Source organism: Lacibacter sp., from assembly GCF_057361365.1.
Window position 1 is genome coordinate 115,344 of sequence record NZ_JBMQSG010000015.1, and the last position, 57,671, is coordinate 173,014.

Annotated in this window: 54 protein-coding genes (2 of these 54 cut by a window edge); 34 read left to right on the forward strand and 20 right to left on the reverse strand. The window is 40.3% G+C overall.

The window, feature by feature from the left end; genetic code table 11:
• Positions 1 to 627, forward strand: partial view of a CHRD domain-containing protein gene (locus ACO1QW_RS14275; protein ID WP_486259624.1) — the 3' end only. Its footprint begins 1,077 nt before the window's first position; the window shows 627 of its 1,704 coding nt (coding positions 1,078–1,704); its start codon lies beyond the left edge, outside the window; its stop codon occupies positions 625 to 627.
• A 77-nt stretch (positions 628 to 704) separates the two neighbouring features.
• Here the strand turns inward: ACO1QW_RS14275 and ACO1QW_RS14280 are convergent, their stop codons facing one another.
• Positions 705 to 1,289, reverse strand: a complete 585-nt coding sequence (locus tag ACO1QW_RS14280) for a PhnA domain-containing protein (RefSeq protein WP_486259626.1) — start codon at positions 1,287 to 1,289, stop codon at positions 705 to 707.
• A gap of 88 nt (positions 1,290 to 1,377) precedes the next feature.
• On the opposite strand from ACO1QW_RS14280, the gene ACO1QW_RS14285 reads away from it, so the two are divergent.
• Together ACO1QW_RS14285 and ACO1QW_RS14290 are read left to right on the forward strand one after the other, a co-directional pair.
• Positions 1,378 to 2,373 (forward strand): YihY/virulence factor BrkB family protein, encoded by a 996-nt coding sequence (locus ACO1QW_RS14285; protein WP_486259628.1) that lies wholly within the window; start codon positions 1,378 to 1,380, stop codon positions 2,371 to 2,373.
• Positions 2,374 to 2,447: 74 nt separating this feature from the next.
• A complete protein-coding gene (locus tag ACO1QW_RS14290) occupies positions 2,448 to 5,951 on the forward strand; it encodes a caspase family protein (RefSeq protein ID WP_486259630.1) in 3,504 nt (1,167 codons plus the stop codon).
• Here the strand turns inward: ACO1QW_RS14290 and ACO1QW_RS14295 are convergent.
• Entirely contained in the window at positions 5,948 to 7,276 is a 1,329-nt protein-coding gene (locus ACO1QW_RS14295; RefSeq protein WP_486259631.1) for a caspase family protein, read from the reverse strand. The two genes, ACO1QW_RS14290 and ACO1QW_RS14295, sit on opposite strands and share 4 nt — an antisense overlap.
• 131 nt (positions 7,277 to 7,407) lie before the next feature.
• On the opposite strand from ACO1QW_RS14295, the gene ACO1QW_RS14300 reads away from it, so the two are divergent.
• On the forward strand, positions 7,408 to 7,623 hold the full coding sequence (locus ACO1QW_RS14300; protein ID WP_486259633.1) for a hypothetical protein: 216 nt from the start codon (positions 7,408 to 7,410) through the stop codon (positions 7,621 to 7,623).
• 4 nt (positions 7,624 to 7,627) lie between these two features.
• On the opposite strand, the gene ACO1QW_RS14305 is transcribed toward ACO1QW_RS14300, so the two are convergent.
• Together ACO1QW_RS14305 and ACO1QW_RS14310 are read right to left on the reverse strand one after the other, a co-directional pair.
• A complete protein-coding gene (locus tag ACO1QW_RS14305) occupies positions 7,628 to 9,028 on the reverse strand; it encodes a tetratricopeptide repeat protein (RefSeq protein ID WP_486259635.1) in 1,401 nt (466 codons plus the stop codon).
• A gap of 86 nt (positions 9,029 to 9,114) precedes the next feature.
• Positions 9,115 to 9,924, reverse strand: coding sequence for a cyclase family protein (locus tag ACO1QW_RS14310; RefSeq protein ID WP_486259637.1), 810 nt, complete (start codon positions 9,922 to 9,924; stop codon positions 9,115 to 9,117).
• A 168-nt stretch (positions 9,925 to 10,092) separates the two neighbouring features.
• Between ACO1QW_RS14310 and ACO1QW_RS14315 the strand changes: the two genes are divergently transcribed.
• The 7 genes from ACO1QW_RS14315 (at position 10,093) to ACO1QW_RS14345 (ending at position 19,050) form a co-directional block, all read left to right on the forward strand.
• Positions 10,093 to 10,518, forward strand: a complete 426-nt coding sequence (locus ACO1QW_RS14315) for an SRPBCC family protein (protein WP_486259639.1) — start codon at positions 10,093 to 10,095, stop codon at positions 10,516 to 10,518.
• A gap of 96 nt (positions 10,519 to 10,614) precedes the next feature.
• Positions 10,615 to 11,850 (forward strand): exo-beta-N-acetylmuramidase NamZ family protein, encoded by a 1,236-nt coding sequence (locus tag ACO1QW_RS14320; RefSeq protein WP_486259641.1) that lies wholly within the window; start codon positions 10,615 to 10,617, stop codon positions 11,848 to 11,850.
• Positions 11,851 to 11,861: 11 nt separating this feature from the next.
• On the forward strand, positions 11,862 to 12,572 hold the full coding sequence (locus ACO1QW_RS14325) for a hypothetical protein (RefSeq protein WP_486259643.1): 711 nt from the start codon (positions 11,862 to 11,864) through the stop codon (positions 12,570 to 12,572).
• A 251-nt stretch (positions 12,573 to 12,823) separates the two neighbouring features.
• Complete coding sequence (locus ACO1QW_RS14330) at positions 12,824 to 15,325, forward strand: S9 family peptidase (protein ID WP_486259644.1); 2,502 nt, start codon at positions 12,824 to 12,826, stop codon at positions 15,323 to 15,325.
• 187 nt (positions 15,326 to 15,512) lie between these two features.
• Positions 15,513 to 17,471 carry a T9SS type B sorting domain-containing protein gene (locus tag ACO1QW_RS14335; RefSeq protein WP_486259646.1) on the forward strand — a complete coding sequence of 653 codons (1,959 nt, stop codon included), beginning with the start codon at positions 15,513 to 15,515 and terminating at the stop codon, positions 17,469 to 17,471.
• Positions 17,472 to 17,539: 68 nt separating this feature from the next.
• Positions 17,540 to 18,568: an FKBP-type peptidyl-prolyl cis-trans isomerase gene (locus ACO1QW_RS14340; protein WP_486259648.1), complete on the forward strand. Its 1,029-nt coding sequence runs from the start codon at positions 17,540 to 17,542 to the stop codon at positions 18,566 to 18,568.
• 2 nt (positions 18,569 to 18,570) lie between these two features.
• The gene (locus ACO1QW_RS14345; protein ID WP_486259650.1) at positions 18,571 to 19,050 is read left to right on the forward strand and encodes a hypothetical protein; all 480 of its coding nucleotides are present in this window, start codon (positions 18,571 to 18,573) and stop codon (positions 19,048 to 19,050) included.
• On the opposite strand, the gene ACO1QW_RS14350 is transcribed toward ACO1QW_RS14345, so the two are convergent.
• Together ACO1QW_RS14350 and ACO1QW_RS14355 are read right to left on the reverse strand one after the other, a co-directional pair.
• On the reverse strand, positions 19,051 to 20,883 hold the full coding sequence (locus ACO1QW_RS14350; RefSeq protein ID WP_486259651.1) for an AAA domain-containing protein: 1,833 nt from the start codon (positions 20,881 to 20,883) through the stop codon (positions 19,051 to 19,053).
• An 11-nt stretch (positions 20,884 to 20,894) separates the two neighbouring features.
• A complete protein-coding gene (locus tag ACO1QW_RS14355; RefSeq protein WP_486259653.1) occupies positions 20,895 to 22,523 on the reverse strand; it encodes a beta-N-acetylhexosaminidase in 1,629 nt (542 codons plus the stop codon).
• A gap of 139 nt (positions 22,524 to 22,662) precedes the next feature.
• Here ACO1QW_RS14355 and ACO1QW_RS14360 point away from each other — a divergent pair, with 139 nt between their 5' ends.
• The 5 genes from ACO1QW_RS14360 to ACO1QW_RS14380 all read left to right on the forward strand — a co-directional run bounded on the left by ACO1QW_RS14360 (position 22,663) and on the right by ACO1QW_RS14380 (position 26,880).
• Positions 22,663 to 23,538 carry a TolB family protein gene (locus ACO1QW_RS14360; protein WP_486259654.1) on the forward strand — a complete coding sequence of 292 codons (876 nt, stop codon included), beginning with the start codon at positions 22,663 to 22,665 and terminating at the stop codon, positions 23,536 to 23,538.
• A 116-nt stretch (positions 23,539 to 23,654) separates the two neighbouring features.
• A complete protein-coding gene (locus ACO1QW_RS14365) occupies positions 23,655 to 24,101 on the forward strand; it encodes a VOC family protein (RefSeq protein ID WP_486259656.1) in 447 nt (148 codons plus the stop codon).
• 17 nt (positions 24,102 to 24,118) lie between these two features.
• Complete coding sequence (locus ACO1QW_RS14370; RefSeq protein WP_486259658.1) at positions 24,119 to 24,877, forward strand: DNA alkylation repair protein; 759 nt, start codon at positions 24,119 to 24,121, stop codon at positions 24,875 to 24,877.
• Positions 24,878 to 24,933: 56 nt separating this feature from the next.
• Positions 24,934 to 25,560 carry an endonuclease III domain-containing protein gene (locus ACO1QW_RS14375; RefSeq protein ID WP_486259660.1) on the forward strand — a complete coding sequence of 209 codons (627 nt, stop codon included), beginning with the start codon at positions 24,934 to 24,936 and terminating at the stop codon, positions 25,558 to 25,560.
• Positions 25,561 to 25,650: 90 nt separating this feature from the next.
• Positions 25,651 to 26,880, forward strand: coding sequence for a purple acid phosphatase family protein (locus ACO1QW_RS14380; protein WP_486259662.1), 1,230 nt, complete (start codon positions 25,651 to 25,653; stop codon positions 26,878 to 26,880).
• Between the two features lie 33 nt (positions 26,881 to 26,913).
• On the opposite strand, the gene ACO1QW_RS14385 is transcribed toward ACO1QW_RS14380, so the two are convergent.
• Together ACO1QW_RS14385 and ACO1QW_RS14390 are read right to left on the reverse strand one after the other, a co-directional pair.
• Positions 26,914 to 27,414 carry a DinB family protein gene (locus tag ACO1QW_RS14385; RefSeq protein WP_486259664.1) on the reverse strand — a complete coding sequence of 167 codons (501 nt, stop codon included), beginning with the start codon at positions 27,412 to 27,414 and terminating at the stop codon, positions 26,914 to 26,916.
• 77 nt (positions 27,415 to 27,491) lie between these two features.
• A complete protein-coding gene (locus ACO1QW_RS14390) occupies positions 27,492 to 28,172 on the reverse strand; it encodes a helix-turn-helix transcriptional regulator (RefSeq protein ID WP_486259665.1) in 681 nt (226 codons plus the stop codon).
• A 90-nt stretch (positions 28,173 to 28,262) separates the two neighbouring features.
• On the opposite strand from ACO1QW_RS14390, the gene ACO1QW_RS14395 reads away from it, so the two are divergent.
• The 7 genes from ACO1QW_RS14395 to ACO1QW_RS14425 all read left to right on the forward strand — a co-directional run bounded on the left by ACO1QW_RS14395 (position 28,263) and on the right by ACO1QW_RS14425 (position 32,550).
• A complete protein-coding gene (locus tag ACO1QW_RS14395) occupies positions 28,263 to 28,958 on the forward strand; it encodes an alpha/beta fold hydrolase (protein ID WP_486259667.1) in 696 nt (231 codons plus the stop codon).
• A gap of 1 nt (position 28,959) precedes the next feature.
• The gene (locus ACO1QW_RS14400) at positions 28,960 to 29,391 is read left to right on the forward strand and encodes a GNAT family N-acetyltransferase (protein WP_486259669.1); all 432 of its coding nucleotides are present in this window, start codon (positions 28,960 to 28,962) and stop codon (positions 29,389 to 29,391) included.
• A gap of 71 nt (positions 29,392 to 29,462) precedes the next feature.
• Complete coding sequence (locus ACO1QW_RS14405; RefSeq protein ID WP_486259670.1) at positions 29,463 to 30,260, forward strand: HipA family kinase; 798 nt, start codon at positions 29,463 to 29,465, stop codon at positions 30,258 to 30,260.
• On the forward strand, positions 30,238 to 30,624 hold the full coding sequence (locus ACO1QW_RS14410; RefSeq protein WP_486259672.1) for a DUF3037 domain-containing protein: 387 nt from the start codon (positions 30,238 to 30,240) through the stop codon (positions 30,622 to 30,624). The genes ACO1QW_RS14405 and ACO1QW_RS14410 overlap by 23 nt, the downstream gene beginning before the upstream one ends.
• Complete coding sequence (locus ACO1QW_RS14415) at positions 30,625 to 30,954, forward strand: CHY zinc finger protein (protein ID WP_486259673.1); 330 nt, start codon at positions 30,625 to 30,627, stop codon at positions 30,952 to 30,954.
• A gap of 138 nt (positions 30,955 to 31,092) precedes the next feature.
• The gene (locus ACO1QW_RS14420; protein ID WP_486259675.1) at positions 31,093 to 31,527 is read left to right on the forward strand and encodes a hypothetical protein; all 435 of its coding nucleotides are present in this window, start codon (positions 31,093 to 31,095) and stop codon (positions 31,525 to 31,527) included.
• Between the two features lie 51 nt (positions 31,528 to 31,578).
• Positions 31,579 to 32,550 (forward strand): ABC transporter ATP-binding protein, encoded by a 972-nt coding sequence (locus ACO1QW_RS14425; RefSeq protein WP_486259677.1) that lies wholly within the window; start codon positions 31,579 to 31,581, stop codon positions 32,548 to 32,550.
• A gap of 83 nt (positions 32,551 to 32,633) precedes the next feature.
• Here ACO1QW_RS14425 and ACO1QW_RS14430 read toward each other — a convergent pair whose 3' ends face one another.
• The gene (locus tag ACO1QW_RS14430) at positions 32,634 to 33,158 is read right to left on the reverse strand and encodes a cold-shock protein (protein ID WP_486259679.1); all 525 of its coding nucleotides are present in this window, start codon (positions 33,156 to 33,158) and stop codon (positions 32,634 to 32,636) included.
• A 246-nt stretch (positions 33,159 to 33,404) separates the two neighbouring features.
• Between ACO1QW_RS14430 and ACO1QW_RS14435 the strand changes: the two genes are divergently transcribed.
• Positions 33,405 to 34,661, forward strand: a complete 1,257-nt coding sequence (locus ACO1QW_RS14435; RefSeq protein WP_486259681.1) for a DEAD/DEAH box helicase — start codon at positions 33,405 to 33,407, stop codon at positions 34,659 to 34,661.
• Positions 34,662 to 34,664: 3 nt separating this feature from the next.
• Here the strand turns inward: ACO1QW_RS14435 and ACO1QW_RS14440 are convergent, their stop codons facing one another.
• The 4 genes from ACO1QW_RS14440 to ACO1QW_RS14455 all read right to left on the reverse strand — a co-directional run bounded on the left by ACO1QW_RS14440 (position 34,665) and on the right by ACO1QW_RS14455 (position 36,803).
• Entirely contained in the window at positions 34,665 to 35,735 is a 1,071-nt protein-coding gene (locus tag ACO1QW_RS14440) for a 3-oxoacyl-ACP synthase III family protein (RefSeq protein WP_486259683.1), read from the reverse strand.
• A gap of 93 nt (positions 35,736 to 35,828) precedes the next feature.
• Positions 35,829 to 36,209 (reverse strand): hypothetical protein, encoded by a 381-nt coding sequence (locus tag ACO1QW_RS14445; RefSeq protein WP_486259685.1) that lies wholly within the window; start codon positions 36,207 to 36,209, stop codon positions 35,829 to 35,831.
• A gap of 23 nt (positions 36,210 to 36,232) precedes the next feature.
• A complete protein-coding gene (locus tag ACO1QW_RS14450) occupies positions 36,233 to 36,565 on the reverse strand; it encodes a short-chain dehydrogenase (protein WP_486259686.1) in 333 nt (110 codons plus the stop codon).
• Entirely contained in the window at positions 36,534 to 36,803 is a 270-nt protein-coding gene (locus ACO1QW_RS14455; RefSeq protein WP_486259688.1) for an RNA recognition motif domain-containing protein, read from the reverse strand. Before ACO1QW_RS14455 ends, ACO1QW_RS14450 begins: the two co-directional genes overlap by 32 nt.
• 210 nt (positions 36,804 to 37,013) lie before the next feature.
• Between ACO1QW_RS14455 and ACO1QW_RS14460 the strand changes: the two genes are divergently transcribed.
• Positions 37,014 to 37,409: a VOC family protein gene (locus ACO1QW_RS14460; protein ID WP_486259690.1), complete on the forward strand. Its 396-nt coding sequence runs from the start codon at positions 37,014 to 37,016 to the stop codon at positions 37,407 to 37,409.
• An 86-nt stretch (positions 37,410 to 37,495) separates the two neighbouring features.
• Here the strand turns inward: ACO1QW_RS14460 and ACO1QW_RS14465 are convergent, their stop codons facing one another.
• A complete protein-coding gene (locus ACO1QW_RS14465) occupies positions 37,496 to 38,113 on the reverse strand; it encodes an NUDIX hydrolase (RefSeq protein WP_486259692.1) in 618 nt (205 codons plus the stop codon).
• 141 nt (positions 38,114 to 38,254) lie between these two features.
• On the opposite strand from ACO1QW_RS14465, the gene pyrE reads away from it, so the two are divergent.
• Positions 38,255 to 38,890, forward strand: coding sequence for an orotate phosphoribosyltransferase (gene pyrE / locus ACO1QW_RS14470; RefSeq protein WP_486259694.1), 636 nt, complete (start codon positions 38,255 to 38,257; stop codon positions 38,888 to 38,890).
• A gap of 20 nt (positions 38,891 to 38,910) precedes the next feature.
• Positions 38,911 to 39,270, forward strand: a complete 360-nt coding sequence (locus ACO1QW_RS14475; RefSeq protein ID WP_486259696.1) for a heavy-metal-associated domain-containing protein — start codon at positions 38,911 to 38,913, stop codon at positions 39,268 to 39,270.
• Between the two features lie 324 nt (positions 39,271 to 39,594).
• Here ACO1QW_RS14475 and ACO1QW_RS14480 read toward each other — a convergent pair whose 3' ends face one another.
• On the reverse strand, positions 39,595 to 40,056 hold the full coding sequence (locus ACO1QW_RS14480) for an LEA/WHy family protein (protein ID WP_486259698.1): 462 nt from the start codon (positions 40,054 to 40,056) through the stop codon (positions 39,595 to 39,597).
• 284 nt (positions 40,057 to 40,340) lie between these two features.
• Here ACO1QW_RS14480 and ACO1QW_RS14485 point away from each other — a divergent pair, with 284 nt between their 5' ends.
• The 3 genes from ACO1QW_RS14485 to ACO1QW_RS14495 all read left to right on the forward strand — a co-directional run bounded on the left by ACO1QW_RS14485 (position 40,341) and on the right by ACO1QW_RS14495 (position 46,440).
• The gene (locus ACO1QW_RS14485) at positions 40,341 to 40,955 is read left to right on the forward strand and encodes a WbqC family protein (protein WP_486259700.1); all 615 of its coding nucleotides are present in this window, start codon (positions 40,341 to 40,343) and stop codon (positions 40,953 to 40,955) included.
• 85 nt (positions 40,956 to 41,040) lie between these two features.
• Positions 41,041 to 45,408 carry a PKD domain-containing protein gene (locus ACO1QW_RS14490; RefSeq protein ID WP_486259702.1) on the forward strand — a complete coding sequence of 1,456 codons (4,368 nt, stop codon included), beginning with the start codon at positions 41,041 to 41,043 and terminating at the stop codon, positions 45,406 to 45,408.
• Between the two features lie 12 nt (positions 45,409 to 45,420).
• Positions 45,421 to 46,440 carry a PorP/SprF family type IX secretion system membrane protein gene (locus ACO1QW_RS14495; RefSeq protein WP_486259704.1) on the forward strand — a complete coding sequence of 340 codons (1,020 nt, stop codon included), beginning with the start codon at positions 45,421 to 45,423 and terminating at the stop codon, positions 46,438 to 46,440.
• 2 nt (positions 46,441 to 46,442) lie between these two features.
• On the opposite strand, the gene ACO1QW_RS14500 is transcribed toward ACO1QW_RS14495, so the two are convergent.
• The 4 genes from ACO1QW_RS14500 to ACO1QW_RS14515 form a co-directional block, all read right to left on the reverse strand.
• Entirely contained in the window at positions 46,443 to 48,440 is a 1,998-nt protein-coding gene (locus tag ACO1QW_RS14500; RefSeq protein WP_486259705.1) for a M56 family metallopeptidase, read from the reverse strand.
• Between the two features lie 4 nt (positions 48,441 to 48,444).
• Positions 48,445 to 48,825, reverse strand: a complete 381-nt coding sequence (locus ACO1QW_RS14505) for a BlaI/MecI/CopY family transcriptional regulator (RefSeq protein ID WP_486259707.1) — start codon at positions 48,823 to 48,825, stop codon at positions 48,445 to 48,447.
• 144 nt (positions 48,826 to 48,969) lie between these two features.
• The gene (locus ACO1QW_RS14510; protein ID WP_486259709.1) at positions 48,970 to 49,773 is read right to left on the reverse strand and encodes a DUF4382 domain-containing protein; all 804 of its coding nucleotides are present in this window, start codon (positions 49,771 to 49,773) and stop codon (positions 48,970 to 48,972) included.
• 160 nt (positions 49,774 to 49,933) lie between these two features.
• Positions 49,934 to 52,306, reverse strand: coding sequence for a sodium-translocating pyrophosphatase (locus tag ACO1QW_RS14515; protein ID WP_486259711.1), 2,373 nt, complete (start codon positions 52,304 to 52,306; stop codon positions 49,934 to 49,936).
• Between the two features lie 849 nt (positions 52,307 to 53,155).
• Here ACO1QW_RS14515 and ACO1QW_RS14520 point away from each other — a divergent pair.
• Positions 53,156 to 53,566 carry a helix-turn-helix domain-containing protein gene (locus tag ACO1QW_RS14520; protein WP_486259713.1) on the forward strand — a complete coding sequence of 137 codons (411 nt, stop codon included), beginning with the start codon at positions 53,156 to 53,158 and terminating at the stop codon, positions 53,564 to 53,566.
• A gap of 47 nt (positions 53,567 to 53,613) precedes the next feature.
• Here ACO1QW_RS14520 and ACO1QW_RS14525 read toward each other — a convergent pair whose 3' ends face one another.
• Positions 53,614 to 54,573 carry a hypothetical protein gene (locus ACO1QW_RS14525; protein WP_486259715.1) on the reverse strand — a complete coding sequence of 320 codons (960 nt, stop codon included), beginning with the start codon at positions 54,571 to 54,573 and terminating at the stop codon, positions 53,614 to 53,616.
• 196 nt (positions 54,574 to 54,769) lie between these two features.
• Between ACO1QW_RS14525 and ACO1QW_RS14530 the strand changes: the two genes are divergently transcribed.
• From ACO1QW_RS14530 to ACO1QW_RS14540, 3 genes are all read left to right on the forward strand, one after another.
• Positions 54,770 to 55,063: a Riean_0653 family protein gene (locus ACO1QW_RS14530; protein WP_486259717.1), complete on the forward strand. Its 294-nt coding sequence runs from the start codon at positions 54,770 to 54,772 to the stop codon at positions 55,061 to 55,063.
• A gap of 248 nt (positions 55,064 to 55,311) precedes the next feature.
• Positions 55,312 to 55,854, forward strand: a complete 543-nt coding sequence (locus ACO1QW_RS14535; protein WP_486259719.1) for a Riean_0653 family protein — start codon at positions 55,312 to 55,314, stop codon at positions 55,852 to 55,854.
• A 17-nt stretch (positions 55,855 to 55,871) separates the two neighbouring features.
• Positions 55,872 to 57,671 carry the 5' portion of a hypothetical protein gene (locus tag ACO1QW_RS14540; RefSeq protein WP_486259721.1) on the forward strand. The gene runs 1,236 nt beyond the window's last position, so 1,800 of the gene's 3,036 nt are visible here — the first part of the coding sequence; it begins with the start codon at positions 55,872 to 55,874; the stop codon falls past the right edge of the window.

A 57,671-nucleotide genomic window follows, 5' to 3' on the forward strand; every position in this document is an offset into this window, starting at 1 on the left:
ACGGTAAATGATACCGAAGCTCCTGTTGTCAGTAATGTAAGTGTTGATCCTTCTTTGTTATGGCCAGTGAATCATAAAATGAGAAATATTGCTGTCACATATAGCAGTACTGATAATTGCCCCGGTACAATTACCTGTGCACTAAGCGTAACCAGTAACGAACATGTGAATGGTACTGGCGACGGCAATACAGGTTATGATTGGGAAATTGTAAGTAATCACGCTGTTAAATTGCGTGCCGAACGTAGTGGAAGTCTAACAGGAAGGGTATATACCATCACGATCAGGTGTACCGACCAGGCAGGTAACACAGGCGTGGCTACAACAACTGTAACGGTTCCGCATGATATGTCCGTGAAGTCAGAAGCAAATAGCATTCGAAACACACTTGCTGTTTCAGTGTTTAACAATCCGACAAAAAATTATTTTACTTTAAGTGTGAAACCTGGCACAAGACAAGAAAACTTTTCTGTGAAATTATTTGATATGACCGGCAGAATGGTGGAAGCAGCAAATTCATCTTCACAGATATTACGAGTGGGAGATAAATTGGGGGCTGGTATTTATATGGCTGAAATCAGGAGAGGCAGTGAGGTATCATTTATGAGATTGATAAAACTGGACTAACAGCTTATTTTGTATTTTATAAAACGAGGCACGGGTTATAACTGTGCCTCTTTTTACTCTTTGGAAATAAACGATGCTTACGTATTTTGTTTCCTAACATATTTTGTTAAGATCACAATGGTTTGACCTTCAATTTTTCCTTCTATCTGTTCTGTGTTTTCTTCAACCAAACGAATATTTTTTACTACCGTGCCCATCTTGGCATTAAGTGTTGAGCCTTTTACATCCAGTGATTTAATGAGCACAACAGAATCGCCGGCGAGTAATTGAGCTCCATTGCAATCTTTATGTAGAAGCACACTTCCATCATTTTCGTGGTCACCGGTTGCCTTGGCCCAGGCAAGTTGATCATCATTCATATACATCATGTCAAGATTGTCGGCAGCCCAGCTTTCACTGCGTAAACGGTTCAGCATTCTCCACGATAGGACCTGGATACCGGATATTTCGCTCCACATACTTTCGGTGAGGCAGCTCCAGTGTTTGCTGTCCAATTCTTCCTTTTTTTCAATTTGTGCAGCGCATTTGTTACAGATAAGAACGGTATTTTCAGCATTAGATTGGTCCTGTGGTGGTATTTCATAAACTGTAAGATCTGCCGCTGCTTTACACAACTCACATTTGTTTTCACTCCTTTGCTGCAATAGTTCTGACAGTTTCATTACACCTGGTTTTTTTGATTAAGGCGGCGAAGGTAATTATTTCAGGTACATAATTTGCCTGATGAAATATTGTTACACACACTAAACAATGAAAAAAGTGAAATCCATTTTTATGACGATGTGGTCAATCATTAAACAATCCTTTAACGACTTCATTGATAACAAGGTGGTGAAATTGAGTGCTGCACTTGCATTTTTCACCATCTTTTCTTTGCCGGCCATGCTCATCATTATTATATCAATAAGTGATGTTTTCTATGGCAGGGAGGCGGTTGAAGGCACTTTATATAAACAGATAGCTGGCTTTGTAGGAGAAAAAGGTGCAATACAAATTCAGGAGATCATTCGCAATGCAGCCTTATCGCACGACAGTAAATTTGCAACCATTGTGGGGTTGGTTACGCTTATAATTGGTGCCACAAGTGTGTTTACAGAAATACAGGATTCAATCAATCATATCTGGAAATTAAAAGCAAAACCGTATAAAGGCAAAAGCTATTTGCGATTAATCATTAACCGCCTGCTTTCGTTTTCCATTGTGGTAGCACTTGGTTTTATTTTGTTGGTGTCGCTTGTGATAAACGGGTTGATGGATATTTTAAGCAATCGTTTAACCGTGTTGTTTCCCGACATGACTGTTGTTGTTATTTACGTTTTCAATCTCGTCATCACCTTCCTGATCACTTCCTTGTTATTTGGAATGATCTTTAAAGTATTGCCCGATGCACGTATTGAATGGAAGCATGTGCGTATTGGTGCCTATACAACAGCACTTCTCTTTATGGGTGGTAAATTCCTGATTGGTTTTTACTTAGGACAGAGCAAACTCTCTACCACATATGGCACCGCAGGATCGGCTATTGTATTATTGCTGTGGGTTTATTACTCAGCCATTATTTTGTATTTAGGGGCAGTGTTTACCCACGTGTATGCAGCGCACAGGGGCTCCCGGATCTATCCAAACAAATATGCAGTGTGGGTGCAGGAAATAGAAGTGGAGTCTGAAAAGCCAATTGATCAACAGCCGGCAACAAAAACGGTTATTGAAGTGCCTGCCAATTCAGAAAAAAGAAAAGACGAATAGGATCTTCTTCGTTTTTAACATGCTGCTTTACCTCTCAAAAAAAATACTGTATCTTATTTGGGTAAAACCAAACCATGTACAAAGCATCGCTGCTTATTTTTTGTTTCTTCTGTTGCAGTATACTAAACGCTCAGCAAATACATAAAGGAAATACTTATGCAGTTGTTGTGGGGATATCAAAGTATCAAAACGCCGCTATTAAGGAATTGCGATTTGCCAACCGTGATGCGCAGATGTTTTTTGAATACCTGCGCTCACCTGCAGGGGGTGTAGTGCCGCAGGATAATATCCGTTTACTAATAGATTCAACAGCAACAAATGCCGCTGTATATGACGCACTGAGCTGGTTAACACAAACCGTTCAGGCAAATGATCTTGTCTACTTTTATTTTTCCGGCCATGGCGATATGGAATCGGAAACAGCACGGCGACTTGGCTTTTTACTTGCCTTCAATACTCCCCGCACGAACTATCTTAATAATGCCATACGTATTGAGGACCTGAATTATTATGCAAACACATTATCCGCAAAGTCGAACGCAAAAGTGATTATCATCACCGATGCATGTCATAGCGGAACATTGGTTACAAGTGATTATCGTTTGAAATTTTTAGTGGGGAATGAATTGCGTGCAGCAAAACAAAACGAGATACGCATTACGTCTTGCGGACCTAACGAACTGGCGATGGAAAACGAAGGCTGGGATGGTGGGCGTGGCGTATTTTCTTATTATTTTATTAATGCGATAACGGGGTTTGCTGACGCTGATAAAAATGGAATGGTTACAGTAAAGGAAGCAAGACTGTATATGGATAGTGTTATTGCGAAAGATCCCGTGTTGCTTAAAAACAAACACAAACAAACGCCGGCTGTAGTAGGTGGCGACCAGCTTTTGGTGTCAACAGTAAATCAGGAGCAATTTTCAAAAGTACAGCCGCCTGTTGCTCCCCAACCTTCGGGCATTGTGCAGAACGAGGAAGAAAAAACTGCACAACAATTGATGAATGATTTTTTTGATCTCTATACTTTTCATACGCCAGACCACTTCATCGATTACAACCGTATTATATCCGCAAATACCAACAACATCGCATTAGCTGTTGTGCAGGAAGCTATCCGTTATATTGAAAAGCGAATGTCTTCTCCCGATACACTTCAAACAAATGCAGAACCACCACCAGCAGTAAACCAAATGCAGCTCGAAACATTAAAACATTTTGAAGTACAATTAAACAAGAGCAAGCGTTTGCAAAAGCAATTCCTGGGCCGGCTGGTTGTGTATATCGATGATCACGTGCAAGATGTGATCAATGATTATCTCGATGGTTCGGAAGCTGAACTGGAACGAAGAAGATATTACAACAGTCTTACCAATGGTTACGATGTTTACCCGAAAATGCTGGCACTCGCATTAAAGCTTATTGATGACGACGATCCTTTATATAAAAATTTGCACGTGAAGCAATATTATATGCAGGGAGTTGCTTACAGGTTAAAAATTCCACTGGTTGAAAACAGCCAGGCTTTGTTTGATTCTTCGTTCAGCATGCAACAGAAAGCGTATGCATTGGAAGAAAATGCAGCTTATATCAATCACGAAATGGGAATTCTTTATCTAGATAAGGGAAAGTTTAAACAAGCAGAGGAATATTTTTTAAAGGCGGCAATGATCAGTCCTATGTGGGCATTACCCTGGGCCAGTCTTGTTGGGTTATATACTTCCACAAAAGAATTTGATAAAGCCATTAAAGCTTACAAATACGCTGTGGAATATCAACCCGACTTTCAAAACACATATGTAAGTGCCGGTATAATGCATCAAGAAATGAACAAATGGCTTACTGCTGAAGAGTTGTTCAGAAAAAGTATTAAACTAAACAGCAGGCATTATCTCCCGTTTGAACGCCTGGCTTACACTTACATGAAAACAACCAACTATGCCCTGGCCGACTCATTTTTCTTTGAAGCTGATTTACGAAAGCGGGGCTATTTTTTTCGTGAGGCAAAGCATGTTAAACTTCCAAAGCCGGTAATAGATCAGTTTGATCTTACAAATGGGGCATGTGTATTTGATGCTAAACTGGTAAAGGAAAATGATGTTGCGGGAAACTTTGCGCTTGCAATGCAGGCTTATCAACTCAATGATTATTTTACAGCAGAAGAGAAATTCAGAAAAGTAATTGCGCTCGACAAAACAAATCCGTTGGTTTATCACTATTTAGGCAAGCTTTATTACGATAATAAAGTATTACAAGGTGCCGATCTGATGTTTAATTATTCATTGGAGCATTACAAAGATTCAATAGCTTTTTTTCATTATGTTGATTCGTTGCAGCAATACACGCCTCAATCTCCTGTAAAAGAATGTGTGTTAAAGGAGTTCAGAAAACTGTACTATGAACAAATTGAGGATCATTATTTTTTAGGAACACTATACGAACAATGGAATCATTTCACTGAAAGTGAAAAACATTACCGAATCATTATTCAACAACAACCGCATTTTATTGGTGGCTATTATTTGTTGTGGAATATGCTGGAAAAGATCAATCGATACCAGGAAGCTGAGCAGGTGATCAATTCTTATTCAAATACCGGAATCGTACAAAATGAATTGTATGCTTTTTATAAAAGGATGCATGAACGGTTTCCGAACAATGGCAGTTGGTTTTATAAAGCCGGTAACCTGCTTTATCAGCTTGCTGCAAATAATCCCGGTAAATACAAATTTGATCTTAAGAAGTACAAAGCTGACTACAATTGGCTAAAGCTAAGAGGAGATAAAGTCGTCGATTCCCTGCCTGATTTTAACGTAAAAGAGAGGGCAATAACAGAAACATTGCCGGGTATTGGCAGTATGATCACGCTGTCCGAATCAATTAAGTATCCCTTTACTGACGGTATTCGTTTTTTAAGAACAGCCGATTCTTTAACAACGGACGATGATGATCTGCTTGCTGAAATCAATGATAAACTAGGAGATTTGTATGTTTGGCAGGGATTGGTTGAAGAAGCGCCAAAACATTATCAAAAAGCAATCGATCTGCAGGATCGTAACTCGGGTATTCGTTTAAAATTAGTTGATGTGCTTGATCAGCTTTATTTATTTACTGCTGCGCAAATGCATCTCGATACTCTCTTAAGCAGAAGAGAAATTAATTTATCCAAACAGGTATTACTTGCAAAATATTACACGCACTCATCCAGATTTGAAGAAGCAAAATTGTTACTTAACCAGGCGGAAGCTATTCACGTTAACAGTATTGCTGAGATAAAAGATTTGTATGGCCGCATAGAATTGTTATCTGATCAGCCTAAGAAAGCAATTGATTGTTATAAAGTTTATCTAACGCAAAAGCCCGATGATATGCAGGCCATGTATTCTATTGCACGCATGTATGCCAAACTTGGTAACAAAAAGGAAGCATGGTACTGGTTGCAAAAAGCAATGGACAACGGATTTCTTTATTCGTATGTGTTGAAGTATGATGATACATGGAACGCATATAGATCGCAGCAAAAGTGGAAGGACCTCCTGAAGAAATACCAATTGATTGCTTATCCTGAACCGGGTTAGAAATAGAGGTATTTGTAAATAGGATTTTGCACACAACCATTTGCTGCAATAGGTGGACGGGCGCAGGCGGTATTCTTTGCCTGTATAATAGTTTTCGCTTTTGTTTCCTCGCATATTTTATACCAGCTCACTTCCCGTGGATTACTGCTGGCGAGGATATTTTCAAGCGACTGTTTAAAGTAATACGATAAAAAGCCGCCTAATTTAGGATTGGTTGTTGCCAGTTGATTTTTATCGGCAGCTGTAATTAGCAACGATGATTTTTGAGGATTAAGAAATAGTGTACGCAGATTTTCATAATTCCAATTCAGATCAGATGCCCGTGGTTCAGGTGGAGTGGGAGCAACTGTGTTGGTAGCTTCAGGATCGTTATTACAACAATCACTTACAACCAGTGTAAACCGGTTAGGTTTGGCTTTTAATGTGAGGAAGACATCTTCAATATTCATTGTATGCTGTTTGTAATCCTGTGTTTTTACATCGGAACGAAGATCCATAAAAGGATAAGGACGATTCAATTTGGGGATACGAAATCCATGGCCGCTGTAATAAAATACAACAATGTCCCCGGCAGCAGATTTTAAATTCTTTACTGCCGCTTCTACATTTTTCTTGTTGTACGCCTGGTCAAATATTTTAATAACGTTCACTTTAATACCAATTTCATCGGCAAGCTTCGTGTATAGTTTTTCTGCACGTTCAAGATCATATAAGCTGAACTTACTAAGAGTTGGGTCGGTGGTGGCACAAACAAGAATCACATGCATTTTCATATTCTTTTCGTTTTCTTTTAATCCCCTGGTTACTGGCTTGAACATCGTTACATACATCTGATCATTTTCATCAAAGAACTTTAATACAATTTCTTTGCGAAGACTATTTGCGTTTTGCAGTTCAGCTTTTGCAAGTTCTGCATTTACTTCTGTGCCATTGGTGTAAGCTGCAATTTTTGATGGCTCAAAATCAGTTGTCTCGTTATTTAACGCAAACCAGAACGAAAGGCTGTCGGCTACCGGATCTGCATCTCCTTCAATTACTTCTGGCCTGGTGGCTTTATAGTAAACCACGTTAGGGTCAATAATACTGTTGCTGCCATTTACAAACTGTTCCTTTAGTTTCATTTCTATAAGCACCGGTTGACCGGAAGAGGCAGGCTGAAGGATGCGCACAAATCCACCGGCGCTGCTGTTTCGTACAAAGAAGGCTTCATAGATACTGTCGCCGGTTGCAGGAAGTTTAAACTGAAAATGATAGATACTTTGAGCAGTTAGTAACGAACAACTGAAAATGATAAAACTTAAAAGAAGACAGCAGGTTCTGTTCATACAAGCAGTTTTGGTTCTTAAAACTAGGTCAATAAATCAGCATTTCATAGTGAGGCGTGGAGAGTTTTGAGCCAGCTTATTTTGCATTACTAAAAATCTTTCGTACACTTATAACCTAAAACTAAAGACTTATGTACAAAAAAATCAACCAGGGTTTGCTCGCAGCCACGCTGCTTTTTACGGTATTTGCAACTTCATGTAACAATGAAGGCGATAAAACAGAATCAGCCGACACTACCGTTATTGTGCCGGTTCCTGTACCAGCACCAGCTGATACAACCATCATAAAAGACACCACAATCATTGATACTTCAGGTGTTCAAAAACCAGTGATAAAAACGAACTAAGCTATTAATTGTTTGATTTAAGTTTGATCCGGGTCGATTTGATCCGGATCTTTTTTTCTCCGGCAACCTTCTCACGCATCTGCACAAGTTTATCGATAAGCCAATGCTCAACACGATGATGTAACGGAATGAGAATAGATGCAATGGCCACGAAAATAAGCATCTCCAGCACAGGGGTATGATGTGTAATTTCTTTAACTGTTGGATGTAAGAGTAATGTCAGAAATTCAAAGAAGATCAAAAGAGAAAGTACGCCAAGTATTTTCACCATTCTTATCGGGATCCTTACACGGCTTAATAACAACGTAAGAATAAAGAAGCCGGGGATGAACAGGGCAATGAAGAGCATTTGCAATTGTTGAGATCGTTCTTTAGCAGCAATACGTTTATCTTCTTCAAGCTGTAACTGTCGTGTTTGTTCATTGATCGATAATATTTGCAGATCACGCACTTTTGTTTTACTGTTGATAGAATCATTTAAGGTTTGTACAATGCTGTAATAAGCAAATGCACTATCAATATTCTTTGCCTCTTTATAATAATTTTTTAAAAACTCTGCTGCATCTAATTCGTTTGATAAGAAGCTTCCCCGTTTTGCAATTGTGATCGATTCTGCGGCATAATACTGTGCCGAATCAAGCTGATTGTTTTGTTTAAACAACTTGGCGAATCCTAATGTTGTTTCACACAATAGAAAATCATCGTTGTTTTGGTGTAGGATGTTGATGGCTGCCCTGTAATTTGCTGCAGAAGAATCGAAATTTTCTTTTTTACGATAATAATGGCCCAGACCAATTTTTGAAATGCCGGCAAAATAAATGTTGTTTAATGCCTGAGCTCTTTGCAGCGACAGATCGTAATAATAAAAAGCGGAATCAAGGATATTCAATTTATCAAAAGCGTCACCCAGATTAAGTTTTACCTGGTAAATGAGGTCTTCAACATTATTGTTTGTAATAACCGAATCGGCTTTCCGGTAATAAAAAATTGCTTTTTGGTATTCCTGCTCCAACACATACACAATGCCAATGTTGATCAGCACGCTACCCATGTTACGTGGGTTATTTCTCTTTTCTTCGATCTTTAATTTTTGTAAATGATATTCAAGTGCTCTTGGGTAATTGCCAATATTAATAAACCCATTGGCCAACACACCAAGTGAACGTGAAAGACCTTCCGTATACTTGCTGGAACGGGCCATGTAAACAGCCTGCTGCGAAACGAGAATGCTTTTTTCGGGGTCGCTGTTGTTGATCTCGTCGGCATATTGCCACATTAACCGCACTTTATTTGAATCGATCTTTTCTGCACCAATAAGTTTAAGCAAACTGTCTGCAAATGGTGTTTGTGCTGTAATACTTGATACGCTAAGAAACGATAAGAAAAAAAGTTTAAGCAGTTTCATGTACAATGTGCTGATGATTTGTGGACGCTATTGATGCCGTATTGCTGAAAGATAAGCTGTAATTCAGGAAACGCAAAGCTGCTGCCTCAGGGTTCTGCCACCCATGCCATCATGCGCAATGGGCCGCCGCTGCCTCCGTTTATTTTCATGGGCAAAGCAATCACATAAGCGCCGGTTGCCGGCAATGCTTCAAGGTTGGCAACATTTTCAAAACCCGGAACATTTTCGGCATAAAACAATTGATGCGTTTTAAAATCTTTCGATTGACCGTAATCGATACTCGGCGTATCAACACCTACTGCTTTTATCTTCCTGTTTTTGATAAGCCATGCAGCAAGATCAGGGTGAATGGAAGGAAAATGAAGTCGGGCAGTTGCGGCTTCGCCTTTCTCAGCCGTGCCTAAATATTTTGCAGCATCGGGGTAAAACTTACCCCAACCGGTACGAAACAAAAGAATAGCTCCATCGGCAATTTGCCCATGTGCTTTTTCCCAAGCTGTAATATCATCAACTGTAATTTGGTAATCGGGATTGCCGTTTGTTTTTGCAGTAACATCAATCACTATTGCATCACCCTGCAACTGGTCCAAAGGAATTTGATCAGTACTTAATTTATCTTTTGCAAAATGCACGGGTGCATCAAGATGTGTGCCGCCGTGCTCGGGAGAAAAAAATGCATTGGAAGAATAATAATAGCCACCGGCAGTTGTGCCATTAAATTGTGTGTCGAGCTTAAAACCAATGGGGTTGTTTGGCCAATAAACCGTTTCGCTGGAAAAATCATAACTCAGGTCGATCCACTTTCCTTTTGCAAGAAATTGAGAGAGCGTTTGTTTTTCGGCTGGCTGATCGCATGCAATGAAAAGCAACAGCAACAGGTAGATGTATTTCTTCATTATCAGACTTTGTTTAAATATACATGTTTCTGCACAGCACCTAAACAGCGCACAGTTTTTGCAGTCGCATCTTGCCCGCAAGAATGTCGCTTTCACACATTGCAGAATCAAAAAATAGAAACGAAGTTTGTACTGTTCAAACAATCATCATCTTAAAAAATAATTCACATGGAAACAGCAACACCAACAACGATTATCATTGAAACAACGGTCGACGCACCTGTAGAAAAAGTATGGGAAGCATGGACAAAGCCGGAGCACATTACACAATGGAGTTTTGCATCGGAAGACTGGCATACACCTTGGGCAAAAAATGACCTGCGTGAAGGCGGCAGTTTTTCTTCACGTATGGAAGCGAAAGACGGCAGCATGGGTTTTGAATTCGGCGGTGTGTATGATACAATAATCACGAACGACCAGATTATCTATACAATGGGCGATGGCCGGAAAGTAAACATCCAATTTACATCCGAAGGAAACAGTACAAGGATTGTACAAAGTTTTGAAGCCGAAAGTCAGAATCCAATAGAAATGCAACGTGGCGGATGGCAGGCGATCCTCGATAATTTTAAAAAATACACGGAGCAGTTGTGACAGTGCAACCTTGTTCAATATGTGCCGGTCTTTGTTAAAGTCCGGCTTTTTTTAAGCGGTAGTTCGTGGTATTGTAAATAGAAATAGTTTAGCAATATGAAATTCTTCATGAGACCAAAAGCATTTTATCTTTTTTTAGCAGGATGTGCCTGTCTAGCTTTATTTCAAAGTGTCAGCAAGAAAAACTTTTTATCGGACGAGAAAACACAGTTGATTACCGGTGCCGATCAAACAGAAAAATATCTTTCCTATTTGAAAGGTAAACGTGTAGCTGTTTTGGCAAACCCCACCACCATCGTGGGTAAAAGACATTTAGTAGATAGTTTGCTTTCGTTGGGAGTTAGCATTGTTAAAGTGTTTGGGCCGGAGCATGGTTTTCGTGGAAAAGCAAGCGCTGGTGTGGAAGTGAAAAATGAAAAAGATCCTGCAACAGGTGTGCCCGTCATTTCTCTTTATGGACCAAAGCGTAAACCGTCAAAAGAAGATCTGTCGAATGTTGATCTCATGATCTTTGATATCCAGGATGTGGGTTGCAGGTTTTACACCTACATCAATGTGCTTAGTCATATTATGGAAGCATGTGCCGAGAACAATAAAGAATTGTTGATACTTGACAGGCCAAACCCTAATGGTTATTTAGTTGATGGTCCCATTCTTGATATGAAATATAAATCGGGCATTGGTATATTTCCAATACCTATTGCACATGGTATGACCATTGCCGAGTTTGCACAAATGATCAATGGCGAAGGTTGGTTGCCCAACAAATTGAAGTGTAAACTAAAGATCATAAAAGTGGCGAATTATAATCATGATATGGAGTACACGTTACCCATAGCACCATCGCCCAATCTTAATACGCAGCAATCGATCATGTTATATCCTTCAACCTGTTTATTTGAAGGTGTGGCACTCAATCATGGCCGTGGTACTTATTTTCCTTTTACGGTACTAGGCAGTCCATTGTTAAAAGGGAAATATCAATTTTCTTTTACACCTGTTGGTATTCCCGGTATGGCAGAAACGCCATTACACATGAACAAAGAATGTTTCGGACTTGATTTGCGTAAGTATGACATCAATCAATTGCGCAAAACAAAACGCATCAATATAGAATGGATGAAAGAACTGTATGCAGCATTTCCGGATAAAGCAAAATTCTTTGATCGTTCACAGAGTAACCAAATGGGCGACATTAATAAACTTGCTGGTAATGCAGAGTTTAAAGAGCAGATCATTGCAGGGAAACCAGCTGCCGAAATTTATGCATCCTGGGAGCCCGGCTTATCGAAGTATAAAACGATGCGCAAAAAATACTTGTTATATCCTTAATCATTTAGTTTATGAAACAACGATTGATGATTGTTTTGCTTTTCATGTTTGGCTTAATGAGTAGTTCCAATTCTTTTTCACAAACTTCTATTATTGGTGCGTGGAGCAGACAGGAAGGAACGTCTACTATTACTTTATTATTCCAGGATGGCTATTATTCCTATACAAAGTATGACGTAGCCAATAAAGTGTTCAGCTTTACCAAAGGTGGTTCATATAGTGTTGCAGGTAATCAGCTTTCTATCAAATATCTTTTTCATACGGCCGAGAAGGAAGTTGTTGGAACTGATGCTGCAATGAATATTTCACTCGCTCCGCAAACATTGAGCATTACTACCAATGGTGCCAATGAAACTTATAAACGTGTTGATGATAGTAAAAGCGTATTGGCTGGTCATTGGTTAATTACTGGTCGAATGAATAATGGAACAATGCAAACTATAACACCCGGCGCAAGACGCACTATCAAATTGTTGACCGGCACACGCTTTCAGTGGATTGCCATAAATGTTGAAACCAAAGAGTTTTTTGGAACCGGTGGGGGTACCTATACTTTCTCTAATGGCAAATACACCGAGAACATTGAATTCTTTTCAAGAGATAGTACAAGGGTAGGCGCTTCGTTAAGTTTTGATGGAAAAGTGGAAGGCAACAACTGGCATCACTCGGGACTTAGTTCAAAAGGTGAACCGATACATGAAATCTGGACGAAAGGATTGTAGAGAAAGCCGCTAGCCATTAGCTGCAAGCCACAAGCCAATGCATTTCCATTTGTTCATTGCCAATTGTCTATTGCTTATTCATTATCTTTTAAGTTTGTCTGCTTGCAGCTAAAAGCTAATTGCTAATAGCTTACCGTCCAACCGTTCATGTAATTGCCACAGCGCCGCTGTTTTTGATTTATCGTCCTCCCTTATCTTTAGCCCTTTCCGGGAATTATTCCCTCATTCCAATTCAAACAAACCATCTTCGCATGAGAATTTTTGTAACCATCTGTATGATGTTTCTGTCTGTGTCGTTATTTGCACAGCAACCTGCAGCCCGTAAAGGAAATTATGCTTTGGCTGCCCGTTTTTCACCAGAAAAAATCAATAAAATGTTATTCAGCACATCGGTTGATCCGCATTGGCTGAAACTCACTGACCGCTTCTGGTATGTGTACGAAACAAGGGAAGGAAAGACCTGGTATATTGTTGATGCATTGAAAGGAGGTAAGCGCCCTTTATTTAATCATGCAAAACTGGCTGCTGAAATAACCAGGATTGTAAAAGATCCATTTGATGCGCAACATCTCCCAATCGAAAAACTGAAGTTCACAAAAGATGAAAACAGCATTACGTTTGAAATCAAGAGTACGATTGATGAATTAAAGAAAGATACCACTGCACGTACGGGTGGAAGAGGCGGAGCTCGTCCCGGTGCACCGGCTCAAACAGAAAAGAAAATTTTCTATTTCGAATACAATCTTAACACAGCAGTTCTTACAGAATTGAAAGATTACCAGAAGCCGAAAGACCGTTTAATGTGGGCTTCGTTTTCCCCTGATAAAAAGTATATCCTCTTCTCAAAAAAGAATAACCTGTTTTACATGGATAGCGCCAACTATCGTAAAGCACAGATCAAAGAAGACGATAGCACTATTGTAGAATACCAGTTAACAACCGATGGTGTTGAAGATTATGGCTATGGTGGTGGTTTCGGCGGCGAGACGAATGTTGACAAAGAGAAAAATAAAGACAAACGCAAATCTGCTTTTGTTATGTGGAGTCCTGATGGTAAAAACTTTGTCCTTACACGTACAGATAACCGTAAAGTAAAAGACTTGTGGGTAATCAATAGTATTGCTGAACCTCGTCCTACTTTAGAAACTTACAAATACCAGATGCCGGGTGAAAAAGATGCGCCTATCCGTGAACTGTATATTTTCAATTTCGAAAGCAAAACTTCAAAGAAATTGAATGCGGCTGCATTTAAAGATCAGGAGATTGCAGTTTGGTCGGCGCCATTGAAACAAAGCCAGCGTGATGAAGAAAACCGTGCAACCATTTGGCACGGTACCAATGAAAAGTTTTACATGTCACGCACAAGTCGTGATTTGAAACGTATTGATGCATGTGTAGTAAACGTCGCCAGCGGTTCTGTTACTCCATTGATTGAAGAACGCATGAACACGTATGTTGAAAATCGTCGTGTTGGTTTGGTGAATGCGGGTAAAGAATTAATTGAATGGAGCGAGCGTGATGGCTGGGCTCATTTTTATTTGTATGATGAAAATGGCAAATTAAAAAACCAGATCACAAGCGGTTCATTCCATTGTGAAGACATTGAAAGCATTGATGAAAAAAATCGTGTTTTGTATTTCACAGCCAATGGCCGTGAACCAAATGAAGATCCGTATTACCTTCATCTCTATCGTATCAATTTCGATGGTACAGGTTTGAAATTGTTAACACGTGCAGGTTATGATAACGCTGCAAGTATGGATGATAATATCCGCTATTTTGTAAACACATATTCACGTGTGAACACAGTGCCTGTTTCATTACTGCAGGATAATAACGGGCGCACCATCATGGAACTGGAAAAAACAGATATGAGTGGTTTGCTGGAAGCTGGTTATAAATTCCCTGAGCCATTTAAAGTGAAAGCTGCAGATGGTGTTACTGATTTGTATGGTGTGATGTACAAGCCCTTTGATTTCGACAGCACAAAAACATATCCCATTATTGAGTATGTATATCCTGGCCCGCAAACAGAAGCGGTGAACAAAGCATTCGGTCGTGGTATGGATCGTGTAGATCGCTTGGCACAACTTGGTTTTGTGGTGATAACCGTTGGTAACCGTGGTGGTCATCCATCACGTAGCAAATGGTATCACAACTATGGTTATGGTAACCTGCGTGATTATGGTTTGGCCGATAAGAAATCTGCTATTGAACAACTGAGCTACCGCTATAAATTTATTGATGCAAATAAAGTAGGTATTCATGGGCATAGTGGTGGAGGTTTTATGAGTACTGCAGCAATGCTGGTTTATCCCGATTTCTTTAAGGTGGCGGTGAGCAGTGCAGGTAATCATGAGAATAATATTTATAACCGATGGTGGAGTGAAAAACATCACGGCGTAAAGGAACAGGTGAGTGATAAAGGCGATACAAGCTTTGTGTATTCAATTGAACGTAATCCGGAATTGGCTAAAAACCTGAAAGGACGTTTAATGCTAAGCCATGGTGATATTGATAACAATGTACATCCTGCTAACACCATTCGTATGGCCAATGCATTGATCAAAGCCAATAAGCGTTTTGAGTTGGTAGTGTTGCCTGGTCAGCGTCATGGTTACGGAACAATGACTGAATATTTCTTCTGGAAAATGTGCGATTATTTCTGCCGCTACCTCTTGGGTGACGATTCTCAGCCGGTGGATATGGAAGAAATGAACCGTGAAATTGAACGTGGAGATCCATCAAAATAAATCATTTGCCAGTGCTAAACGAGCCGGTCTTTAAAAAGACCGGCTCGTTTGTTTTACGGCCTGTCGGTTTTTTCAGAACTTATTTTTGATTTCAGTGAACAAACATTGAAAAGGGCAAACAACCTTGTGCTTTTTTAGTTAAATTAGTAGTCCGGTCACTATTTAACTGCTACCCGGCACTTATATTATGAAAATTCGTCAACATGAACTAATTCGTACACGAACATTCTGTTTGTTTACTTTCATGTTGATTGCTTTTGCTGCAACTGCACAATGTCCTCCCAATATCGATTTTGAACGAGGTGATTTTGATAACTGGACTGCCTATACGGGAACAGTTTCTGCCACAGGTGGAGTAAATAATATTAACCTGTCTCCCAATGGTATTGGTTTCAATGGACAACACGAAATGTTTAGCCGGGCTGTAAATGCAACCGACCTGGATACATACGGTGGCTTCCCCGTTGTGTGTCCTAATGGAAGTGGTTATTCAGTAAAGCTTGGTAATACAACGGGTGGTGCGCAGGCGGAAGGTTTGTCGTATGAGTTTACCATTCCTGCCAACATGAACAATTATTCCATTACTTATCATTATGCTGTTGTTTTTGAAGGTCCTAATCATCGCATCGAAGAACAACCACGATTGGAAATTGAAGTGATGAATATGTCGGATAACGATCTGATCGAATGTTCTTCTTTTCAATTTATTCCATTTGGTAGTGGTTTGCCTGGTTTCTTTGAAGCGCCAACCAGAGCCAATGAAAATACGCCCATTTGGGTGAAGGGGTGGACGGCTGTAACAATCAACCTGAATAATAAAGCCGGTAAAACCATTCGCTTATTTTTTAAAACGGCCGACTGTACGTTTGTGCGTCATTTCGGCTATGCTTATATCGATGTTAATACTGAATGTACCGGCGAATTTACAGGCGCTACTTATTGTCCTAATGATACAATGGTGAATGTGGTAGCTCCTTACGGTTTTCAGGAATACAAATGGTTTAACAGTAACTTCTCACAGCAGTTGGGAAGTAGTCAGCAGTTGCAGTTACGTCCTCCTTATCCAACGGGGTCTTTATTAGCAGTAGAGGTAACACCATTCAATGGATATGGGTGTAAGGATACGTTATACGCAAGGTTGGTTGATACGCTTACATTAAAAGCGAACGCAGGTCGGGATACGGTTTATTGTGGTGCTGATCCAATTCTGATTGGTGAGAACGCAAAACCCGGGCTAAGTTACCGATGGTCGCCGGCAGCCGGTCTATCTGATCCAAATATCGCCAATCCTTTTGCCACACCATCGGTGTCGACGCAATACGTACTTACTGTTTATAGTGGAGGAGGAGGCTGCTTCAAACGGGATACTGTTTTTGTTACCTCTACTTCTCCTGATACTACCTTGCAGTTCCTTGGGTCAACAATGTTCTGCAGTGCATCCCCAACAGATAGCGCCGTATTAATTGTTTCAAACGATGTATATGTGCAATGGTACAGGGATGGAATTATATTATCTGGTGCCACACAACACCGGTTACGATTAACACGCTCAGGCAGCTATTATGCTATTGTAAAAAATTCCGATGGCTGTGCATTAAAAACACGTAGCGTTACTGTTACGATTGAAGATCCTGTGCCCGGGCAAACATACCCGATACAATACACTTTCCAAAATACGCCACTTCCGTTGCAATCCCGGCCAATTGGAATAGAGGTAGCCTGGTTGCCGCCCGTGTACCTTGATAATGCAGATACAAGCTCGCCCGTTTTTGAACGTGATAATCTTGGCGAACAGTTATACCAAATCCGTATGGTTACAATGGTGGGTTGCGTTACCATCGATACACAAGTTGTAAAGACCATTAAAGAAGTAACCATCTTTGTACCCAATGCATTTACACCGAATAACGATAATCTCAATGATCGTTTTTATCCTGTTACCGATGGTATTAAACAAGTGTATTCCTTCAAAGTATTTAACCGCTGGGGACTCGAACTCTTTAACTGGACAACCGGCAGCAAAGGTTGGGACGGAACTTATAAAGGCACTGCCCAGGCACCGGGTGCATATGTATGGCAGTTCAGCGGCATTGGTATTGATGGTAGAGTCTATAACCGTAAGGGCATGATCGCCATCATTAGATAATCATTTGCTTCTTTTTCTTTCTCGCTTATTGCATGGGCTTTAGTATGTTTGAAGCCTTATTACATTTTATGAGATACAGTTTAATTGTTGTAAGTTTTTTCATTTGTATGCATTCAAACCTGTTGGCACAAAGCAATACGCTACATGAATATGCATTGGCAGATAGTCTACGAGCAAGTGGCGCAGTTGTCCAGGTAAAAGCACAACAGATCAATTCTGGAAAAGAAGTAAAAGCAGGAGTGCAGGCTGCTGACGTGAAACTCTATATTGAAGCAAATAAGAAAGAAAAGGAGATCGTTTTTAGTTTTCCTGAAACAGCAACCATCATTGCCAAAGGATTAAATGTGGAAGAAGATGGAAAGCATGAATTAGAATGGGAATATGATATTCCGCTCCATGAAAATATTCAGCTCTGCATTGGAACAGCTACCGACTCCGCTGGTAACTTTACATTGTACTCCGGTTATCTTTATTATCCATCAACCAATAAATGGAAACTGATCGGCACTTGTAAAATAACAGGTAGATGGGGTGCTTTAAAATCAATTTCTACATTCACCTCTAATACAAAAAAACAACCTGCTGCTTTAACCATTCAACAGCTTTGGGTGCAACGTGGTAATGGTTCGCTCAAAGAACTTTCTGCAACAGCAGCTAAGGCACCTGCACTTTTACCTTTCTCCAATATGGATAGTGTTCAGCAGGCTGCAAAGGATGAACAAATCATTCAACAAGCTATTTCATCGGGTAAGATTGATACGAAAGAAAAAGCGACTGATGTGTATTACAGCATGATAAAAGAGGGTACAGGTCGTAATGTATTGCTGACTGATACGGTTACTGTTTTTTATAAAGGATATTTATTGGAAGAGGGTTCCATCTTTGATCAAACAAAAGATAAACCGGCAACGTTTCCTCTAGCCAGACTTATACGTGGCTGGCAGTTGGCAGTTCCCTATTGCAAAGTAGGTGGCAAAATAAAAATAGTCATTCCTTCAGGACAGGCTTATTCTATTCGTACAAGGGCTGCAAAAATTCCACCCAATAGTATTTTGGTTTTTGAAATTGAAGTGGTTGATGTAAAGCCGAAGTTATAACTATGAAAGCAGCAACAGTACAGGAAATAAAACAGGAGTTGGTGAATTTGCCGCAATCAAAAGTAACAGAGCTTTGTTTGCGTCTTGCACGTTTCAAAAAAGAGAATAAAGAACTGCTTACATATTTATTGTTTGAAGCAGATGATACGGCTTTATACATTAAACATGTGAATGAAGAAATAGATGAATTGTTTGAAGAGATCAATAAAAGCAATGTGTATTTTGTAAAGAAGACCTTACGAAAAATTGCTCGAATTGCAGCGAAGTATATTCGTTACAGCGGAACGGAAACTGTTGAAGCAGAAGTACTCATTCACTTATGCACAAGGATAAAAGACTTAGGCAAAACAATAAACAGCAATACGATCATCAGTAATATTTATAAAGCGCAATTGAAGAAGATCAACAAGGCAATTGCTTCAATGCACGAAGATCTGCAATACGATTATATAAAAGCAGTGAAGATGCTGGAAGCAAATTGATCATATCTGTATCTCAAACTCCCAAACAGTTCGGTAAGTGGCATGCTCTTCCACATAACTTAAGAACGCTCCATAAAAAGCATCGGCACCAATGGTGGCACTATCGCCAATAACAAAGAGCTGCTCTTTGGCTCTCGTCATAGCCACGTTCATGCGACGATAATCTTTTAAGAAACCGATATCGCCATCATCATTACTACGCACAAGCGATACAATGATGTTTTCTTTTTCCTGCCCCTGGAAACTATCGATGGTGCTGATGCGAATGCCATTTGGCAATTGTTCCCTGGCCGACATTACCTGTCCTGAGTAAGGTGAAATAAAAGCAGTATGAATTTCATCAAGTTGTTCCTGCTCCAGCAATTGACGAACAATATTTAACTCGCCTTCGTTTTGTAAGCTAAAGCCATCTGGTCCATGTGTTTCGTTATAACCGGATCCGGCTGTATCAATAAAAGTAAGGTGCACGCCTTTGTTTTCTAAATGCTCAGCAGTATGTAAAAGATTGTTGTAAAAATAACTGCTGCTGAAACCGGCGATAGCTTTGCGCATGCGATACTGAATATTCAATAAAGAAACGGCTGCTGTTTTTTCAATTGCTACTTCCAGTATTGAACGATTAAAACCAAGTGCTGCAGCTTCATTACTCAACACAGTAGGTGGTAACTGCCAATGATCTCCAGCTAACACAATTTTTTCGGCCATTGGAAAAATACACCAGGCCAATGGTTCAATACATTGTCCTGCTTCGTCAATCACTAACGTATGAAATAATTGTTTAAGGTCGGCATCGTACAAACCAATTGGAGTGCCCGCTATAACCTGTGCTTCCGCAAATAATTTTTCTTCGTTGTAATGTTGAAGCTTTTTTATTTCTGTACGAATGTTTTTTACTTCTTTAAATAACAAACTTCGTTGCTCACGTTCAGCTTTTCCAAAACTTCGTTTGTATTTCAACGCCATCTTCCTGAATTCTTCGGCACGTATCTTTAATTGTTTGATTTCCTTTAATGCGCTGCTGTTATTCAGTTTTCCCTCAGGCGTATGTTTGTAAATCAATTCATCTACTTTGCTGGTGTTGCCTACACGTAGCACGTTAATACCTTGTTGCAATAATCCTTTTGCTAAATGATCAACGGCAGTATTACTTGGTGCTGATACCAATACTTTTTCACCTTGCTCCACCAGTTGCACAATTGCTTCAATGAGCGTTGTTGTTTTGCCGGTGCCCGGTGGACCATGCACAATACACAGTTGTTCATTAGCAATGATGTTTGCAATGGCCTGTTGCTGGCTTTCATTCAAATTTTTATTCCGGAATTGAATATCGCTTGCTGCTGTATGGGTGACAACAGTTGATGGTGCGGAAGTATTATGGAGTTGCTCAAATAAATTGTACAGCGGTTTATTATTTTCTAAACCCTGTAATGTTTTTTTCATGATACTCGTAGTGCGTGTATCAGGCGTCAACTTGATCCCTACACCGTTGTCTTCGATCCAATCAGGAAAATCAGGTGCAAACAAACGGAACTCGCCATTTTTGCCATCAAGGTTTAATAAAACTCCTTTTACCGGTTCCTCACCGGATATAAAACATTCAATCGCTGCTCCATCACGAAACATATTTGCTTCCGGAGGAAAACTTAATTTGAAAGTGATTTCAGGATAATCGGCATAGCCAAAATTTCTTCGTGTAACAATAATGGGATGCAAGGCAAGGCCTTCAGCTTTCAATTGTTTTAGCGTGTGAGATTGATCTAACTGGTAGCGGTTTGCCTGTTCCTTTTCTTCAAGATCAATACACTTTAGTAATGTTGTAATGTGCGGATGCATAAGTTGTTGATTTATTTATCCGCTGTCCATGTTTCAAAACCTTTGAACCAGCTGCTGTTCCAGTATTGATAGCGTGGAATAACAGTTGCTTTCAACCTTCGCAAAAAGTCGTTGTAATTTTTTAGCGCAGGTTGGCTCCACAAACTTTCACTTACAGCTGTCATACGGGGGAATACCATGTAATCAACTTTTGTACTCCATTCCATATACTCCGTCCATACATTGGCTTGTCCGCCAAGAATTTTATGCGCCAATCCCTTTTGTTTAATAGAAGCCGGAACAAGATCATAATTATAAACTTCCTCCAATGGATTATAGCCGTGTATTGCTAAACTATCTTTGGGATCCTTGCTTTGAAAATGATCGAAGTAATAAGGCTTACCCGGTGTCATGATCACATTAAAACCTTTACCTGCAGCTTCAATTGCTTTTGCATCGTTTGCCCAGTTCATTACAATGGTTGATGTGTCGAGTTTTCCTTCCATGATCTCGTGCCAGCCGATCACTTTCTTATTTTTTTCTTTCAGATACTTACTCACCTGTTCAATAAAATAAGTTTGCAATGCTACTTCATCTTTTAATTTATTGTCTTTAATGAATTTCTGCGTTGCTGCACTTTGTTTCCACCACATTTTGCTGCATTCATCGCCACCAACATGAATATAAGGTGATGGAAACAGATCAGCAATTTCATGAAAAACGGTGCGTAAAAATGTAAATGTGGCCGGGTTAGGAGCTAGGACATTGTTTACACGATTATACATACCCCATGTTGAAGCAACGCCCCATTTGTTTGTGGGATCTGTACTGAGTTCAGGATAGGCAGTAATGGTGGCACGACTATGACCCGGGATATCAATTTCAGGAACAATGGTAATGCCACGCACTGCTGCATAAGCAATGATCTCTTTCACCTCAGCTCTTGTATAATATCCACCATAACGCTTGTGTTCATAACGTGCAGGAGCATCTTTAAAATGACCAATCAGTGTTGAATCTCTCCATGAGCCAACGCTGTTGAGTTTAGGATAGGAGATTATTTCAATACGCCAGCCCTGGTCATCAGTTAAATGCCAATGGAACGTATTCAACTTATGAAAAGCGAGATAATCGATATACTTCCTGATGTAATCTAAAGGAAACATATGTCGCACCACATCTAAATGCATTCCACGATAAGCAAAGCGTGGATAATCGGTAATGCGACCAGCAGGCAAATTTATCTCTGTTGTTTTTTGCAATGGTAATAATTGAAACAAGGTCTGCATGGCATTCACCACACCACGAACAGACCTTGCTTTAATGATCACTTGCTCCTGCAGAATAGCAAGTTCATACATTTCTTCTTTGGTAATAACGGAAGTATTGAATTGTAAAACAATGGAAGCTTTGTTTTTACCTGTTCCCGCTGCCTGGAGATTTGTTTGCAGGCCACATTGTATAAGCAATTGTTGTTGCAGATAAGTTGCCTGGTCTTTAAATCTCGTATCAAATTCAATAACTCCTCCTTGTTTAAGAGTAACAGCGCCGGATGAAATGGTTTCCGTTTTTACCGGTTTTGGAACAATGTTGTTCAAAGGCTGAGCATTACTAACAGAGAAGAATAGAGCAAAAAGAATGATCGAAAAAAATCGTTGCATGCTGTAAAGATAGGAACTGGCCAAAAAGCGTGGCATTGCAATCATTACCATTGTGGAAGTTTTATGATTTTAACATTCGCTCATCATATTTTTTTATGCAGTTTAATGTCATCGTCTATTTTTACCAAAACAGCCATTTATGAAATGCTTCCTTATCACTGCATCTATTTTTATCACAACATTCGTTTCTGCACAACAGCTTCCAAAACTGTTTGAATCCGGAATTATTTCAACTGGTGGAGAGTTTGGTTTAACAATCTCCCCCGATTCAAAAACTGCTTTCTGGGTGAGATCGAATGGAGGTAGAGATACGCTGATCATTATGCAATCAGAAAAACGAAATGGTAAATGGCAAAAGCCTGTGCCTGCAGGTTTTTCAACGGCAACTGCTGAATGGAAAGACATTGATCCAATATTTAGTCCCGATGGAAAAACCGTTTTATTTCAATCGAACAGACCGGTTCCTGGTCAACCACAACGAAAAGGATTTGATATTTGGCAATCAACCAAAACTAAAGACGGGTGGAGCCAAGCAAAACATTTAGGTAATGTCATTAACACAGATTCTTCCGAATCGTTTGCATCCATCAGCGCCAATGGCACTATTTATTTTATGAAAGTGAATGAAGACGGCATCGGCAAATCCGACATTTATTTTTCAAAGAAAGTAAACGGAGCTTATCAAACACCGCAGAATATTGGTATGCCCATAAATACTTCCGAACGGGAATCAAATCCTTACATTTCAGCAAAGGAAGATTATATCATTTATTTTTCTTCTGATACAAAAGGGTATGGCGACGTTGATCTGTATATAAGCTTTCGAAAAGACGGTAAGTGGACCGAACCAAAAAATCTTGGTTTACCAATTAACTCTGCTGATGCCGAATTTTGTCCCTTTGTGCAAGAAAAAGAAAAGCGCATTTATTTTGCAAGGCAGAAAAAGATTGCCGGTTCTAACCGGTTTATAGAAGAACACTATTGGTTTCCCTTTGATGTAAATCAATACCGATAACACATAAAAGCAGTGAATGCCGTAATTCACCCTACAGATTGTCGTTAATACACCGTTCATTCCTTGCAGAATGGTTTTAAGTTTGTTGTGTTAATTTCCAACAAAAACTTTTAATCATGCAAAAGATCACTCCGTTTTTATGGTTCGATGGTAATGCTGAAGAAGCCATGAATTTTTATTTGTCTGTGTTTAAAAATTCGAAAAAGATTTCAACCATGCCCGGGCCTGGCGGAACGGTAATGGGTGTTACGTTTGAGCTAAACGGTTTAGAGTTTAAAGGATTGAACGCCGGACCAATGTTTAAGTTTAATGAAGCCATTTCGTTTTTTGTAAATGCCGATACACAGGAAGAAATTGATTACTATTGGGAACGTTTAACGGCCGATGGTGGCAAGGAGAGTATGTGCGGTTGGTTAAAGGATAAGTTTGGATTAAGCTGGCAAGTTGTTCCATCGGTGCTTGGCGAGTTGCTTGGACATCCCGATCGTGAAAAAGCCAGTCGAGCCATGCAGGCAATGATGCAAATGAAAAAGATCATTATTGCTGATTTGCAGAATGCATAAACATCAAGCATTTTAAAATGACTAAAAAAACTGCTGCTGGCAAATCAACTTCTCTAAAAGAAGAAAAACTTACTGCAAAATTATTTGTTGAGCGGTTGAAGGCCATGCAGTCTGATGTTGAATGGAAAAAGATTCAACGTTATTTTAAAAGTGAAGAGGGCGACTATGGTCATGGTGATCAGTTCTTGGGTGTAAAGATGGGTGATCTTTTTAAACTTGCTATTTCATTTGCAGGCTTACCAATTACTGAAATTGAAAAATTGCTTGATAATCCTATTCATGAAGTAAGAGCAGGAGCTATTAGTATAATGGATAAAGAATCACGGACTAAAAAGATTACACCCGAACGATTGAAGTCTTTTTTTGAACTCTATATCCGCAAGCATGATCGTGTAAATAATTGGGACCTCGTTGATCTTGGTTGTTTGTACATGACTGGGAGTTATCTGTTTGATAAGCCCAGAAAGATCTTGTATAAACTGGTGCGTTCAAAAAATATGTGGGAAAGACGCACTGGTATTTTAAGCACCTGCTACTTTATCAGGCAAGGTGATCTTGATGACACTTATAAGCTCGCAGAGCTTTTGCTGAAAGACAAAGAGGACCTTGTGCACAAAGCAACCGGATGGATGCTTCGTTTTGCAGGCGATAAAGACACAAAACGATTACTGATTTTTCTTGATAAGTATGCGGCTGTTATGCCTCGAATAATGCTGCGCAATTCAATTGAGAAGATGAGTAAAAAAGAAAAGATGCATTACATGGCGTTGAAGTAAATTCAATTGGTGGTGTTTTTAAATAGCGTAGATTTATTTACATAAAGTCATTCATCATGCCCACTAAAACTAACTGGCCAGAAGCCATTAAACCATTACTGAAAAAATACAAAGGCAAACAACATCCTCTGGATTATAAAAATACTTACCAATTGATGGTGATGGTCGTATTGTCGGCTCAGGATTCAGACAGGAACATCAACAGTCTTGCACCAAAACTGTTTGAAGCATATCCAAACATGCAGGCCTTAACAAAGGCAACAGAAGAAACTTTATTTCCCTTTATCAGTAAGGTGCGCAACTTTGGTAATAAAGCAAAATGGCTCACCGGTATTGCAGAAAAGATAAAAAAGGATAGTAATATCCCAGAAACACTTGATGAGTTGGTTGAGCTGCCAGGCATCGGTCGTAAATCGGCTTGTGTTATTCTTCGTGAAAGTGGTAAGCCAGCTGAAGGTGTTATTGTCGATCTGCATGTTGTGCGAGTAGCTCCACGGCTTGGCATTGCCACAGGTACCGATCCAAAAAAAATAGAAAAACAGATCATGGAAGTGCTGCCGCAAAAAGATTGGGATGCAGGCATGGCCATGTCGTTTTTAGGAAGGGAGATATGCCGGCCCACACCCAAATGCGAAGAGTGTTTAATGAAGGCTGTTTGTGAATATTATAAAGCCAATAGTTAAACCCAATTTGTATAATTAAGGTGTTGGTTGTAATATTGGGCTGCAGCAAATTATATCCGATCGCTGCAATTGTAAAAGCCCATTCTGAAAATGGAAAACCAAAAACCTTCTTCTAACCGCCGTAAGTTTTTGATAAATGCTGCTAAAGTAGCAGGCGTTGGTGCGGCGGGATATATCTACATCAGGGGTTGTAATTCCGATGATAAAACAGTTGTTGTTCCTCCACCCGTTATTCAGCACGAATTTCTAACACAACCCTACCTGCATACGCTTGATAACAGGCAAATGTTTATTCGGTGGATCACTAACCGCAACTGTTACAGTTGGGTGGAGTATGGTGAAACTGCTACGCTTGATAAAAAAGTGCATGCTGTTACCGATGGCTTGGTAAATTCAAATAACCGGGTGCATGAAATAATATTAGAAAACCTTACTCCAGGTAAAACCTATCAATATCGTGTTGCTTCAAAAGAAATCAGGCGTTGGGATGAAGATGTTGCTTTGTTTGGTGAAACTATCTACAGCAAAAATTATACATTCAAAACACTTGCAGATAATACAGATGAAGTAAACATGCTTGTTTTAAATGATCTTCATGATACACCATCTTCCTTTCCGCACTTACTAAAATTAAACGGGAATGATCCTTATGATCTTGTATTCCTAAACGGTGATATGTTCAACTATCAAACGGGAGAAGCACAGATCATCAGTAGCCTTGTGGCACCCTGCACAAATGGGTTTGCGATGCAAAAGCCAATGTTATTTGTAAGAGGCAACCATGAAGTGCGTGGACCATTTGCCCATCAATTAAAAGATTATTTCTCCTATCCGCAGGGATATTATTTTCATTTCCAATGCGGTCCTGTATTTGCGATTGCACTTGATACGGGTGAAGATAAAGAAGATGACAAACCTGTATATGCAGGGTTGGCAGCGTTTGATGCATTCAGAGAAAAGCAGGCAACATGGTTGGAAAAATTAATGCAAACAGAAGCTTACAGAAATGCACGCTTTAAAGTTGTATTCATGCACATTCCACCGTTTTATTCTAATGATGCTCATGGAAGCACCCATAGCCGCAAATTATTCTCACCACTATTCGAAAAATATAAAGTTGATGTTGTTGTATGCGGCCACACACATGTGTATGGTGTGCATCCACCTGTAAAAGATCAACACAGTTATCCCATCATTATCGGTGGAGGACCCAAACCTGGCACAAGAACATTGATAAAGATTAATGCCAATCAACAGCAGTTGAATCTACAAATGCTTAATGATGCAGGTAAAGAAGTTGGTAGTTATAAGATAACATAACCGGAGCTTAACCAAGCCCCGGTTAGCATTCGCCTAATTTAAACTTTGCTCATCGGCACTCGGCCCATAACTTCCCGGAATTGGAATATTAAGTAAACGGAGATATACCCCCAATTGTGCACGATGGTGCACCACCTGGCAAAAACAATGACGCAAAAAATCACGCTTTAATTCATTGCTGAAAATGTTTTCACCGCTACGCAGCGCCCAGCGGTCGGTAAGCTGTTCATCAGTTGCCGAAGACAATGCGTTTTTACCTTCTGTCAGCGATTGTTCGAAGTAAGAAAGTAATTCCTGTTCGTTTGCAATTGGCACAGGACTGTAAGGATTTGCTTCAAAATCCAGTTCTTTTGTATTGATGACCATCCTCACCCAGTTTGGCAGCTCAGCAACATGCGTGGCGAGCCTTTTCAAGGTCATGCTCTTCGGATGTGGTTGCCAATGAAAAAGATCAGCCGGTACACGTTCCAGCATTTTGCGTGTTGTTACTGCTTCATGATTAAGTTCGTTGAGAAATGATTCGGTAAATGTCATGATGTTTTGATTTTGATACAAAACAACAATCACCCGCTGACAACCCTATGGCAGTGTGTTTTTCTCATACAAAAAAATTAATAACTAACGGGTAACTGCTTCATGAAATCGGAAATACTCATATGATCTTTCTTTTCAAAAAGCTGATCGGTTACCTGTAATTGTTGTATGCGCTGTAATTTAAAATCCCGGTATTCATTGCGCAGGTAGCACCAGCCGATGAGATGCCAGCTGAAGGCATAATAAATAAGCCCGATGGGTTCTAATTTTCGGTTACTGCTTTCTTCTTTCGCATTCCTGTAATCGATGTTAATAACTGTTTGGTTACTGATAGCCGCTTGTAATTGAGAAAGGTATTCGAAATTAAGTTGCAGGTTAGGATGCATTTGTATGCGAATACTGCTATCAAGAAGATCCAGTTTTTCTTTTTGTGTGGAACGAAGAACCGCTTTTACTTTATTCAACGCTGAAGAGTAATGTTTCTGGATGGACTTGTCTGCAAACCCGTATACCAACGATTCAGTGAGCAGCAACGCATTTGCTTCTTCACTGCTGAATGCTACAGGTGGCAGAAAATAACCCTGCACCACAAAGTATCCCCGGTTCGGTTCAAAGCTTACCGGTATGCCCAACTCCACTAATGCTTTTACATCACGATAAACAGTACGCACACTAATATTGTATTTATCAGCGATCTTTTCTGCCGGCACATATTTTTTTGATTGCAGGAGTGTAACAATTCCTAAAAGACGATCCATGCGGTTCATGGGGTAAAGTAAATGGATTTTCTTTGTACCCGGAAATTACTACCTGTTGTCGGCATATTAAAAAATCTGTTTATTTACCACATGAAACATCTGTTGTTATTACATGGTGCTATCGGTTCAAAAGTGCAACTGGAACCATTGACCAACTTGTTGAAGAATGATGTTGTTGTTCATGTGTTCAACTTCAGCGGGCATGGAGGTAAGGTGTTTAGCGATGAACCCTTCTCAATACAGGCATTTGCTGCTGAAGTGGAAAAATATCTTTCATCCGAAAATATTTCTCAGCCTTCTGTGTTTGGTTATAGCATGGGTGGTTATGTGGCATTGTATCTTGCAAAAGTGCGACCTCAACTCCTCGGTAAAATTGTAACGCTTGCAACAAAATTTTATTGGGATGAAACGGGTGCAGCAAAAGAAGCGGCCATGTTAAATGCAGAAGTGTTGCAAGAAAAAATACCGGCGTTTGCGGAACAATTAAAGCAACGACATCATCCAAACGATTGGAAACTGTTATTTGAGAAAACAAAAAAAATGCTTTTGCAAATGGGCAAGGAAAATCCTTTACAGCTGCGTGATTATTCAAACATACGTCAGCCAGTACTTTTATTATTAGGCGATAATGATAAAATGGTGACAAGAGAAGAAACGGAAGCTGTGCAGCAGGAATTGCCAAACGGACGATTTCAATTGCTGGAGCAAACTTCTCATCCTATTGAAAAAGTAAATACTGCTGTTCTTGCTGGTATCATTCTTGAATTTTGTAAAGAAAAGGACTGAAATGATCAGGCTTGCAATTGAAAGCGATTATCCTGTTTTAATTGGTGTGTGGGAAAGTTCCGTAAGAGCGACGCATCATTTCCTGCCGGAAGATTACCTGCTGGAAATTAAAATAATGTTGCCTGCTGTTTTTCCATCTATTCCCGTATATGTTTATCTAAATGACAGCAAACAAATTCTTGGATTTGCCAGTGTGGCAGCAGGAAAAATTGAAATGCTTTTTTTGAACCCGGATGCAAGAGGGAAAGGAATTGGTAAAACACTGTTGCTGTATTGCATGCATATTCTTGGTGCTTATGAGTTAGATGTGAATGAGCAAAACCACCAGGCTGTTTCATTTTATCAACACATGGGTTTTGTTGTTGTCGATCGCAAAGAAACCGATGGTTTGGGTCGGCCATTTCCATTGCTGAACATGAAGTATAATCATTGATGTGTCGTTATCCTCTTTTTGTTTTAAGATAATCTTGGTTTAGCTTAGCATTTTCTATCAATAATTTTTTAATGAATAAACAGTCTCCCGATATCAGAACGGTGCAGGTTACACGCTATGTTACACCATTGCGTGAAGGGGGATCGTTGCCTGCCATTGCCGAAGCGGATGATGGTTTTTTGTATGTGTTGAAATTTCGTGGAGCAGGGCAGGGAACAAAAGCATTGGTGGCTGATTTGATTGGTGCTGAACTTGCAAGAGCCATCGGTTTAAAAGTTCCCGAGCTTGTTTTTGCCGAGCTCGATGAAGCATTTGGCCGTATGGAGCCTGATGAAGAGATACAGGACCTGTTACGTGCAAGTGAAGGATTAAATCTGGGGCTTCATTATTTATCAGGAGCAATTACCTACGATCCGGCTGTTTCAAAAATCGATGCAGCAACTGCATCGAAGATTGTTTGGCTCGATGCATTACTTACTAATGTCGATCGTACAGCACGCAATACCAATATGCTCACCTGGCGAAGCGAATTGTGGATGATCGATCATGGAGCTTCCTTGTATTTTCATCACTCGGGTTATCAGTGGGAAGAACAGTCATTACGACCATTTGTACAGATAAAAGATCATGTGCTGCTGCCACAAGCAAAGCACCTTGAAGAAACAGATCGTATATTGAAACAAGTTCTGCTGCCTGAGCTCATTCACGCAATTGTTTCCGTTGTTCCTGATACCTGGCTGAAAGACGAAGAAGGCCAGCGATCAGCCGATGAAATACGCAACGTATACTATCAATTTCTCACAACAAGAATAAATCATTCATCCAATTTTGTAAACGAAGCTATCAATGCCGGTAAAGTTCACATTTGAGTATGCCATCATACGTGTAATGCCACGTGTTGAACGGGAAGAATTCCTGAATGTGGGCGTTATTGTATTCTGCAAACGTCCTGCTTTTCTTGAAATGAAATATGTGCTGGATGAGAACAGGATAATGGCTTTGTATCCAAAAACGGATATCGAAGATGTGCGTCAACATTTACGGGCATTTGAACAGATCAGCAAAGGAAACAAAGATGCTGGTCCCATTGCATTGCTTGATCATGCTGCAAGGTTTCGTTGGCTCACTGCAAAACGTAGTACAGTGGTGCAAACATCAGCAGTACATCCTGGTATATGTAACGATACAGAGAAGACCGTAGAAAAATTACTTGAACAACTGGTGGTAAGTTAAATGCAAGCAATGATTGAAGTAAAAGGAAAACCGGTTGACGATCAGACACGTTGCACACATTATCATTCAGCTCTTGACGTGATTGCCATTAAATTCAAATGCTGCAATACGTATTACCCTTGCTATTATTGTCACCAGGAAACAGCCGGTCATGCTGCTGAAGTGTGGGGCAAAAATGAATTCGGAACCAAAGCAATTCTCTGCGGTGTTTGCAGGCAGGAGATGACCATTAACGAATATCAAAACAGTAATTATCATTGTCCCCATTGTAGCAGCAGCTTCAACCCCAAATGCAGCAACCATAATCATCTCTATTTCGAGGTAGAATAACTTACTCCTTTTTCTGTTGTAAAAATGGATGTTAATCAGCTAAAAAAATAACATTCGTCATTACCTGCATTTTGCAGATGTTGGATTTTTATACCTGTTATTCAACACACACATTTCTTAACGATTGAATTATTTAGTATGAAAAAAGAGTATTGGATCAACGTAAAACACGTTGACAACAGGCTGGTAATATTTCTTAACGGCGAAACTGTTTGGGACAGTGGTATTGTACATGGTGATCCTGAGATCAACCAATTTATCAATATTACTGATCTCCTGCAGGAACATCCCGAATACAGCAGCGAACTGATTTTCGAAGGATTTAACGACACCTATAATTCGAACGGTGTTAATGATCAACTAAACCCATGGCATTTTCAGTACAGGGTATTTGCAAAAACCATCGATGAAAGCGGAAGGGTAATTCGGGAAATTGATTTAGTACGACCTTATAACGAACGTCATCTTTCCAATCCTAACATAAAAGCGATTGATAATAGTTACCAACTCGCAATGAAAGAACAAGAGTTTAAAGTGATCTCTCATTCACTTTCACAACGTTATTGCCAATAAAGGCTGTAGTGGTTGAGTTTGCTGTATTAAGGTTATGTTCTATTTTCGGGCATGGCTTTTTTAGAGGTAAAGGATTTGTATAAAAAAGAAGGTGATACTGATGCAGTAAATGGCATCAGCTTTACGCAAAATATTTTTCAAAAAATTGGTATTGCCGGCGAAACAGGATCGGGTAAAACAACTTTGTTGAAACTTGTGGCGGGATTGGAGCAACCCGATGCCGGCGAAGCTTTCTTTCTTGATGAAAAAGTATTGGGCCCATGGGATCAACTCATTCCCGGTCATAAAGGCATCGGTTATCTTTCACAACATTTTGAGTTACGGAATAATTATTGGGTTGGCGATTTTCTGGAAATGGCCAACAAGCTTTCGCCTGAACAGGCAATGAAGATTTATACGGTTTGCCAGGTTGAACATTTACTTCGCCGAAGAACGCATCAATTATCAGGCGGCGAAAAACAACGCATTGCGCTTGCACGTTTACTTACAGGTTCCCCCAAACTTTTAATACTTGATGAACCATTTTCCAATCTCGATTTTTTGCATAAGCAAACAATGAAGGAAGTGATTCATGATTTGGGCGAAGAGCTTGGCATCACCTGTATTATGGTGAGTCATGAACCTGCTGATCTTCTTTCGTGGGCTGAAACAATTATTTTGATGAAAGATGGAAAGATTATTCAGCAGGGCGATCCGCAAACGGTTTACCTGAAGCCGGTAAATGAATATGCTGCGGGTTTATTAGGCGATTATAGTTTGATTGATACATCGGCTATTCATTTTACAACAGGGGTAAACAAACAGCAGAAGCTTTTCCTTCGACCGAATCAAATAAAAATCAGCACGAATGGAGTTGCTGCATTAAAAGGAATGGTGAATGCGGTGCATTATCGTGGCGCATATATGTTGGTGGATGTTGTACTTCAACAACAACAGTTTTTTGCTTTGTATGCCGGTCGTACATTACAAAAGGGAGAGGTAGTAGGTTTTAATATTGCCGCCGATGAACAATGGTTTTTGTAAAGAGAATAGTTTACAACACGTCTTCAAATAGAAAAGGTATCGCTAACGGGCGATACCTTTTTTAATAGTTCAGTTATGCTTGCTTAAACCGCTAGTTTTACATTTACCGCACTAGCGCCTTTATGCGTCATTTCAATTTCAAAATTCACTTTATTGTTTTCTTTAATTGCTTCCTTTAAGCTGTTCACATGCACAAACACACTTTCCTGGCTTTGGAGGTCTTTAATAAAACCATATCCCTTTGATTCATTAAAGAAGGTAACAATACCGGTGCGAATAAGATCGGCAGGATCAATTGCCGCTTGTTTTGGTACACCAATTTCAATGTCCTCGAGCTTTACTTCTTTCATTTTGCTGAGGTCGGGTGGAGTAGATGAAATGTTACCATTCTCATCGATGTATGCGATCATATCATCAAATGACTTTGATTTCGCATTTTCTTTACGCTCTTGTTTGCGTTCTTCTTTTTCTTTTTTGCTTTGTTGCTTTTTCTTTTCTCTTTCTTTTTTGTTCCAGTTGTCGGCCATGCGATTAAATAATAATTGAATTCCGTTGCCGGAATGTTTTAAAATAATATAGGAAAGGATAATTGTTTCGGGAAGTCGCATTAAAGATAAGATTTAATCACGAGGCAGGGATGAAAAGAATGAAGCTTGTTTGATGCTTTCCGACGGCTTAGGAAATTAATGACCGCCGTTAGGGCAAAAACCGTATCTTTGCTGCTCTTATTGTTATCTCACCTTGTTTGTGTAGTAGTTACCCTCCTCAAATTTGTGATTGTTAACCTAAGGCAGATAAAGTATCAGAATCCTTTCTGATAGCCTTATCACATTTTTTAATCAAAATTTATTTACGTGTTATTTAACGAATTACAGCTCATTGAGCCTGTATTACAGGCATTGAGCAAAGAAGGCTATACCAGCCCGACACCTATCCAGGAAAAAGCCATCCCCGCCATTTTACAACAAAGAGATTTGTTAGGCTGTGCGCAAACCGGCACTGGAAAAACAGCCGCCTTTACTATTCCTGTTTTGCAATTGATGCATTTGCAACAACAAAATTCTGAAAGAAAGCAGACTCAAGTTCAGACACTCATTCTTACGCCCACACGTGAACTGGCTATCCAGATCGGTGAAAGTGTAAGAGCATATGGTCATTTTCTTAACATCAAACACCAGGTGATCTTTGGTGGTGTACCGCAGTACAGTCAGGTGCAAGCCATCAGGCGTGGTGTTGATATTATCGTTGCTACCCCGGGTCGTTTACTTGACCTGATGCAGCAAGGCCACATCAATCTCAACAACATTAAATACTTTGTATTGGATGAAGCAGACCGTATGCTTGATATGGGGTTTGTGCATGATGTAAAACGCATTATTGCCAAACTACCACAGAAGCGGCAGACGTTATTCTTTTCTGCAACAATGCCTCCCGAAATTCAACAGTTAGCATCAATGTTATTAACCAATCCTGTAAAGGTGGAAGTAACACCCGTATCATCAACTGTTGAAGTGATTCAGCAATCTATTTATTATGTTGAGAAGCAGAATAAATTTCCGTTAATGGTGCAATTGCTGAAAGATGAAAGCATTGAATCGGTGTTGGTGTTTACACAAATGAAACATGCGGCCGATAAGCTGGCGAAGAACCTCAACAATGCTGGCATCCGCACGGAAGCTATTCATGGAAATAAATCGCAGAATGCAAGACAGAATGCATTGAGCAATTTTAAGAAACGTAAAACCCGTGTGCTTGTTGCAACAGATATTGCGGCACGAGGTATTGATATTGACGAGTTAACGCATGTGGTCAATTTCGAGTTGCCAAATGTGCCTGAAACATATGTGCACCGTATTGGTCGTACAGGAAGGGCAGGAGCAAGTGGTATTGCCATTTCTTTTTGTGATTGGAGTGAAAAAACATTTCTTACAGATATTCAGAAGCTGATCAAAAAACAAATACCTGTTATAAAGGATCATGCTTTTGATATCAGCTTTATGCATAATTCACCGGTGGCAGCAACAACTGCTGCAATTGGCACGGCACCTGTAAATAATTTCAGAAGCTCGGGTAGTGGACGCCGTTATGGAAAAACATTTTCACAACGCTAATGGCTAGTAGCGATAGCAAACAGCATTAATATTCATGCCTGCACCAACAGAGGCAAACAGTATAACATCACCGGTTGAAAGCCGGTGATTTTTTAGTTCTTCACGTCGAACAAGATCATACAGAGTGGGAACTGTAGCAACCGAACTATTACCAAGCCAATGAATACTCATAGGCATTATATGTTCGGGTGCTTCCATGTTATATAATTTATACAACCGGCTGATAATTCCTTCATCCATTTTTTCGTTAGCCTGGTGAATAAATACTTTCTTAAGATCGGTAATCGCTACGCCGCTTTTATCCAGGCAGTCTTTCATAGCAGCAGGCACATGTTTCATGGCGTACTCATACACTTTTCTTCCTTTCATTTTAATAAAACGCACATGTGGATCATTATCCGGATGAAACGAAGGCCCCATGTTAATATAATCCACTTCTTCCAACGCATGTGTTTGAACCGATGCACTGAGAATACCCGCACCATTATCACCCGATTCTTTGTATTCCATTACAGCGGCACCTGCGCCATCACTGAAAATCATACTATCACGATCGTACATATCAATTACTCTTGATAAAGTTTCAGCACCAACAATCAAAGCTTTCTTTGCTACACCAGCCTTGAAAAATGCATCGGCCTGTATCACACCTTGTAACCAGCCGGGGCATCCAAACAAAATATCATAGGCTACACAGTTAGGATTTTTAATGCCAAGCTTGTGTTTAATAGTTGCTGCAAGTGATGGCACTGCATCGGTTTGTATTGTATGCTTTAATACATTGCCGAAATTGTGTGCTACAATCAGTTGATCGATGGTTTCAGGATCAACACCACTATTTTCCAAAGCATTCTTTGCAGCCACGGCACCAATGTCGGCAGTGCTGAGATCATCTGATGTGTATCGACGTTCTTCAATACCTGTGATCTGTTTAAACTTTTCAACTATTTCTGCGGGAGCTGTAGGAAGCGGCTGATGATCTTCAGAATAAAATAAATGTTTTGCAAAATCTGCATTGCTTTGAACAACTGGTGGAATGTAAGAGCCTGTGCCTGTAATAACAGATCGTTGCATATAATAATCCTTTAAGTAAAAAAGCTGCCTGCAAGTGTTGCAGACAGCGGTATAGGCTGTTAGTGTAAGGACAGCTAAATGAGTTTATAGCTCTTATTCAGCCACTGCTATTTCATTATTTTCAAGTTCTGTGCCATCTTGTGTTGGCTCAACTTCAAGTGGATGATGTTTGATGGTAAGTTGAAAGTCATTATTCATCGAAAACTCAAACCAACGTTGCGAAAGATAACCTCTTGTTGAATCATCTTCCTGCATAACAGTTGCAAACTCTTTAGCAAACGGAGAATGTTTTGCGTGTGAGTTTAATCTTCCTTTTTTCAATTCAATATTGTTGAAGCTGTATTTGATTTTGCGGCCACCTGCAGCACGCTCAAAATCGGTTTGATTTACCTTTAATACCTGATCTTCCTGCGCCGATTTTTTCATCAGGATTAAAATAACGGGTAAATATTTCTTCCAGGTTTGTGTAAACATATTCAGAGTTTTTATTACCGGTTTTAGTTTGATTCACTTAAACGTGTAAATTCTGCACCATTAAAAATGCGGGCAAGGCTGCTGTCTTTGGTTTTTTTCCACTCTTCAAGTTTCGACTCCGACACAATGCGCCAAAAATTCTTACTTTTCAGCTCATCATAATCGTGGTTGCGGATAAAAACACCCTTTACTGTATTACGTTGTTTAAAATGGATATTCACTTGTGTGAGGTTACCCGTTTTTGCTTCAATAAACTTTTCGATCATGTCATTCGTCATGCTGTATTCCGGTTGTAAGGATAAAAAAATGCGTTGTAAGTAAGTGTCACCACCTGTTTGTCCGTGGTTTATCTTCACGGGGTCTTGCTTCCGTAACTTTTATTGGTCGGCCTCCGGCTGATGATCCGTTTAATTCATCAATGGCTTTCTGTGCTGCAGCATCATCCTGCATTTCCACAAATCCAAAACCCCGGCTCTGGTTGCTGAACTTATCCATAATTACTTTTGCCGACGATACTTCGCCATAAGAACTAAAAAGCTGTTTTAACTCTGCATCCTGCACATTAAAACCTAAATTGGAGACATAAATATTCATACCGAAAGAATTTATATAATTGATCTTGAGCAGAATACTGGTGTAAAAGAAAAATACGAAGTAGAAAATGATAATTCGCTTACAAGAGTTACTCAAATGACAGGTAAAGGTAGCTTTTATCGGCCGCTTCGGTCGATTTATTTTGCTGGCTCGGGATCACGGTTCATCAGATATTACAAGAGCTCTTATATTTATCGCTCAATTGATCTTATGCAGCAACGAATAGCCCAACTGGCATTGGTAGTGAGAGACTACGACGAAGCCATTGCATTTTACAGGGATAAACTCAAATTCAGTTTAATAGAAGATACAAAGCTCAGTGACACAAAGCGATGGGTAGTGATGGCACCGCCGGGTAACAGTAACACGTACTTATTACTGGCAAAAGCTGCCAACGAAAAGCAACTGGCAAGCGTGGGTAATCAAACAGGAGGCCGTGTGTTCCTGTTCCTACACACCGATAACCTGTTACGGGATTATGAACGCATGAAAGCCGATGGAGTACAGTTTGTGCGTGAGCCGTCGGTTGAGGAATTTGGAACTGTAGCGGTGTTTGAAGACTTGTACGGCACGCTCTGGGATATGATTGAACCTTCCTCCAAATAACCTCAAACTGTCAGAATGTTTATCCCCTCCCTGGAGGTGCCGCAGCATTTTACGAAAACGGAGTAAGTGTAAGGGGTGGGTTCACTTTAAATCAAACTCAATACATCTTTAATCGACGGAAAAGTATCCTGCATATAAGTTGAAAGATCTTTTTTCTTCACCCATTTTATGTCATTGATATCTTCTTCGGTTTGTGGCCTTATGTTCTGCGGTCCCTTCACTTTCATTTTATACCAATGTGAGTCTTTGAGAATATGTTTTCCAAACTCATCGTATGTATGATAGGTGATGGTGATAGGCTTTTTCAGTTCCGGTTTTTGCAAACCGGTTTCTTCCTCCACTTCACGAACGGCACATTGCTCAATGGTTTCACCGGGATCAAGTTTGCCCTTTGGTAAATCCCATTTCCCCCGCCTGTGGATGAGTAGATATTCCCCTTTTTCATTCTCTACCAATCCACCAGCTGCAGTTACAATGGTAAAGTGTTTGAAGAATGCTTTCTTCAGTTTCTCCAGGTCTTCGCTCCATAGAATTCCTGCGTGAAACTCCTCCTTTACTATCTCATGTAACAATGATTTAATTGCGGGCCCGGAGATCTCGTCAATAAACACTGCATCTGGGTGATGCATATACTCATGGATCATTTCATCGATCTCGTTGCAGAGAAAAACCGGCTTATCGCCAAAGTAAATTTTGATGTACATACGCAGGTTAAAAGTTATGGGTTAAAGGTAGAAGGTTGAAGCCGATTGTTGCCTATTGCTTATTGTTTATGCTTGTTGACAATTGACGGTTGCCAACAGCTAACCGCTTGCAGCTTGCAGCTCTTTCTCTACCTTCGCCGCATGACAAATGAACAAGCTGTAGCCGAGAAATTATTACAAGTTAAGGCCATTCGTTTAAATGTAAAAGAGCCCTTTACCTGGGCCAGTGGATGGAAGAGCCCGATCTATTGCGATAACCGCAAAGTATTATCTTTTCCGCACGTGCGTGAATTCATTAAAAGTGAGATGTGCAATGTGATCTTTGAACAGTTTCCTGATGCTGAATTGTTGGCTGGCGTAGCCACAGCCGGTATTGCCTGGGGAGCAATGGCAGCCGACCAGTTGAAACTCCCATATATCTATGTTCGGCCAAAGCCAAAAGAGCACGGATTGGGCAACCAGATCGAGGGATCATATGAACCGGGACAAAAGGTGGTGGTGATCGAGGACCTGATCTCTACGGGTAAAAGCAGCCTGCAGGTGGTGGAGGTGTTGAAAGCCGCCGGTGTGGAAATAATCGGGATGGTTTCCATCTTCAATTATGGTTTTGATGCGGCAAAGAATGCCTTTGCAACAGCTGGCGTGGAATATAAATCGCTTACAAACTATCCAACGTTGATTCAACTGGCCATTGAAAAGAATATTGTGGAGGCGGGTGAACAGCAAGTTTTGTTAAAATGGAGTGCCGACCCGGCCAATTGGAAGGGAATCGAGTAATTTCATTCAAAATTTACCGCATGAAAACATTATTAAGCGTACTCTTTCTGGCTGTAACCCTCTGTGTATCGGCGCAATATAAAAAGCCCGTTGTAGTGCAGATAAAAACACCCCAGGCACAATGTGCCGAGTGCAAAGACATGATCGAGAAGTTCATGAAAGTGGAAGAGGGTGTGGCCAAAGTTGTGGTGGACATTCGTAAAAAAATAACCACCATCACTTACCTCAGTGATCGCACCAATATTGAAAACATTCGTGCAGCGATCAATAATATTGGTTTCGATGCTGACGATGAAAAGGCGAACGAAGAACAGTACAAACGTTTAGGTATTTGCTGTAAACGTGTGGAAGATGGTGGCGGACCACCGAAGAAGAATTAGAATTTTATATCAGCCGGTTGTGCAAGCACCCGGCTTTTTTGTGCCTGCAACTTTCTCGCTCGTGCTTGTCTCTTCCGTGTTTCCTTCGCAGCTTCTTCGGAGTTTCTTCGGATAACTCCGAACAAAACACGGCAAAGGTCCGAAGAAGGTACGAACCAGACCTGAAGAAAGGCAATGACACTATCGCCTGGAAACGGAAAGATAAAGGCAGGATAAAGCCGCTTAAAGCGTATTTAGAGCGCTTACCTAAGAGAACAGATATCTACCCGTAACAAGATAAAAACGAACTGATCAGTAATGCACGAGGAGCTCAAGATCTAAAATTTATGGCTTCGGCTCAAATAAACCCACCTCATGTTTTCCTTCATATGCCAGCGGAATAGTTTTATAAATTCCCCCAATTCCGGCCGTAATCACTCCCGATGCTCTCACCGTAACCTCACGACTCGAAATGGCCGACCAGGCATTTTTGAACACATTCTTCATATCGGTTTTGATCCGGAGGGGAATAATAAAATCTGACTTTCTGGCAACCTTAATCAAGGTATCACTAACCGCCCTTCCTAAAAAAACGTCATCGACATACACATCACATTCGGTGTGGCTCACCCGAAAACCGATTCGGTTAGGGTTGTTGTACACCAGCTCCATGTACACGGTTGTTTCATTTAACCCGATCGACTCGAGCCGCAGGTTTTGAAATTCCTTGTATTCCGGAATTTTAAAACTGTTGCAGGAAAGGCCAAAGAAGGCAATCAAAAAAAGGAGTGAAGCGAGTCGGTACACGGTCATCTTGTTTTGCTGCAAATTAAGCGAACCCACGGATATTTCTTCAGCCAGCTTTCTAAGAAGCCTTAAATTTGCGCTAAAATAGTTAGTGGGGAAAGGAGTGAGGAGCCACCAAAAAGGAAGCCCAAAATTGTAGTTGTACTTGTTTGTGGTAAATAGCTGTTTTTAAAATAGTTAATGAATTTTAATCTAATTTAAATTAATAGTTATAAGCGCTTAAAAATCAATCATTCGGCCTTTATTTCATATAGCTGGATATAGAAAAATAGAATCGTAAAATAATGTCAATACATACTGAAATACAATATTTTGGCGATATTTACTCTTATTTAAAGTTTATCAATTCTTCAAATGCTTTTTTTTCTCCATATGAAAGCTGGTTCCGTGGGCAACATTTTAACCGTACGAGGCTGATGGGTGCAAATGGGCCCCTCCCTCTCTCCGTTCCTTTGGAAGGTGGGCGTGATCAAAAAGCAAAATGGAAGGATGTGAAGATCAATTATGCCGAACCCTGGCAACGGATTCACTGGCGGGGTATCCACGACAATTACCGGAAAGCTCCCTGGTTCGATGACTATGCTCCGGGTCTTGAACAACTGTTTTTAAAAAAGGAGAAATTCCTGCTCGACCTTAACCTTGCGACCATGAACTATTGCCTTGATCGATTGAAATTGAAGGTTGACATTTTGGCTTATCCTGAGGAAGAAGTGGATCAGCAAGCTGCTCAAAGGTTTAAAAAACCGGAGACATTGCCGACAGAAATATTCCCTGTTTACCAACAGGTTTTTTCTGAACGTCATGGTTTTGCGGCCAACCTAAGTATTCTCGATTTGCTTTTATGTGAAGGACCACTTGCATCAACTTATCTCCGCAGTATAAAAAATTCTTCAACTTAGTAAAGCGGGCTGCTGTCGTGTACAAGAAAACACTTAACTTGTACGTCCACATCCACATGCTTGCGTAATGAGAAAATTGATGTTGATGTCAGCTTTCCTCGTGCTGACTAATCTGTACTCCTTCTCCCAGGATTTCTCCAATAAAGGAAGAGACTTTTGGGTTGCTTACGGTTATCACCAGGTGATGACATCGGGCAACAACCAGGAAATGGTGTTGTACTTTGCCGCCGATGTAGCCACTAACGTTACAGTAACAATTCCAGGCTTAGGTTATTCGGCTACTTATGCTGTTGCTGCAAATTCTGTTACCGCATCTGGTCCTTTGCCAAAAGCAGGAGCACAGGATGCCCGATTGATGAATGAAAGTTCCGCTCCCGAAAACAAAGGCATTCATATTACCAGCGATCAGCCTATTGTGGCATATGCTCATATTTATAATCAGAGTGTATCTGGTGCTACCATTCTTTTTCCAACTAATACATTGGGGCGTGAGTATTACTCCATCAATTTTCAAAACAGATCAAATACAGTAAATGCTAATTCATGGGCATATGTAATTGCAGCCGATACGGGAACAACAAGCGTTGAAATTATCCCAAGTCAGCCAACACTTAACCATGCTGCCGGGGTGCCCTTTACGGTAAAGCTCACACAAGGGCAGGTATATAATGTTATGGGGCAGTTTACAAATGCCGCTACAGGAGGGAACCATTCGGGTGTTGATTTGACTGGTACATTAATCCGCTCCATTAATACCGGTAGTGGTTGTAAAAAAATTGCCGTGTTTTCGGGAAGCGGTCGTATCAGTATCACTTGTCCTAACAATACCAATGCTTCATCGTCTGATAATTATATGGCGCAGGCATTTCCTAAGAATGCATGGGGTAAAAAATATTTAACAGCAACAGCATCGAACCCTCAATCGTATAACCTGTACAGGATCTGTGTATCCAGCGCAAGTACCGTCGTGAAAGTAAATGGTGCAGCGCTTCCTGCTGCTTCATTAACGGGTGGGTTTTATTATGATTTACCGTTAACCAATCAACCCATGCTGATTGAAGCCGATAACCCGATTACAGTTGCCCAATATTTCACTTCGCAGGGAGCATGCGGAAATGGTTCGCCGGGAGATCCTGAAGTAATTTATTTAAGTCCCGTTGAACAAAATATTAATAAGGTTATCTGGAATGCTACATCAAACTTTGCCATTACGCAGCATTATATAAATGTGGTGATACCAAACAAAGGCACAGGGGTGAGTTCATTTCGTTTGAAAGATGCAGGCGGAAATACATTGCCAACAGGAACCTTCACCACTCACCCAGGCGATGCAAACTATTCTTATCTCAAGCAAGCGTTGCCTACTTCAGGAATTTACACCATTCAATCCGATTCTGGTTTTAATGCTATTGCCTATGGTTTTGGCAATGCTGAATCGTATGGTTACAATGCAGGTACTAATGTGATCGACTTGTATCAATATGTTACCACGCAGAATGCAAATGCCGTGATTAAAAGTCCAATTACCTGTAAAAGTTCCCCATTCTTTTTATCGCTCACACTTCCTTATTTACCCATCAGTATGAAATGGGATTTCACAGGTTATCCGGATGTGATCGACAATGCACCGGTGGCTGATTCAACATTTTTACTGAATGGGAAAACACTCTATGTATTTAAGCTGCCCGGCAATTACATTTATAATACAGCAGGGAAGTATCCGGTAGTAGTTACTGTAAACAATCCTACACCTGATGGATGTTTGGGTGAACAGATCATCAACTTCGATCTTGAAGTGCTTGATCCACCGACGGCAAGTTTTTCATGGGCCAATACGCCTGCGGCAGGTTGCACCGATTCGTTGATCGTTTTTACGGGTATCAATACAAGCAGCGGCCGAGCCATCATAAAACATTATTGGGATTTTGGCGATGCAACAACTGCAAACACATTTAATCCTTCAAAGGCGTTTACTAATCCCGGTCAATTCAAGATCCGATACGTTGCCATGACAGATGCCGGATGTTTAAGTGATACAACAGAAAAATTCATAACTGTCGCAAAGGCACCCGTGGCGAAGTTTGGTATTATCGATCCATTGTGTGTTAGCAAAACACTTACGTTCAAAGATTCGTCTTTCTTACCTGGAGGTTTTGGTTCCATAACCAACTGGACATGGAATACCGGGACGGGTGCTGCAATTAATAATACAACAGCTGCAAACGTTACCTCAAGTTTTGCCGCAACCGGAAACTATACGGCTACACTTCAATTGAAATCAAGTACAGGTTGCTTAAGTCCTGTTTATTCGTTGCCATTTACCATCAGGCCAAATCCTGTTGTTGATTTTAATGTTTCCTATGGTTGTATGCCTAATCCTGTGATCAATTTCAACAGCACTTCAACTATTGCTGACGGTTCACAAAGCCAATTTAGCTATCTCTGGAATTTTGGTGATGCCGCAAGTGGAGCGTTGAACAATGCGGTGATACAAAATCCATCGCACCAATATCCATCTGTTGGCCCCTTCAATGCGAAATTAAAAATCACCACACCTTATGGTTGCGTTGATTCAACTACAAAAGCAGTAGATAAAATTTATCCGCAACCAAAAGCCGATTTTACTGCACCTGCTGAAGTATGTTGGCAAACACCAGTAGCATTCACCAATGCTTCAAACGGGTTTACGCATCCTGTTACAAAGTGGGAGTGGAGGTTTAGCGATGGTACTTCGTCAACGCAAAAAGATCCCGTTAAGAATTTTGCAAATCCCGGAACTTATACCGCAACACTTTGGGTGTTCACCGATCAGAATTGCGTAAGTGATACCGTTGTCAAAACTGTTGTTGTGAATCCCAGACCAACTGCAAGTTTTACAACCAGCAGTTTGCTTTGTGAAAAAAATGTAGTGACGTTTACAAACACATCCACTTCCAACGTAGGAACAATTACAAGAACCGATTGGTATATAAGTGCCGGCACCATCATATCCAGCAATCAATTTGCTCTTCACACTTTTCCGGCGTGGGGCAATTATAACATTCGTGTTGTTGCTGAAAATTCAAAAGGTTGTATCAGCGATACGTTGTATCAAACAGTTCAGATCAACCCTTTACCTAAAGTTGGATTTATATTACCTGAAGTTTGTTTAAGTGATGCACAAGCGATCTTTACTGATACATCATCGATTGCGGATAACAGCGCAGCGCAGATGAGTTATCTCTGGAAATTCAATACAGGTTCTCCTGCTGTTGCACCTGGTCCAAACCCGGTAACGAGCACATCTAAAATTCCATCGGTAAAATTTAATAAAGCAGCTGACTACTTATTATCACTCCAAGTAACATCAAAAGATGGTTGTCGTGATTCAGTGACTGGCATCCCTTTCACTGTGAATGGCTCTATTCCAAAAGCTGATTTCTTTGTTCCTTCAGCAAGTGTACTTTGCAGTAACCAGGATGTAGAATTGGAAGACAGATCAACAGTTGATTTTGGTAATATAACCAAAGTGGAAATTTATTGGGATAATGCTGCTGCACCAACTGTTATTGAAACAGATGATCAGCCAGCGCCGGGTAAAGTGTACAAACATCGTTATCCTGAATTTCAATCGCCTTTGACTAAAACTTACCAGGTTCGTTATAAATCTTATTCGGGTATTCTTTGTGTTGATGAAGTGATTAAAACAATCACAATTAATGCAAGTCCGCTTACGCAGTTCAATGCATTGTTTGGAGTTTGTTTGAACGATGTGCCTTTCCAGTTAATGCAGGGTAATGAAATGGGTGGCTTGAGTGGGACAGGCGTTTATACAGGTCCGGGAGTAAATGCAAACGGATTATTTAATCCGAATAATGCAGGTGTTGGCACACATAACATCCGCTATACATTTAATGCAAGCAATGGTTGCGTAAGCACAAGCGATCAAACTATTGAAGTGTGGCCAATACCAACTGTAAATGCAGGTGCCGATCTTACTGTGCTTGAAGATGGCGTCCGCAAGATTACAAATGTTATAGCCAGTGGAACAGGTTTGCAATTCCTTTGGTCGCCTTCAACTTACCTGGATAATGTAAATCTGCAATTACCAACTATCCTGCAACCAAAAGACGATATCACTTACACACTCTCCGTCACTAATGGTTATGGTTGTAAGGTAACAGACGATCTGTTTGTAAAGATTCTAAAAGCACCAACACCACCAAATACATTTACACCAAATGGCGATGGTATTAATGATTTCTGGGAAATTAAATTCCTGAATGATTATCCCGGGGCAGTGATTGAAGTATATAATACAGTGGGAACAATCATGTTTCGTTCTATCGGTTATTCCACACCGTGGGATGGAAAGTTCAAAGGATCACCATTGCCGGCAGGTACTTATTACTATGTACTTGATCCAAAGAATGGTCGCAAGCAGATAAAAGGTTATGTAACTATTTTACGATAAGCAGCAGGAAAGATGAAAAAGCAATTATTAGTTGTTGGTTTGTTGGTGATGGGAATAGTGGCTACAGCACAGCAACGTCCGCATTATACACAGTACATTTTAAATCCTTATGTGCTTAACCCGGCATTAACAGGAATAGAAAATTATACCGACATCAAACTCAGTTACCGTAATCAATGGGTGGGTTTTCCCGGAGCACCACAAACGGTTTATGCAACTATACATACACCCATAGGTAAAGAAGACTATCGTACCAGCGCCACATCGTTTGCGGTGCCGGGCGAAAATCCAAGAGGAAAACAATATTGGGAAGAGTATACCGCTGCCCCGGCGCATCACGGGGTAGGAGCAAGTGTGGTGAATTATAAAACAGGCTATATCAACCGTTTTTTTGCAACTGCCTCTTATGCTTATCACTTAGGACTGTCGCCGAAACTTAATTTATCGGCTGGCTTTGCAGCAGGTATTTCGGGAGTGAATGTTGATGCGGCTAAAATACAACTGGCAAATCCTGTTGATCCTGCAATTGGCGGCTTCACCAGTGAACTGCGTAAAATAAAACCTGAGCTCAATGCAGGTGTGTGGCTTTATTCTGATCAGTTTTTTGCAGGTGCATCAGTGCAGCAGATCATTCCACAGAAAATAAATTTAGTTGATAATGATCTGTATAAATCAACCCTGATACCGCATGTATTTGTTACAACCGGTTATCGTGTGCTTGTGGGCGAAGATGTGAATGTGATGCCATCAGTTATGCTGCGTTATATTCCAAGCATGCCTGCGTATGTTGATGTAAATGTAAAAGCACAATACCAGGATCGTTTCTGGATAGGAGGTAACTATCGTATTAAAGAAGGCTTTGCTGCCATGGCTGGTTTCAATATTTCAAACGTGGTGAATGTAGGTTATGCTTACGATGTCAATAATTCAAAGTATCTCCTGCAATATGCACAAAGAGGCACACATGAAATTGTGATCGGCTTTTTGTTGGGAAACAAGTACGGCGATCTTTGTCCACGCCGTGTTTGGTAACGTTACAACCTGATCACTTCTAATTTTCTTATGATTCTTTTTGGTTGAGGAGGAGCTTGCTGCTGAAGATTTTGTCCATGCCCCTGCATTTGAACCTGCAATGAATCAGGACATCCGCAAGGTGACTGATTCATCGTGCGGAGATGATTATTTTCTAAAATGATTTGTACATGTTGTTGGGCCATCTGCAGTTCTTCACGTAAATCTTGTTCATTATACAAGTACGCAATTACAGGTGTTGAAGAACGAAGACGGCTTTTCACCTGTGCGTTATCGGTAGTATCTTTTCTTGGTTTACGGTTGATGGTAAATTTAGTTTTGATACGTTCTTTCTTTTCATCATCTGCAGCCTGCTGCTGACCATTTCCTTTTGAGTGTTTGTAAAAATCTTCGCTGGTAAAATATTCACGGAACATAATTTCGGGAAGTGGATGACCTTCAAATGTAAAATTGAACTGGCCATTTAATTTATGCATCAGTGAATCAAAATTTGATCCTTTGGGATATTGCATCATAGTTGTGCCACCACTGTTGCGCATTTTTTGCTGAGGGAAATGTTCACGCCATTTCTTTAAGCGCTCAACATTATCGGCATATACTTCCATCTCTTTCCCACGTTCAGAAACAAGAGCAGAATCGTAGCGGCGATACATTCTCACACCTGGCTTTTGTCCTGGTTCAGGTAAAGGAACACGCATGCCTGGTTTCACCAGTTGCTCAAACCATTCAGCAGGCATATCATCAAAGATCACTTTATCAAACTTAATTTCTTTGTCTTCAATTTCATTCCAAACAAGAATATCTTCCTCTTTTAACTCTGGCTTTAGTTCAAGACGTATTTTTTGTGTTTCATCACGTAGGAGCACCGCTTGGTCTTTTTGTTTCATTACTTCGTCTGTAGTGAAATAAACGGTCTTTATTTTTTCTTTCAGCGGCTGTTCTTTTGATGCAACCTGTTTTACTTCTTTTACCGGTTGACGTTCTTTGATCAACCAACCCATTAATGCAAACACAACTGTAAAGAGGAGCAAGGCAAGCAATCTTGTACTGATCTTATTTTTTTCAGCAGGTATATTCAGAATACGCTTTACACGATCCATGAGGTGATGTTTGTTATCGCCCAATGCCATTACCAGTTGTGGATTCTGAATTCTTGCTTTCTCCACATTTAACAATGCTTCAGCATATACCGCTGCATTTTGCTGAAAGGTCATTACTTGATCATCGCAACTGTTTTCCCTTTCTCTTCTGGCAATACCGATCAGTAATAAAGCAAAGGGATTAAAGAACAACATGGTTTCTGAAACAGAAAGCAACAGGTTCCAGAAATAATCGTTGCGTTTGATGTGTGCCAATTCATGCAACAATACAGCTTCTAATTGTGCAGCTGTTAAATGCGTAACTGCTGTTGCAGGTAAAAGAACAATTGGTTTTAAAAAGCCAAGGGTAGCAGGTATGTCAATTTGTTTGCTGATATAAAGTTGAACAGGCCGTTGCAAGCCGATTGTTTCAACGAGGTACGCAAAAAACTCCTGCATATCGTCATTAACGGAACTCAGGCCTTTATAGCGAAGAGAATTGGCAGCCTGTAGTTGCACGATCAATTTCATACCAAACCAAAGCAATACAAATAAGTAAGCAATGGAGAGATAGGGGAGAACAAATTGAATTTTGTAATCGAGCCAGTTGAAGAAAAGTTCCCAGCGATTATCTTTTGTAAAACTGCTCAGCAAAGAATTATTGAGATTTCCTTCGCTGATGATAAGTGATGTTTTATGTTGCAACTGTTGTTGCCAACGTAACGAAATACCAGAAATAAACCATGCAAACCCGCCTAATGCAAAAACAGTACTGATGAAATTTTTTACAGTGGCCTGTTTAATGCGAAATAAAAATACAAGCAGTTGATAAAGCAAAAATAACAGCCCCATTTGCCAGATGCTGTCGGCAATTGCTTTTCCCAATGCTTGTAAAAATGCAGATTGGAATAGTTCCTGCATACGATTACTGCTGTTTCAGGTTATCGATTAGTTTTTGAATTTCGTCGAGCTCTTCTTTCGATGCTTTGTGGTTACCCAGTGCCTGCATCACTAATTGTGACGAAGAACCCTGGAACAATGTATCGATCATCTTGCCTACAAATTGCTTTTGCGTTTTTTCACGTGAGATGAGCGGGGCATATTTATGCGTCTTATTACTTTCATCACGTTTCACCATTCCTTTTTCATGCATGATCTGCATCAGTTTAAGGGTGGTGGTGTAACCCGCATCTTTTGTTTTGCTCAATTCTTCGTGCACGTCTCTTACGGTAGCTTCGCCACGCTCCCATAAAACACGAAGAATTTCCAATTCACTTTCTGTAGGCTTCGTTTGCTTAATATTCATTATTTACGACTTGTTTCGTATCAAATATACGATCCCATTCGTAAAAACCAAGACCGTTTGTAAAATTCAGAATAGGTTAACAAAGCAGGGCACAAAAAAACCGCTCAACGAGGAGCGGTTTGTAACGGACATCAAAGGAAACAATTATTTTTTCTCGAGTTTCACTGAATCCACGATGGTGATTTGACCAAGGGTTACAGCTACGGCACGGGTTGATGTTTTATGAATAGTGTCGTTAGGCACATAAGAGAACGTATAGCTACCTGCAGGAATATCTTTGATGAGGTAGTTACCATTGCCTACCTGTGTAAATGTTGATGCAATTGTATCTGGTCCTTTGATTGCATAGATTGTGCTCACAATAGAATCCGGAGCAACTACACCCTTCACACTACCGCCCGATGGAACAAATGAAAGTACACGCACTACAGGTTTCAGAATATAATTACCGCTGTTGCCTGCTTTTACAATTGATTTACCTGCATCAAAATCAAGAATCATACGATAAAGAATACCCCCTGTAACATCTTGCTGTATCTGCACTTTCAAACCCGACTGTTGTGCACTTGGGGTAGAAAGATTAATTTTCTGACCATCTTTTGTAATGATGTAATTGTTATCGCCAAGCAGGAGACGGATCTGAGAAATACGACCTACAGGAATTTCAGCGTCAGCAAGGATGGTGTCCTTACCGTTAGTGAAGTTGAGGAGGTTGTAAAGTCCGGGATAAGAGTTTGCTAAAGTGATTTCAGCGCTATCGCCCATTTTAATAGCGATACCTTCAATATCAACCCAAACTTCTTTTACATTAGGATCCGGTGCATCCGTTAAACGAACCTGTAAGCGGGGTTTATCACCATTACTCTTGTTTTTCTGGCAGCCAACAGCCAGTAATACTGTAGCCATGATTACAAATCCAGAAAGAACGGTACTGAATTTCAGTTTCATAAAGTAAATTTTATTGTTAAGAATTCAATTCGCTTGCAACTATCCAAACATCATTCCAGTTTTAACAAAAGAGGAGTTTATCGTGTTTTTTTTGGCTATAAATGAAAAACCCCGGAGTAAAATTCCGGGGTTCCTTCACGAAAAAAAAATAATATGATCGTTAATTCACTTCGATCTTTAATTGTGTTTTACCGTTCAGCAGTGATTGATATTTCTCCAACACTTCTTTCGGCTGTACAGCACCGTTAATGCTGAGTTGATCGTCTTTTACTTCAATGCTGAATTTCTTTGCATCTACCAAACCATCAGCAACAATTGCTGCAACAAACGGGTTTTCAAATTTTGTATCGGTTGATGCAGTTGTTTGTTCCATTTTTACTTCTACTTTTTGTTCATGCTTTGCATGGCCACCTGTGCCGTACATCTGTGCAAGAGTAGGCGCAATTACCAGTGAAACAATAGACATCAACTTGATCAAAATGTTCATTGATGGACCAGAAGTATCTTTAAACGGATCACCAACAGTATCACCAGTTACAGATGCTTTATGTGGCTCTGATTTTTTATAGTAGGTTTCACCATTGATCTCAACACCTTTTTCAAAACTCTTCTTCGCATTGTCCCACGCACCACCAGCATTGTTCTGGAACATTCCCATTAATACACCACTTACAGTAGCACCAGCAAGGAAACCACCTAAAGCTTCAGGTCCCATTGCAAAACCAATGATCAATGGAGAAGCAATGGTGATAGCACCGGGCAACATCATTTTTTTAATAGAAGCTTCTGTTGAAATCGCCACGCATTTATCGTACTCAGGTTTGCCTGTACCTTCCATAATACCCGGAATGGTACGGAACTGCCTGCGCACTTCTTCCACCATTGCCATTGCTGCTTCACCCACTGCACGAATAGCCAGCGAAGAGAAGATGAATGGAATCATTGCACCTACAAATAAACAAGCCAATACATCAGCTTTATAAATATCGATACCACTGATACCTGCAACGCCAACAAAGGCAGCAAATAAAGCCAGCGCTGTTAAGGCCGCAGAAGCAATGGCAAAACCTTTACCTGTTGCAGCAGTAGTGTTACCAACCGCATCCAACACGTCGGTTTTTTCACGCACTTCTTTTGGTAGCTCACTCATCTCCGCAATGCCACCGGCGTTATCAGCAATTGGTCCAAAGGCATCAATCGCCAATTGCATCGCAGTGGTCGACATCATACCAGCGGCAGCAATAGCCACACCATATAAACCAGCACATAAGAATGAACCATAAATACCAGCAGCCAATACAAGAATTGGGAGGAAGGTAGATTCCATACCTACTGCCAAACCGCCAATAACGTTGGTAGCATGACCTGTCGAAGACTGGCGGATGATACTCAGCACGGGGCGTTTACCCATAGCTGTATAATATTCTGTAATGATGCTCATTAAAGCACCTACTACCAAACCAACTGCAATAGCTCCCAATACACCCCATTTGGTAAATTCAGCACCACGCAGCACCATTGTTTCAGGAAGAATAAAATAAACCAAACCAACACAGGCGATAGCTGTAAGAACGATCGATCCCCAGTTACCCATGTTCAAGGCTTTCTGCACATTATCTGTACTGATGCCTGCGCTGTCGCTTACACGAACCATCCAGGTACCAACGATAGAAAACAGAATACCAATACCAGCGATCATCATCGGTAATAAGATAGGAGCCATGCCACCAAATGCATCAATTGATTTGGTTTCCTGGCCGAGCACCATTGTTGCCAATACAGTAGCTACATAAGAACCGAACAGATCGGCACCCATACCCGCCACATCACCTACGTTGTCACCCACGTTATCGGCAATGGTGGCAGGGTTACGTGGATCATCTTCAGGGATACCAGCCTCCACTTTACCAACCAGGTCAGCGCCAACGTCGGCCGCTTTTGTATAAATACCACCACCTACACGGGCAAACAGGGCAATTGACTCAGCACCCAATGAAAAGCCGGTAAGCACTTCAATAGCCGTGAGCATTTCTGCACCATTTACATCTGCACCTGCAGGAACAAAGATGGCTTTGAGAATAATAAATAAGCCGCCCAAACCAAGCACAGCCAAACCTGCCACACCGAGGCCCATTACAGAACCACCCGTGAACGACACGTTTAACGCTTTGCTTAAGCTCGTACGAGCAGCATGAGCAGTGCGTACGTTACTTTTTGTAGCGATCTTCATACCTATATAACCGGCTGTAGCGCTAAACACCGCACCCATAACAAAGGCAAGGGCAATGCTCCAGTGACTGTTAGGGTTTGCCATTGACATAACGCCTAATAGAATGGCAACGATTACCACAAAATAGCCAAGTACTTTCCACTCAGCTTTTAAGAAGGCCATTGCACCTTCAGCAATGTAATTACTGATTTCCTGCATGCGTGGATTACCGGCTTCCTGCTTAGAAACCCAGTTGTACTTTACAAACATGTACAGCAACCCCACGACTGCCATAGCGGGAACGAGATAAATCAAATTCTCCATAAACAATTATTCGTGTTGTGATTTTTTTAGCAACAATCTCCTTGTTTTACAGCTGGGAGATCGAGGGCGGCAAAGATAGGGGAATGAGGGTAAAAATGAAGGTACTGTTGGAGGGTGGGGAAAACGGGAGAAGTCGATGTCTGATTTATGATTTTTGATATATGATATTTGGTTGCCGATAGCACAATCCGGCCTTGAGGTGGAAGCAGCGGCTTGCTTCGGCTGTCGGATTTATACGTCGTTAACGCTTTAAGTACGCTTTATCTAGCTAGTATGGTGGGAGTATCCTGCCTTGAGGATGGGTCAAGATGAAGAAATGTCTAGTCCTAAAATAACTATACAGGTGAGTGAATAAATCCTGAATTAGCTATTCATCCTGAACGGTTAATCTTAAAAAAGCTATACAATTCCGGCTAGCCTGTCTTCCCTCAGCATCGAGCCGGGCGAATAAAACCAGCATTTCGGTTACAAGTCCGTTGAAGTTTGGCGTGAAGGAAGCTTTCCCAAAGGCAGCGGCAGAGTTGTTTGGGTGGGATGGGTTGAAGGCATTGACCGATGTGGAAGGCAAGTTGCCCTTTTTCAAAAGACTGGGAAGCAGGGTTATCGTTTTTGCCAAAATTGTTTTGATTAGCATTGAAAATAAAGGTTGGGATAGATGTATGTTCAGCATTTTAAGTTTGATAAAATAACGATGCTCTTGTTGTCTGTCCTATTTTGGTTGAGGATATTTTATACTAATCGTTGTGTATTTTAGTTTAGCTGTTAATTAATGGATGTATTATTTTTATCTTACTGAAAGTTATCTTTGATTTTAACGCTGTTGGATAGTAACTCATTAACCTAATGACCATGACTGAGAAAACAATACATGAAGGCCGCAACGTAAAACGATTCCGTGAAATGCTGGGTATAAAGCAGGAGGCGCTTGCAAGTGCGTTAGGTGATGAATGGAATCAAAAGAAAATTTCTTTACTGGAAGCAAAGGAAAGCATTGAAACTCCGATTTTGGAGGATGTGGCCAAGGCGTTGAAAGTGCCTGTTGATGCAATAAAAAACTTCACTGAAGAAGCTGCATATAATGTAATTGGCAATACAGTTACAAACAATGATAATGTTGCTTTTTTTCAATATGATCCTGTAATTAACCCAATTGAAAGATGGATTGAAGCAATTGAAGAAAATAAGAAGCTTTATGAGCGATTGCTACAAACAGAACGGGAGAAGGTAGCATTGCTAGAGAAGATACTTAATAAAAAGTAAAATCCTATGCCAAGTCTTTCTAGGAAAACAGGAAAAAAGATATTGTTTCAAAACAAATCGGCCATTGCATCGCACTGCTCAAATGCTTTTGCTAAGTATTTATTGCGTTGAACACTGCCCTGGCCGCTAAAACCTGTGGCGTCCTGTATGAGACTATTTAACCAATGCTTTACTTCGGTGCATAATGGCCCGTTTTCTTCACGAATAGTATTAAAAGTATTAAAACGTACATAGGTTGCCAATTTGCCATCCATTTCAGCGAGGAAAGTGATAGTGCCAATAATATCATAAAAATACCAATCGAACAGTACTTCTTTGTTTAGTTGTTTGCTGCGGTTAACGGCATAAACTTCAATATTACTCAAGGCTTCTCTTAGTTGGGAGCAAATCAAACGCCCAAACTTTTTATCAGTAATAATACCTGCTTCGGCAGCATACTTAATCTGTTCAAGTGTGTTTAGCAGACTTGTTTTTGTCCATACCTCAACACTGGGGATTTGCAAATACAGCTCATGCATGTGAGCGGCAGGATGTAAGATCGCTGGCCGCCAATCGTTCATTTTAAATTTAAAAGGAGCTTTATCAATCACACGCATTTGCCAGAAATGCAATTTAAAAGCAGTGAGTTCAGGATATTGAAAAAGATGAAAAAGGGGAATGTCGTCAGTAGCACAAAGAAGTTTTCGTTGGTTCGATTCTGCAATGTCCTGTAAGAATTTTTCAAGACTGTCAACATATTCCTTAACGCCAATCTTTCCAGTGTGAAATGGTGCAAAGCTGATAATACTACTGTTTCTGTTTTGCTGCCCATGAATGGCAAAATTGACATTAAAGTGATCGCATAACAATTGTATCTGCGGTAAAGTGAGAAGAGCTTTGCCTGTGATCTTTTTATATGCTTCGCTTCTGCTGATTGCAAGAATATCTGCAATGGCATCAGGCAATTTTAGATTCGTTGGCAATTTACCCTGTAACTGTTTTAGAAATTCTGTTTGAGGTTGTTGCATCTGTTCCATATTTGAGAAATACTCTTAAAAGTAGAAAAAGGCTACAATAATCAATAAAATTATCGTTAAACGAGAAAACAAGATAGTATTTCGTTTATAACGAGAAAGATTGGTGAAAATATGTTTAAATGACATTATAGCTTTATGCTATCATTATTTGATAACGATGCGCCTGAAACATACTAATCTCATCCCAATGCTCCTCATAATAATTATTAGTAATAACAACTGCAAAAAAGGCGGTTTGTTTGGCGAAAAATTATCTGCAGCTACACAGGAAGGGAAAAACACTTGTGGCTTTTTAGTAAATGGGAAAGTCTGGTTACCTAGAGGTGATAACGGGTTTTCAAATTTGGTCTGCGATTATGATGAAACATATTTTGGAGGAGCATTTAGTATTGCGGGTTATAGATACGAACAAGGTGCAACTAATTCCAGTGGTTTTGCGGTTGGGGTAATAATATCCAAACAGTTGGCAGCTACAAACTGAATCTTTCCTCAGGCTTAATTGCCACTTACAATTCTACATCTTCAAATTGCTGGATATATGAATGGTATGATACAGTTCCTAATCACAATGCGTACTTAAAAATTACAAAGCTTGATAAAATAAATCGAATTGTTTCAGGAACCTTTGAATTTTCACTTACAAGAGTAGGAACAGGCTGTGAACGATTCGCATTACCCAAGGAAGATTTGACATGAAATATTAATCACTAAAGTTCTAAAGTATAAACCATGAAACATATTTCTCTTATAACAATTTTAGTGCTCATTCTTACATGCAGCAGCAACTGTAAAAAAGGCGGTTTGTTTGGCGAAAAATTACCTGAAGCTTCACAGGAAGGGAAAAACACCTGTGGCTTTTTAGTAAATGGAAAAGTCTGGTTACCCAGAGGTGATAACGGTTACCCAAACCTGAGTTGTAGTTATGATGAGTCATTTTTGGGAGGGGCTTTTAATATAAACGGATATAGATATGAACCCAATTCTACAACATCAACAGGATTTGTAGTTGCAGGAAATAATATAACGGCTGTTGGAATGTATAAGTTAAATATAACTTCTGAAAAAATTGGAAGATATGATATCGCTATTCGTCCAAGCGGCTCATGCTTTTATGAATGGTACGACACTATACCCAATCACAATGCCTTTTTACATATTACTAAACTTGACAAGCAGAAAAGAATTATTTCGGGAGCATTCGAGTTTTCTTTAATAAAAGCTAATTGCCAAGAAGTGAGAATAACCCAAGGAAGATTTGACATGAAATATTAATCAAAAATTTATCATTTATGAAGAAATGTTTTACAAGCATGTTGCTTGTACAGGTATTCTTTTGCCTTTACCTGAAAGCCCAAACTACCGATGTATTAAGAAATGAATTAGATGCCATTTTCCAGCATGTAGACAAAAGCCAGATACCTACTGGCTACCTCGAAGAATACGGTCCCGGCTTTGTACCCTTTACTTCTTTTAATGGTCTACTTACAGACAGTAACCGTTTTAATTTTGATAGTTGGCAATTGATCTACGGACAAATAAAAGCTTCCAAAATTTACGGCACATCATCATTGCCTTCGCTCCCTACTGTAATTACCAGCGTGAAAACAGCTGGTAATAATGCCGCAAATATTTTTGCTGTGCCATTATTACTTATGAATTATAGCATTCTCAACCAAAATGCTGTACAACAAAATCTGTTTACCGTAAGTAACAACCAGATATTTGATGTGCCTGGCCGTTCTCAAAGTCCCTATCAGCAAAGACTTTTATTTGGTGCCACGCCTGCCGTAAACCATAGCAATACGGGAACTGTGCAGGTGCTTTTTAAAGCGGATCTGTTTTATACAAACAGCGGCAAAACCATTAGTACCATCCACGTTGATTTTAACGATCGTAATGGTTATGTGGTAATATCGTTGAATACGCCATTTACTAAAACCTATACCGATACGGGTTATAAACGCTGGAAAGTAAAACTTACCTGTACCGATAACAGTGTGTATGAATGTTATACGGACTTCCAGGTAACAGATATCGCTGCAACCAGTAATGTGCCATCAAGATATGGGAGTAACCCGGACATTATTGAGCAACAATTTAATGAAGTGCTTGGACCCGGGCCCTGGGCACACAGCGGTGGAAAGGTAACCGTATGGTATAGCCGCAAAGGCACGGAACGAACATTGAACAAACCGTTTATAATTGTGGAAGGGTACGATGCAAGCAGGGTTGCACCAAGTATAAAAGACCCGCTTGATTATCTTGAATTATTAAGGCTTATTCGAAATCAACCAGAAAATTATGATTTTGTAGGAAATCTGGACGACATCGCAGGTTACGATCTGGTGTTCCTTGACTTCAATAACGGTACTGATAATCTACAGCGTAATGCCGCTTTGTTTCAACAGGTGCTGGGTTGGGTAAATCAAACTAAGGCGGGTAACCCGAACCCACAAGATAATGTAGTGTTGGGCTTAAGCATGGGTGGGATGATCACCCGTTATGCACTGGCCGATTTAACAAAACAAAATATCGCTACGGGTACTCGCTTACTTATCAGTCATGACAGTCCTCATCAAGGTGCCAATACACCATTAGGCTTACAATATATGACCCGTTTTCTGGCAACCAGAGGGGGGATTGGTGGTATGATTCTAAATGAACTTGATATTGTGAGGCAGGGAAATGCCTTATTGGATGAGCCTGCCAGTGCAGAATTACTAATTTATAAAGCAACAAGTCCCACAACTTATTCAGCAAATACTTTTCTCGCAACAACTTATCGTAACAAGGTGACTTTTGCTCCAACAGATCCGCAGCCAACTTACAGGTTTATTGCCATTGCATCGGGTTCAGAATGCGGGGTTCCTTTATTTGCTGCGGGGTCAGATATTATAAATGTTTCAGGTTTCACCGTGGTTCCGCTACCTTTTTTCCCTTTTACAGGAGGTGCTATAAAACTGACCGCAATTGTAAAATCATTACCTGCAAATGGCTTTTCAAGCAACATTGCTCATTTAGAAATATCCCGTTCAATAAATATGCTATGGGGTGCTATCAATTTTACTAAAACATTAGAAAGCTTCGAT

What these genes read in the sequence shown, in the direction of transcription:
- ACO1QW_RS14505 (WP_486259707.1), bottom strand. Translation starts at nt 48,825, where the DNA reads ATGAATATTAAGCAAACGAAGCCTACAGAAAGTGAATTGGAAATTCTT.
- ACO1QW_RS14300 (WP_486259633.1), top strand. Translation starts at nt 7,408, where the DNA reads ATGTACAAAAAAATCAACCAGGGTTTGCTCGCAGCCACGCTGCTTTTT.
- ACO1QW_RS14490 (WP_486259702.1), top strand. Translation starts at nt 41,041, where the DNA reads ATGTCAGCTTTCCTCGTGCTGACTAATCTGTACTCCTTCTCCCAGGAT.
- ACO1QW_RS14410 (WP_486259672.1), top strand. Translation starts at nt 30,238, where the DNA reads ATGCCGGTAAAGTTCACATTTGAGTATGCCATCATACGTGTAATGCCA.
- ACO1QW_RS14390 (WP_486259665.1), bottom strand. Translation starts at nt 28,172, where the DNA reads ATGGATCGTCTTTTAGGAATTGTTACACTCCTGCAATCAAAAAAATAT.
- ACO1QW_RS14510 (WP_486259709.1), bottom strand. Translation starts at nt 49,773, where the DNA reads ATGAAACTGAAATTCAGTACCGTTCTTTCTGGATTTGTAATCATGGCT.
- ACO1QW_RS14430 (WP_486259679.1), bottom strand. Translation starts at nt 33,158, where the DNA reads ATGCGACTTCCCGAAACAATTATCCTTTCCTATATTATTTTAAAACAT.
- ACO1QW_RS14285 (WP_486259628.1), top strand. Translation starts at nt 1,378, where the DNA reads ATGAAAAAAGTGAAATCCATTTTTATGACGATGTGGTCAATCATTAAA.
- ACO1QW_RS14475 (WP_486259696.1), top strand. Translation starts at nt 38,911, where the DNA reads ATGAAAACATTATTAAGCGTACTCTTTCTGGCTGTAACCCTCTGTGTA.
- pyrE (WP_486259694.1), top strand. Translation starts at nt 38,255, where the DNA reads ATGACAAATGAACAAGCTGTAGCCGAGAAATTATTACAAGTTAAGGCC.
- ACO1QW_RS14530 (WP_486259717.1), top strand. Translation starts at nt 54,770, where the DNA reads ATGCTCCTCATAATAATTATTAGTAATAACAACTGCAAAAAAGGCGGT.
- ACO1QW_RS14380 (WP_486259662.1), top strand. Translation starts at nt 25,651, where the DNA reads ATGGAAAACCAAAAACCTTCTTCTAACCGCCGTAAGTTTTTGATAAAT.
- ACO1QW_RS14465 (WP_486259692.1), bottom strand. Translation starts at nt 38,113, where the DNA reads ATGTACATCAAAATTTACTTTGGCGATAAGCCGGTTTTTCTCTGCAAC.
- ACO1QW_RS14350 (WP_486259651.1), bottom strand. Translation starts at nt 20,883, where the DNA reads ATGCATCCGCACATTACAACATTACTAAAGTGTATTGATCTTGAAGAA.
- ACO1QW_RS14320 (WP_486259641.1), top strand. Translation starts at nt 10,615, where the DNA reads ATGAAATTCTTCATGAGACCAAAAGCATTTTATCTTTTTTTAGCAGGA.
- ACO1QW_RS14290 (WP_486259630.1), top strand. Translation starts at nt 2,448, where the DNA reads ATGTACAAAGCATCGCTGCTTATTTTTTGTTTCTTCTGTTGCAGTATA.
- ACO1QW_RS14360 (WP_486259654.1), top strand. Translation starts at nt 22,663, where the DNA reads ATGAAATGCTTCCTTATCACTGCATCTATTTTTATCACAACATTCGTT.
- ACO1QW_RS14415 (WP_486259673.1), top strand. Translation starts at nt 30,625, where the DNA reads ATGCAAGCAATGATTGAAGTAAAAGGAAAACCGGTTGACGATCAGACA.
- ACO1QW_RS14495 (WP_486259704.1), top strand. Translation starts at nt 45,421, where the DNA reads ATGAAAAAGCAATTATTAGTTGTTGGTTTGTTGGTGATGGGAATAGTG.
- ACO1QW_RS14295 (WP_486259631.1), bottom strand. Translation starts at nt 7,276, where the DNA reads ATGAACAGAACCTGCTGTCTTCTTTTAAGTTTTATCATTTTCAGTTGT.
- ACO1QW_RS14485 (WP_486259700.1), top strand. Translation starts at nt 40,341, where the DNA reads ATGTCAATACATACTGAAATACAATATTTTGGCGATATTTACTCTTAT.
- ACO1QW_RS14445 (WP_486259685.1), bottom strand. Translation starts at nt 36,209, where the DNA reads ATGTTTACACAAACCTGGAAGAAATATTTACCCGTTATTTTAATCCTG.
- ACO1QW_RS14385 (WP_486259664.1), bottom strand. Translation starts at nt 27,414, where the DNA reads ATGACATTTACCGAATCATTTCTCAACGAACTTAATCATGAAGCAGTA.
- ACO1QW_RS14400 (WP_486259669.1), top strand. Translation starts at nt 28,960, where the DNA reads ATGATCAGGCTTGCAATTGAAAGCGATTATCCTGTTTTAATTGGTGTG.
- ACO1QW_RS14340 (WP_486259648.1), top strand. Translation starts at nt 17,540, where the DNA reads ATGAGATACAGTTTAATTGTTGTAAGTTTTTTCATTTGTATGCATTCA.
- ACO1QW_RS14405 (WP_486259670.1), top strand. Translation starts at nt 29,463, where the DNA reads ATGAATAAACAGTCTCCCGATATCAGAACGGTGCAGGTTACACGCTAT.
- ACO1QW_RS14425 (WP_486259677.1), top strand. Translation starts at nt 31,579, where the DNA reads ATGGCTTTTTTAGAGGTAAAGGATTTGTATAAAAAAGAAGGTGATACT.
- ACO1QW_RS14520 (WP_486259713.1), top strand. Translation starts at nt 53,156, where the DNA reads ATGACTGAGAAAACAATACATGAAGGCCGCAACGTAAAACGATTCCGT.
- ACO1QW_RS14280 (WP_486259626.1), bottom strand. Translation starts at nt 1,289, where the DNA reads ATGAAACTGTCAGAACTATTGCAGCAAAGGAGTGAAAACAAATGTGAG.
- ACO1QW_RS14315 (WP_486259639.1), top strand. Translation starts at nt 10,093, where the DNA reads ATGGAAACAGCAACACCAACAACGATTATCATTGAAACAACGGTCGAC.
- ACO1QW_RS14440 (WP_486259683.1), bottom strand. Translation starts at nt 35,735, where the DNA reads ATGCAACGATCTGTTATTACAGGCACAGGCTCTTACATTCCACCAGTT.
- ACO1QW_RS14325 (WP_486259643.1), top strand. Translation starts at nt 11,862, where the DNA reads ATGAAACAACGATTGATGATTGTTTTGCTTTTCATGTTTGGCTTAATG.
- ACO1QW_RS14395 (WP_486259667.1), top strand. Translation starts at nt 28,263, where the DNA reads ATGAAACATCTGTTGTTATTACATGGTGCTATCGGTTCAAAAGTGCAA.
- ACO1QW_RS14345 (WP_486259650.1), top strand. Translation starts at nt 18,571, where the DNA reads ATGAAAGCAGCAACAGTACAGGAAATAAAACAGGAGTTGGTGAATTTG.
- ACO1QW_RS14375 (WP_486259660.1), top strand. Translation starts at nt 24,934, where the DNA reads ATGCCCACTAAAACTAACTGGCCAGAAGCCATTAAACCATTACTGAAA.
- ACO1QW_RS14330 (WP_486259644.1), top strand. Translation starts at nt 12,824, where the DNA reads ATGAGAATTTTTGTAACCATCTGTATGATGTTTCTGTCTGTGTCGTTA.
- ACO1QW_RS14460 (WP_486259690.1), top strand. Translation starts at nt 37,014, where the DNA reads ATGCAGCAACGAATAGCCCAACTGGCATTGGTAGTGAGAGACTACGAC.
- ACO1QW_RS14370 (WP_486259658.1), top strand. Translation starts at nt 24,119, where the DNA reads ATGACTAAAAAAACTGCTGCTGGCAAATCAACTTCTCTAAAAGAAGAA.
- ACO1QW_RS14525 (WP_486259715.1), bottom strand. Translation starts at nt 54,573, where the DNA reads ATGCAACAACCTCAAACAGAATTTCTAAAACAGTTACAGGGTAAATTG.
- ACO1QW_RS14535 (WP_486259719.1), top strand. Translation starts at nt 55,312, where the DNA reads ATGAAACATATTTCTCTTATAACAATTTTAGTGCTCATTCTTACATGC.
- ACO1QW_RS14305 (WP_486259635.1), bottom strand. Translation starts at nt 9,028, where the DNA reads ATGAAACTGCTTAAACTTTTTTTCTTATCGTTTCTTAGCGTATCAAGT.
- ACO1QW_RS14310 (WP_486259637.1), bottom strand. Translation starts at nt 9,924, where the DNA reads ATGAAGAAATACATCTACCTGTTGCTGTTGCTTTTCATTGCATGCGAT.
- ACO1QW_RS14355 (WP_486259653.1), bottom strand. Translation starts at nt 22,523, where the DNA reads ATGCAACGATTTTTTTCGATCATTCTTTTTGCTCTATTCTTCTCTGTT.
- ACO1QW_RS14515 (WP_486259711.1), bottom strand. Translation starts at nt 52,306, where the DNA reads ATGGAGAATTTGATTTATCTCGTTCCCGCTATGGCAGTCGTGGGGTTG.
- ACO1QW_RS14455 (WP_486259688.1), bottom strand. Translation starts at nt 36,803, where the DNA reads ATGAATATTTATGTCTCCAATTTAGGTTTTAATGTGCAGGATGCAGAG.
- ACO1QW_RS14500 (WP_486259705.1), bottom strand. Translation starts at nt 48,440, where the DNA reads ATGCAGGAACTATTCCAATCTGCATTTTTACAAGCATTGGGAAAAGCA.
- ACO1QW_RS14335 (WP_486259646.1), top strand. Translation starts at nt 15,513, where the DNA reads ATGAAAATTCGTCAACATGAACTAATTCGTACACGAACATTCTGTTTG.
- ACO1QW_RS14420 (WP_486259675.1), top strand. Translation starts at nt 31,093, where the DNA reads ATGAAAAAAGAGTATTGGATCAACGTAAAACACGTTGACAACAGGCTG.
- ACO1QW_RS14365 (WP_486259656.1), top strand. Translation starts at nt 23,655, where the DNA reads ATGCAAAAGATCACTCCGTTTTTATGGTTCGATGGTAATGCTGAAGAA.